A 52268-nucleotide genomic window follows, 5' to 3' on the forward strand; every position below is an offset into this window, starting at 1 on the left:
GGATCCCATCCCTGTGGAAGATGGCGATAACGGTGGTGGGTGGTACCTTGGCTGCCGGTGGCGCCAACGCAGTCAATATGTGGTTCGATCGTGATATCGATGCAGTAATGAAGAGGACTCAGCACCGACCGCTAGTGACTGGCGACGTGACCCCTACCGGAGCACTGGTCTTCGCCGTTGCCCTTGAGGTAGTCGCCTTTGCACTCTTAGACCTCGGTGACAACTTTCTGTCTGCTGTTCTGGCGCTTTCTGCTGCCCTTTTTTACATATTTATCTACACGTTGTGGCTCAAGAGGTCGACATCTCAAAACATCGTGATAGGTGGAGCAGCAGGTGCAGTCCCAGTCCTTGTGGGATGGGCTGCGATTCAGAACAATATTACTGTGGCATCTTTGTTGATGTTCTTGATCATCTTTCTTTGGACTCCTCCTCACTTTTGGGCCTTGGCCTTTCGTTACAAGGAGGATTACTCAAAGGCCAACGTCCCCATGCTCCCATCCGTCAAGAGCATGCGATCTACCTCTGTGCAGATAATGGCGTACACTTTGGTGCTCACAGCGGTAACCTTGGTGCTTGGTCCCATCGCACACCTTGGAGCGCTCTACGACTTGGCGGCACTAGCCCTCGGACTTGGCTTCTTTGCATACTCCTACCGGCTCTATAAGACGGAGAGTCCAAAGGTGGCTATGCGAGTGTTTTCTTACTCGATCACTTATCTCATGCTTTTGTTTATTGCAATGGGGGTTGACGTAGTTGTCCACCACGGCTAAGGAGCGTCGAGACACGATGAACTCAAGTGACCCCGTTTTCAAAGGTTCCGTATTGAGCTCAAAGAAACGAGCAGTTGCAGTGGTATTGCTCGTAACTTCGCTGTTTGTTGTGATCTACGCTGTATATCTATCGACGGTGGTCGTAAAGAGTAAGGGTTCGACTACCAACCTGATAGCCAGTGCATCTGGAACAACCCTCACGGGTCCGCTACAGGGGCGTATGCTTCCAAAGTTTTCACTACCTTCCCTCGGAGGAGGATCTACTTTTCTTGGTTCCAGCTACATTGGCGGTAAACCTGCAGTGGTGAACTTCTTTGCGTCATGGTGTACATCTTGTCAGGCAGAGATGGCAACCCTTACCCAAGCCTCTAAGACGTACGGTCAGAAGGTGACTTTTCTAGGTGTAGATGAGAACGATACCGCATCTGCTGCTACAAAGTTTCTTGCTAAGTACGGTGTTCGGTACCCAATTGCCTACGACCCAAAGGTATCGTTGGCTGGCCCATTTCAACTTGTGGGTCTTCCGACCACTTTATTTGTTGAGCCAGACGGAAGGATCTATAGAGAGGTTCTGGGAACAATGAGTTCATCTTTACTATCCAAGAATCTGAGAGCTTTAGAAGAGAAGGCGAAGTGATTCTGCTCAAAACTACTCACAACTGCGCTCAGGTTGATCTAAGGTGTTTCACAGGGCACGTGGAATGTTCCAAGGGGTGCTTTTAGTGAGAGGAAGCAATTTAGCCACAAGACGGGTAGATGAGACGAATAAATCTACACGCAAGGTTTCGGTAAGGCCGCTCTTAGGGGATCGTGAAATCCTCTTTGCTGTGGACTTCCGATTGGAGGGACCGTGGTCTCGTCAGGAGCTTGGCTCCGAGGACGAGCTGGTCCATGAGCAATGGATGCTCAATGCGTTCAGGATAAGCATAAGTAACTATTGGTTGACGCTAACTACTAACTAAAAGGGGGTTAGGTTGTCGAAAGGAGCACGAGCGGGACTCGTCATGGTAGCCTTCGCAGCCGCTATAGGAATTATCCTATTCGGTGTATTTGGCTACCTTAGGAGTAGCCCGCCGGTCGTGTCAGCGGTTCCTTCTGCTACGCAGCCAAACACGGTTAACGTGACGATGCAGGTAGATGGTGCCGTTGGTGTTGGACCTCACCCGACTTGGGTGGGTTATTGGATTCAGGGTGCAAATGGGCAGTACAAGCAGACAACGCTGCTCAAGGTGCCTGTAAACACATATGTTCATGTAAAGCTATATGAGTACGACAGCGGTGGTCCACTCCGTAACCCGTATTGGGGTAAGGAGATAGGTACTGCTGGGAACGTGATCGTTGTGAACGGTCAACCGGTCTCTCTGGTTAACTCTTACGCTGGAAACGGTGTAGCTCACAACTTCGATGTTCCTGGCCTTGGCGTAAATGTAGCCCTTCCGGGGGTCAACGGAAATGCCAAGAACTTCTGTAACGTAGGTCCTTGTAATCCAAGCGAGGCGCATAACCTGATTCAGTTCACCTTTTACTCGGGTAAGACGGTGCACAACTATCGTTGGCAGTGCTTTATACCTTGTGGTCTTGGTTATCTGACCGGTAACGGTGGACCTATGCAATCACTTGGTTACATGGCTGGATTTGTTCAGGTGGTGAAGTAATGGCTCTAAAGACATCAGAGGAGAGTGGATCACCGGCTGCGATTGCTAGAAAGCACGGTTCCAGGATCGTTGCGATCTGGTTTATCTTGTCGTTGATCATTGATTTGGTCGTGTGGTTCGTATGGGGGCCACATATGCCGCCTGGAGATATGACAACAACGGCAGCAGGACAGCAGTTTGACTTCAAGGTTCTAACTGTGATGTCTGTCCCAGTGTTGTTAATGGTCTGGGTTTACGGCGCTTACGTCATTATCAATTTCCGTGATCGTGGCGACCATGCGGACGGCTACTACGTGAAAGGAAACCGTAAGTCTCAGGGACTTTGGTATGCCGCCACTGCGGTGCTTGTTCTGTTCCTAGCCGGATTTGGTACCTACGAGCTTGTTGTTCCTGCTGGTGCTGGTGTGGGAGAAGGCCCTTCGCCTATTTGGAAGCCAGCGAGCACGGCGCATATGCTTCAGGTTCAAGTCATAGCCCAACAGTGGCGTTTCACCTACAGGTGGCCACAGTTCGGAGGAATGGAGACGACGTCTTTGGTGCTTCCGGTGAACACAGAGATCCAGTTCAACGTGACTTCATTGGACGTCATTCACGACTTCTGGGCATATCAGCTAGGTGTTAAAGCTGACGCAAACCCAGAGGACAATAACGTGGCCTATACGAAGACTCAGCAGACTGGACGCTTCGTAGTCCGCTGCGATGAGCTATGTGGTATCTGGCACGGTGCGATGTATAACTACGGAAACGTTGTTTCGCAAAACGCGTTCTATCAGTGGGCTACCAACATGGAGGCTCAAAACGCATCTTTGACGAAGCTGCTTCCTAAGTATTCGACCGTATACGTACCAAATGATAACGTGGCCGGAGGTCAGTACTTCAATGGCTAGTTGTTTGCTAGCCAAGGGGACTTTTGATTCGGTCCAATGCTATATCTGTTTCTCACGAATGGGAGGGAATAATTAATGGCGATTGATATGTCGCAGTCGACTGGCGTTGGCCAGTCAGGCGGAGCCGGCGGATCAAGCGCAGCCAGATGGTTTGCCCGTGGGAACATCTTTACAGCTACCTTATTTGGTGCTGGAGGGTGGTTCTTTGGACACTGGTGGGGTAATGTCATAGCAGGTCATTACACGTCAGTGCAAAACAGCGGTACAAATGACGTATCGTGGCTGCTTGGTGCGATCTTCGCTGTTGTTGCGTGGTTTATTGGTCTCGGTGCTCTCAATCACCCCATTGCTAAGCTCTGGGGTGGGGAGGCTCCGATGGCGGAGAAGAAGCAGAAGTACTCGATTATGGAGTATTTCTCTTATTCGACGGATCACAAGGTTGTGGGTATTCAGTACCTGTTTGCTATGCTAATGTACTTCTTCGTAGCAGGGTTGTTGGCTCTTGGGATAAGGACAGAGCTCCTATCTCCGACCTATCACATCTGGGGTCCTGACACCTACATCGAGATTGTTGGCGAGCATGGAACCATGATGATGATGATGATGACCTCAATTATCATGGGTCCTTTCGGGAACTTCTTGGTGCCACTTATGATCGGTTCAAAGAGGATGGCGTTCCCAAGGCTTGAGGCTGCGTCATTTTGGTTCACGGTTCCCGCCTTCTTCTTCTTGCTCTCCGCTCTGTGGCAGGGAGGATTCCAGTCGGGCTGGACTGGGTATGCGCCTCTCTCCATCCAAGGTGGAGTGGGTCAGGATGCTTATCTATTTAGCTTCACCCTTATGGCGTTGTCGATGCTTGCGGCCTCCACGAACATGGTGGCAACGATCATTAACTACCGTGCACCAGGTATGAGGTGGAGTCGGTTGTCGGTGCTCACTTGGGGTATGATTACGACAGCCTTCACTATGATCCTCTCAGTTCCGGTTCTCATCGATGGTCTTTATGTCATGGGTATGGACCGAGCGGTTCAGACTTCGATGTTGTATGGTCAGCATGGTGGATCACCGTTCCTTTGGGAAAACCTGTTCTGGTTCTTTGGACACCCCGAGGTCTATTTGCTGGCACTGCCTGGGTTTGCAATCACCACCGAGATTCTCCCGGTGTTTGCCAGAAAGCCCGTCTTTGCCCTCAAGACCTCAATTGCTGGAATGATCGGTGTGGCGACATTAAGCTTCTTTGTGTGGCAACACCACCTGTTCAACTCAGGTATGAACCCGGACATGAGACCATTGTTCATGCTCTCAACCGAGTTGATCTCCATTCCGACTGGTTTCCTCTATCTAGTAGGTATGGGAACGGTTTGGAGAGGGCGTCTGCGTTTCAACGTCCCAATGCTGTTCATGTTGGCAGTTTTCTTCAACTTCCTTTGGGGTGGCATAACCGGTGTCTATAACTCAGACGTTCCTGTGGACGCTTTGATTCACGGAAGCTTCTTTGTTATGGCCCACTTCCACTTTACGATTATGGGTCAGTTGATGTTCGCTGTGTTTGGAGCGATCTACTACTACACTCCTCTGTTCTTCGGTATCAAGTTGTCAGAGAAGCTAGGAAAGATTCACTTCTGGACGATGTTCGTGGCTTTCAACTCGACCTTCCTACCCCTGTTTATTGTTGGATGGTTGGGGCAACCAAGGAGGGTTTTCGAGTATGCTGCTAGGTTGCAGACGCTGAACCAGTGGGTATCCATCTCGGCCTATGTCCTTGGTCTGTCCCTAGCGTTCTTCGTGGTCACCTTCATATGGCAGCTCGTAGTTACACGTCCCAAGAGCGAACCCAACCCTTGGGACTCTCGTGGACTTGAGTGGCAGGTTGGTATTCCGGTACCCAAGGACAACTTTGATAGGATCCCCGTGATCTTGTCGTCGCCCTATGAGTATGGGAATCCGAACGCTGGACCTATGGCGGATCTGTCGCCAACGGTTGCCTCTGTTGGGAGTGATGCGTAGTGGCTTCGAATGTTGATGAGAGGCCAGTCATAGATGAGGAAGCGTACTACCATGATGCTTCTTTAGGTGCGACGTGGACCGCATCTCGCACTGCAGTAGCCATGGTTGCGACGTTGTATGGAGGCATCGCCTTCGCCTTCTTCTACCTTAGGTCATTGAACTCTAACGGTCAGTGGAATCCGAATCATATAACCGCATCGACAATCATTGGTACCACGATCTTGGTGCTGATGGTCGTGGCGGCTCTTGTGAATTACTTCGGTGCGCGTAGGCTGAGGCGTGGAATGGTGGTTGACTGGCAGGTCGCTGCTGCCTTCACTGCACTGTTCGTGTTGGTTGCAGGCGGTATGCAGATCTGGGAGTTGACCAGGCTGCCGTTTCAGCCCTCTTCGTTCGGATACGCAAGCGTATTCGTTGCGTTCGGTCCAGTAAACGCCTTTGCTATTTTGCTGAGTGCTTATTGGGCCGAGACGGCAGTAATGCAGTCTGTTCGAATCAAGAAACTGGCCATTACCGATGGAGGTCTTGGTCTGTCAAGTCTTCCAGTCGCTGAGAAGTTCAGGGCCAATGTAGATGGTCTTTCGTTCTTCCTGAACGGTATGGCTCTAATTACCATTGTGTTCTACGTCATCTTTTACGTGATAGCGTAGGAGTTGTTCGTCAGTGCAGTTGGTGCCAGCTCAGCAACTGTGGGGCTGGCACTCTGCACTGGACACTTTATTTCTAGCTAGGAGGAGGTGCAACAGGAGTGTTAGGTATCCTTGGAGAAAACAGCCAAGCAGGGGCTGATATAACCTACATAATTCCGATCGGAGTGTTTATTGCGGCCTTGATCTACGGATTCTTCGTTAGGAAACGTCCTACAAACAAGGTCTAATGTAGATAGTAGAGTTGTCTTTGACGGGTGGACCGACTCAATGAGTTGGTCCACCGTTTGTTTTTGAACTATTTCGATGGGAATTGGGAGCTATTAATGGAGCCGTATGTCTTCTGGCATGATAGGTTCCATTGAGGTTGACTGCTTGGGCGGAGAAGGTGGATTGGTTGGTGTCGGGTCGGCAGGGAAGGGTATCACCAACTATGGCGAGTTGGTTCTATCCCAAGGGAGAGCGTCAGAGCTTCTTGCTTGATCATTAGGATCCTGCTCTGTTTATTTTATCTTTGAGGTGCGTTCTCTGGGTGTTGGCTTAGATAGTGTAAACGGTGAGATGCACCGCTTCTAGCTGCTTACTCCGTGGGCTATCGTTGGAGGCCGTTGGGTCGTTTATTGATGTCTTAGTTGCTCGGGACGATGGCGAAGGAGTCTTTCCATTAGCGTCGCACCTTCTTTGCGTTGTGGTTCTTGTGAGAGCCGAATCTTATTGCTCCTGTCTTTGTTCTCTTTGTTGCAGGGGATAGGTAGTGTCTTTAGGCAAGGTAGTACCGTGGTGTTTCGTCGAGGAATGAGCATCGGATTCGATTTATACGTGCTTCCAAGGCGTCATAGGGTTACGTAGGTAAGGCATCCTCTTGCTTTCGTAGAGTTATTTTGGTGCGGCTTGAATAAAACTTGATTAGCTATTTAGGAGCATTTGGAAGAAGTGAGTTGAGTGACTTACTGTCATCCGAGAGCAAGTTGTTCGACGATTCATGCAGTGGACGATGAGGTGCATCTCGTCGCACTCGTATTGAGCGTGCGAGATAAAGCGTTCCCCTTTTTGTGTTAGTAACGTAGCAAAAAGGCGTGTCTCACCCCTTTACTTTCCTGTAATTGACGGTTAGCAGCTTGGTGTTGTCGAATAAGCGATCTTTTAGACGTTTGACCACTACTTGCCTAAGACCTACCGGTGATATTCAAGAGCAAGCGAAGTGCTCCTATCGTAAGTAACCTTGATCCGAAAGACCATTTCTTCTCGATTTTGTATGTTCTATCCGAACTAAGCTGGGCTTATTACCCTTGGCGGGAACCGGCTTTGCGTCAAATGTCCGACGAACGAGGTTGTCGTAGCGAAGCAAGAATGAGGCGAATGTCTGGCTTTGGATCCGGTCAGCTCCGGTGTCCCTCGCCTGTTGTGCTGCGTCTTTCATCCGAAGGAGTAGCTCAGTTATCCCTGTTGCTCAGGCACTTTGGCATTGCACCTCTCCAACAGAGGCGAGGCTCCTGATCAGGTGTGCTCCACAGACTGCGTGTGTAGCACCTTTGTAGTCGAAGTGGACTCTGAAACGATCATGTACTGCTCTACCTGTGAAGTCTGGAAGCAGACCGAGCTGCTCTACAGCCCTCTACCCCATAGTTCTATTAGCGTGTAACAGCGTGAGATTCTCATTCGATGCGACGTGGAACCAGACCTGCTTCTTTGATAATCGATCTGATGTCTCGTCCATGTGTACTACGTCTGAGGACTTCAGCTGGGCTAGCACCTCACTTAAGAACGGTTCTAATAGCCAGACCCTCTAAGTACAAGGAGTCGAGAAAACCCGTAGAGACTTGTACACCCACCAAGAGATCAGCTATCGCTTCCGATACCCTTTTCATTGGGATATGCTGACCACAAGGCAGATACAGGGCATTTGCCCTGATCCTCGGTCCATAGCGTGCCCACCCTCTTGCTTCGGGGGAACACCCCCGCTGTGGTAGTCCCACGCCAACAACGATGTCGTTCGGAGCGGTGTTTGATACAGGTGAGGGTGGGCTTTGGGGTATCGAAGACCTGACGGGTCTCGATGGACTGAACTGAAGCACCAAAGATATCCGAGCCGCAGCTCGAGCAGTCGAGTGGGCTTTGGAGTACCACCTCGTCTGGGTCCACCTTCTGGGAGAGGTGCTTGCCGTGAGTACCGGGCTCTTTGCCGGGTTTCTTACCCAATGCACGTCGTACTTTGCGGTTGGGACTCTCTGTGTTCGAGTTTCGTCCGAAGAGATCCGAAGACTGCGGCAACTGTGAGTTCTGGGAGTTCTTTGACAGACGCTTCTCTATCTCAGCGAGCCTCTGGGTCGGGATTTCGACTTCGGACTTGAGTAGAGCATTCTCGCTGCGTAGAGTCTCATTCTCCACTTGGAGTTCTATCGCTAAACGCGTTGGTTCTGCTTCCATGGACACCAGTTCAGCACAACCAGAGTCACTTCGCGAGCCCGCAGGTCAGGGCTACATCTCACCCCCCATCAGGTCGTTGGATCTGGCTTGGCTGCCTTGGAGGAATTGGGTTCGATGGGAGGGGGCTAGTTAGAAACTATGTCAGAGATACAGTCACATGTCACGTGCGAACTTAATGTGTTACAGTTGTTTGGAGCTCTCAGGTGAAGTAATCGGGATGAAGTCTGAGTGCTTAGGCCTTATATGAAACCAGTAGGTCGGGAGGTATCGAGCGATCTACTGGATAATGGCATTGTGAGGTTGGGGGATCTGTGCAAAGTATATTTAAAGCTGTGAAGCGGCATCGGTGGAAATTGCTGTTACGCCCTTCAGTGTCCCTGCTTGGAATCATGGGCTTCATAGGAGCACTTCCGTTCACTAATGCGAGTGCGTCACCGTCCCAAGGGGGAGTCCAAACAGCATACTTATTACCACCGGATGGAAACTAAGCAGATGGGTATGGCTCTGACACGAACGCTCCAATACCGACAACGATGTCTAACGGCGTCTGGCTAGAACTAGGAGGCTCGTCCAGTCCTTATGATTTTTACGGTGGTGAAGTGGGATTTTTTGGTCAGTATACAGCCTATGCAGGCCTTGGAGGGTGTGGGGGTACCGATTACTACAATATGACCGCAGCTGATGACGCCAATTACGACACTTCGCAGGTCTTTGCCATGGGATCTACCCCGTATTACATGCTGGCAGGTCCGGGTATCGACGGTAACTATGGAAGTTCGACGGCGGCTTATAACTGGGGTTACAACCAAGCCGAATGGTTATTGAACCACCAGATTCCAGCAATTGGGCTGCCAGATAATAATCGAATTATTTGGATGGACATCGAAGGTAATGAGAATACCGGGGGCTCCAGCTATGGATGGAATAGTGAGGGTAATTCGTGCGGTGTGCGAACTGGTGGAAGTCCTATCCCAAGCTCCATTGACCGACAGACCTTCAATGGATTTTACAATGCCATGTCGCAGGCAGGATATCGTGTTGGAGCATATAGCTCAGCAACGTTCTGGAATTTCACGTTTGGTGGGTATGGAAATATACCTAATACTCTTGAATGGACTTATGAGAGCCAAGCGCAGGTAAATCCGGCGCCTCCACTAGCCAGTTGGTGTACTCAGGGTGTGTGCGCTCAATTTTTTGGCGGACAAAGTGCCGGGGGCCCAAATGCGCTCGTTTGGCAATGGAGCAACTCCAATACTAATGGTTACTACGATTACGATGTAAGTGCTTGGTAGGGTTTGAGAGGATTAAAGAGAGGATTAAAGATATGAAGAAGATTAATCTATCCACGACTCGGTCGAAGCGATATGTGGCGTTGGCGGCAGGCATTCCAAGTGCAGTAGCAGCAGTAATCGTGCTCTTAGTGGTGGCGAATCAGCCATCTATCGTTTCCTTGAGCGACTCAACCGGTACACAATCATCTCAGCCTGCGGTTTCGACGACCACAGTTCCGACTACCGAAGCGCCGACCACCTCGACGACGGCACCATTTTCGGCAAGTGCCCAACCTTGTACGTCGGCGCAGTTAAACATTACTAATAGACCAGTCCTCGCCGGTGAAGCAATGTTCCGGACGACATTGATTTACCCGCTGGAAAACATCTCAAACTCCTCCTGCACAGTAGGTGAGGGAATGCCGACAGTACTTCGGTTGGCACGCGCGAGTTCGATCGCCGCCCTAGACGTGAACACCGCTACATTGCCGACCCCTTACGATACTTCCTCAAGACTCAGTGCTTCTGGAGCACCAAATCCCTTCAACCTTCCCGAAAGCCCAATTACAATTGCACCAGGACATAGTGCTGGTCTCTGGCTAGTTGAAGGGGCTGTTTTCCCAGCGAATGTACCGACCGTACAAAAGGGCTCTCCCGGTTTTAACGCTTGGTTCGCCCAGCAGAGTGCGACCCCAGATTCCTGTGAGATTGTGTTTTCAATTCCCACTCCTTCGGGGCAGGTTTCAGTGCCACTCGTGTACGCATGTCACGGTGTTCCCACGCCTGAACAACAAGAGATCGTAGCGATGTATCCGATTACGCCCACGACAGCATGGACGAGTGCCATGGAGACTGCGTTGAGCGCACATACGTCGTAATGGTTGCAGCGGAGAGGATGGTGCGGTCAACTGGTCATTGCAACAGAGCTGGTTATGGTGGCCAGCAGTTGCAAGAGACGGAGACCGAATGCCATGAGTACGTTTAGCTGTTGAAGAGCTTGAGACCATAGCACTCGGGCTTGCCAGTGGAGAATACCGCTCCGATATTGCACGGAGGGCGCAGGGACCGACCCCCACCATCTCTTGCAAGGTGAACCGCTGTGGCGGAAGATCCCACCTACACATCATCGCCGGTGCAACGGATCTCCAAGCGCTGTGGGCGTCGACCCAAGGTGTCAAAGCTCGCCTCGAACCTCGTCTTGGAAGTTTTTGTGGAGGAGGGACTCACGAGGAGGTGGTCTCCCGCTGAGATCCACGCAAGACTGGTCTTGGAGTATCCAGATGACGAGGCGATGCGAGTGTCACATGAGACGATCTACTTCTCCCTGTACGTTCAGGCTGAGAGAGGGCTCAAGAAGGAACTGCTCTCTGCCCTTCGTTCGGGACGACTCCGTCGTCGTCCTCGAAAGCGTGGTGAATCAGCACGTAGGAGTGTATTTGGTGACGTGGTCCCCATCTCGGAACGTCCTCCTGAAGCGAGCGATGGCGCGCTCCCGGGACGCTGGAAGGGGAACCTCATTATGGGTGCTCTAAATCGCTCCGCAATCGTGATGTGACCCTACCCAGTCTGCGTGGACACCTAAGAAACCAACATACGGTGTTGGATGAAGGGATGTCACAGTAGGAGCTCCTCATATTCGGCATGACCTGCGGCTTGTTGCGAGTTGAACTGACAGTCTCGCGCCAACTTTTCAGGCGTTGGAACCATCCGTTCACTCACTCCTGTTCGTGATGATGAAGTGGGCTCGTTTTCTCTATGGCCTTGAGCTGTTCTCGCTGTGCCTTGATCTTCTTCAGGGTATTTCTATCAGGTCCTTCTATCGTTGCTCACCCATCGTTTGGGGCGGTCTCGGTGATTCGTCGGTTTTGAACTTTCTGTGTTGGAAGTTCTAGCCTTGGGCTATTTGTCGGCGCCGGTAGGCGGTCTTATTTTGGTATGGGTTGGTACCTGTGTGCGCTTCTTATTCAAACTCTCCCCTAGTCTGCGGAGGTTTGGTAGATCCAGATTTTAGGAGGTTCGTTCTTTTGCGGTTGATCACTAAGCACCAGGTAGAGGTTCAGACCTTCCACCTGGTGTGCGCATCTCAGACAGTTCTCTCTGGTGCTGCGGCTAGGAGGGGCATGCCCTAGGGTCCCATGGCTGTAAAGGTTGGTTGTACTGCGTTGCCGGCAACGTTATTGGAGCCGTTATCGAGGTGGAGCTTTGGGCTGAATTAGTCGCTGAGGTCATTGCTGTCGTGCTTGGAGCTGCTGCTGTGGCAGTGGTGGATTGGGTGCTAGAGGGGGGGGAGGCCACCACTAGTCCGGTTCCAGTTACAAGCTCTATCGGCGTTCCTGTTGGGTTTGACTGGACACGTCCCATTACAACTGCTCCTGAGAGCGAGTTTAGAAGCACCTCTGCCTGAGCAATGTGTCCTGGCGTGTATCGGATTATGGTCTCGGCTGGACTTGACCTGACAGTGGCGTTGCCAACGGTTCCTATTTTGTATCCGAGCGCAGCAAGAGACTGTGATACCTGGGTAGCTTGGTCGTAGGTGCCGCTTCCGTTCATCACAGAGACTGTTATCTGCGAAGTTGGGATGTTGGGTACCTTTAGACCTAGATACTTATCGATGATCTGTTGATCTTGGGGCTGAGCTGGAAACACTACATCTCCGTAGTTTGCGTTGTTGTATACAAAGTTATTCTCCAGCGCTATCGGTAAGGTGACGGTAGGCGTGTTGGAGAGGCTTACGTTTCGAAACTGTTCAGCGATAGAGATCATATCGTTTAGGGTGAATCCCGAGTCTACAGTTAGATACTTTGTAATGCCTCCTAAGACTGAGTTGAGTTCCACGGGATTCAATAGGCCCTGAGAGCGGACTTGTTCTGCAAGTACCTTCAGGAACTCGTGATCTCGGCGGATCCTTGAAAGGTCGCCGAGGGGATCTTCGGTCCATACTCCGTTGTCATAGTAGTACAGATGCCTGGCTCGTACTAGCTCAAGAGCCTGAAAGCCGTTTAGAACCTTGCAACCAGGAGTCTGCACGTTCAGGCCAGAGTAAGCGTCCTTTACAGGCATGGGAAAGTACATCTTGACACCGCCAAGAGCGTTCACGACGTTTTGAAAGGAGTCGAAGTTGAGCTCGACGTAACGTTGTATCGGGATGCCAAGATCGTACTCTATCGTCTTTACCAGTTGTTCGGGGGAGAGGTTCAAAGCGTCGTCGACGCGATTGGCGATATGGGTGTTAGGTATGGGAACAAACAGGTCTCGAGGAATCGATACAAGAGAAACGGTTGAGTTTGCGGGGTTGAAGTGCGCAATCATTGTGACGTCGCTGCGACCCCCCCCAACCTGGGTAGCAGATCCAAAGTATTTGGCTTGGGCGGGATTTAGTCCCTGGCGAGTGTTGTCTCCGACCAATAAAATATTAAAGGGCTGCGAGGGCACTGTCTGCGAGAGGCTAGAGACGCCAACTTTATGAATCTGATTAAACCTAAAAAGAGCGTATAGGTACGTAGATCCACCTAACAAGATGAGAACCAGCACTAGTAGCAGACCCGTTCGGCGCAACCTCTTGGCACGACTTTTTCTTGCCTTCTTGGAGTGACTTGGCCCTGAAGTTGGCTTTTGACCTGGTTCTTGATAACTCATTTGTTCTTGTTTTGTTCCTTTCAGTCGCCTGCGCTGAATCGGGCTACTATGATGCTACAGGCAGTCCCGTGAAGTGAGTCCAGAGAGGCTCATACGGTAGTAGGAGGCTAGCGTGATGACGCGCGTTGTTAGGCCGCAGATCGACGGCAGTCGCTTAGGTTCTACTAATAGTTGTATCCTCGAAAGGCAAGACATTCAGCGAGCTGTAAAGCGAATGGCTCACGAGGTTGTGGAGCGAAATCGCGGAGTAGACAATCTTGTTGTGGTCGGGATCGAACGGGGAGGAACTTGGATAGCCAGGGATATCTCTTGTGAGCTGAGCAGGATAGAAGAGGCTGACACAAAGTACTTTCCCTTAGATGTTAGTAGCTTTAGAGACGATGTTCCTCGAAGGCGGATTGAGAGAGAGTTCCGGCCGTGGGAGATGGTTGAAGGCAAGACAATCGTGCTCTGTGACGACGTCCTGTACACAGGAAGAACCGTAAGAGCAGCCTTTGACGCGCTAGCTCAGTACGGGCGGCCTGCTCAGGTTCAGCTCGCCGTGCTGATCGATCGTGGTCATCGTGAATTTCCGATTCGGGCTGATTACGTAGGCAAAAACGTTCCTACATCAAGGGAAGAGTTCGTGGTCGTAACCGACAGAGGTGTTGGGATTGAAAGAAGAAGCAAGTGACGGTGCTAGATGACCGTCGCTGTCGCGGGGTGAGTGGTAAAGACTTTTTAGCTATTGCTGAGCTTACAAAAGATAAAGTTCAGACACTTGTGGAACAGGCCCATTTCTATCAGAGAAGGTTTAGCAAAGAGGGTGTTAGGGACTTTGGAGAGCTCAAGGGTCAGGTAGTAGTCTCTCTATTTTATGAAAACTCCACAAGGACTCGCATGTCTTTTGAGAGAGCGACCAAGCTCTTAGGTGGGGACTTTGCCTACTTCGATATAGCTTCATCTTCGGTTGCAAAAGGCGAGTCTCTAAGAGATACGGCAACTGTGCTTGAGGCGCTTGGGTTCTCGGCAGTGGTTGTGCGACATTACAGCGAGGGTGTGTCACATCAAGTTGCTAAGTGGTTGGACATCCCTGTGATAAACGCTGGAGATGGCTGCCACGAGCACCCATCTCAAGCCATAGGTGATCTCGTTACCCTGTCTGAACGCTTTGGATCTCTCAAGGCTCTTGATGGTCTGAAGGTCGCCTTCGTGGGTGATGTGGCGCACTCGAGAGTTGCGCGCTCTGTCTCGAGGGCTGTTGCTTTGTTTGGTGCTAGCTCCGTATTTGTTGGTCCTCCAGAGATGTTGCCTCCGTTTCGGAATATGCCCGTTGTTTACGATCTCGACGAGGTGATAGGCGAGGTTGACGTGCTTTACATGTTGAGAGTGCAACAGGAGCGTCTCCTTGAGAGAGAAACGATAGATCTCGCTAGTTACGTGAGACGCTTTCAGCTGAACCAAATAAGGTCAGCGAAGATGAGACAAGGCGGGGTAATTATGCATCCAGGACCGATGAACGTTGGCGTGGAGGTCGACGCATATGTGTCGAAGTCCTTAGAGCTCCTTGCTCCGGCACAGGTTAGAAATGGGGTGTTTGGGCGAATGGCTATTTTGTCTTCACTGCTTGGGGGAGAAGAGGTTGCCTGAGGTGTGGATACGAGGAGGGAAGCTCTTCGACGGGGAAGGATTCAAAGAAAGCGACCTCGCTGTATCTCAAGACAGGATCCGTAAAGTCGGTGACCAAGAGACCCCGCCCCTTGGTACGAGAGTCATAGACGCAGGTGGAAGATACGTAGGTCCAGCCTTTGTCGATCTCCATACCCATAGCCGAACTCCCGGTAAAGATGGATCCGAGACAGCAGATACCCTGGTTCGAGCGGCAGCTCTTGGAGGATACTGCTTTATGGTGGCGATGGCCAACACCGATCCGGTGGTCGATAGTGTTGACCTATACAAAGACCTCACCAGATCCTTTGCTCGCTACTCAGTAGAGGTCTTACAGGCAGCCTCGGTCACCAAGAGGCGAGAAGGCAATGAGCTAGTCGATATGGTTTCCTTGCACGAAGCCGGAGCGGTTTTCTTCAGCGACGATGGGGACGTCATCTCAGACGCGAGGCTGATGAAGAAGGCCCTTGAGTACTCAAGACGGCTCGGGGTGATAGTAGCAGAACACGCACAGGATGAGCGACTTTCTTATGGTGGTGTGATGAACGAGGGAGAGATCTCCTCTGAGCTTGGTGTCTCTGGAATTCCTGAAGACGCTGAGTCCGTAGTCGTAGCTAGAGACCTTGAACTTAATCGGGTGGTGAAGGGCAATCTGCATCTTATGCATCTAAGCTCTCTCGGCTCGATTGAGCTCTTACGCCATGCCCGAAGCGCCGGAATCCCCTTTAGTTCTGAGGTCACTCCACATCACCTGCTTCTAAACGACAGCGAACTTAGAGAGTTTAACACCAACTACAAGGTAAATCCTCCTCTTCGTTCAGAACAAACTAGGCGAGCTTTGCTACGGGCCTTCAGAGCCGATCTATTCGACGTTGTCGGCACGGATCATGCACCACACGCACGGCATCTTAAGGAACGATCTATTAGGGAGGCACCCTTTGGTCTCATCGGCCTTCAGAGCGCATTTTCGGCCACGATCAGTGCTCTCGTCGACTCAGAAGAAGGTGACATGGGTAACACAGAGGTAGACACTTCGTTTATTGAGGAGTCGTTGGCGCTTATCTTTCGCAAGATGGCGGTTGCTCCGCAAAGGATACTTGAATCAGTCACTGGAGTCAAAGCGAAAGTGCCTGCCTATGTGGTCGTAGACCCAAGCTCAAAGTCATCGCTGCAAGAAAGTGATTTGGTTTCTATGTCAAAGAACAGTCCTTATATTGGACGGGAGCTTCGAGGCTCGGTCGCATCTTTGGTGATCGGAGAAAATGTCTTGGTGGACGAGGGACGCTTGGTGGAAGAAGGGATCATCAATGCAAGATAGAACGAGGGGTTTTATTGTCCTATCAGACGGAAGCTATTTCGACGGAACCGTTGTAACGGCTTGTTCTGATGAACCAGAGGTACTCGCCTCTGGTGAGGTCGTGTTCAACACGGCGATGAGTGGATATCAGGAGGTAATTACCGACCCGTCATACTCGGGGCAAATAGTGACCTTTACCTATCCCCATATAGGTAACTATGGCGTCTGTGACGACGACTTTGAATCCGATGCCGTGCATGCCGAGGCCATCATATCCCGAGACGTCTCGATGTCCTACTCTAATTGGCGAGCTGAGATGTCTATCATCGATCTCTTGAATAAGGAGCGAGTTCCACTCGTCACCGACGTCGATACTAGGGCCCTTACCCGCCATATAAGGGAGAACGGATCTCTAGGTGCAGTAGTCGTCTCTCACGATCTGGACTTTGGCTTAGGTGAAATCTCCAAGGCGACTACCACAGAGGACCGGGATCTCGTGACTGGTGTGACGACCAACGAGATCACCACATATGGATCGCAAGGACCTCTCATCGTGGCTTATGACTTCGGAGTCAAACGGTCCATGATACGTCTCCTGGCGGAGAGGTTCAAAGTGGTCGTCGTTCCCTCCTACACGCCAGCCTACGAGGTTCTTCGACTGAACCCTGAGGGTGTGTTTCTCTCAAACGGTCCGGGGGACCCTGCAGCCTTAGGTGGGATAACCAAAGAGATCGAAGAACTTCTAGGTCAGGTGCCGGTCTTTGGCATCTGTCTTGGACACCAACTAATGGCTACCGCAATGGGTGCAAAGACCTTGCGAATGCGCTTTGGTCACCACGGCTCTAACCATCCAGTTTCAGATCAACACACAAAAAAAGTTGAGATAACCTCTCAGAACCACAACTACGCCGTAGACAAGGGATCTCTGATACAGTCGGTTCCTGACGCAGTCGTCACTCATATTAGCCTCAACGATGAGGTGGTTGAAGGGGTCGCTTACCCGAAGGTGAAGGCGTTCTCTGTGCAATACCACCCCGAGGCTGCTCCTGGTCCTCACGACTCTTTGTATTTATTCGATAGATTTGAAAAGCTCGTACGAACGGGGGTGCTCTAGTGCCCAAGAGAGACGACATATCTTCAGTGTTAGTGATCGGATCCGGGCCCATAGTGATCGGGCAGGCGTGTGAGTTTGACTACTCCGGTGTTCAGGCTTGCAGAGTGCTTAGATCCGAAGGCATAAGGGTTATTCTTGCAAATTCAAATCCTGCCACCATTATGACGGATCCGGAGTTTGCGGACGCAACCTACATTGAGCCTTTGGAGCCAGAGATCTTAGAAAAGATTATCGCAAAGGAGAGGCCAGACGTCCTTCTTCCAACGCTAGGAGGACAGACCGCTTTGAACCTCGCTATAACTCTCTCCGAGAGCGGAGTTCTAAAGCGCTACGGTGTGGAGATGATAGGCGCCAACGAGCAGTCGATCAAGACCGCTGAGGATCGCGACCTCTTCAAGATTGCGATGAAGGAGATAGGGGTGTCGACGCCACGGTCAGCTCTGGCGCACAGCTACGAAGAGGCGCTTGTCATCGCCGATGAGATAGGTTTTCCAGTCATGCTGCGGCCGTCCTTTATCCTTGGAGGCGCTGGTACAGGTATATGTCGCGACAAAGCATCTTTCTCGGAGATGGTCAGGGCAGGGCTACAGGCATCGCCGATCCACCAGGTTTTGATCGAGGAGTCGATCGAAGGTTGGAAGGAGTTCGAGCTTGAACTTATGAGAGACGCTGCGGACAACTGCGTGGTTGTCTGTTCGATCGAGAACTTTGATCCCATGGGTGTCCATACGGGTGACTCCATCACGGTAGCACCGGCGCAGACTTTGAGTGATTTCGAGTATCAAGAGATGAGAGACACAGCTTTTCGGGTGATACGACGAATTGGGGTGGAGACGGGTGGGTCAAACATCCAGTTTGCCATCGATCCCAAAGATGGTCGCATGGTCGTCATAGAGATGAACCCACGAGTATCTAGGTCTTCGGCTCTTGCCTCTAAGGCAACTGGTTTTCCCATAGCGAAGATAGCCACAAAGCTTGCGCTCGGCTACCTCTTGGACGAGGTACAAAACGACATCACTCGTGTTACGCCCGCAAGCTTTGAGCCTACGATCGACTACGTGGTAACGAAGGTGCCAAGGTGGGTCTTTGAGAAGTTTCCCGGAGCGGTTGATCGTCTTGGAACTTCGATGCAGTCCGTAGGCGAGGCTATGGGTGTCGGAAGGAGCTTTTGCGAGTCGCTTCAAAAGGCCCTCAGGTCGATTGAACGAGGGCGGGAGGGTCTAAATGCGGACCCTGGAGAGATAGCTTATGACAGACTGAACACCGTACAACTCCTAGAAGAGATCGAGACGCCGACCTCCGACCGAATATTTAAGCTTGAGTCGCTGCTAAGGAGAGGGTGCAGGACCAAGGAACTTTCGGATCGAACCGGGATAGATCCGTGGTTCTTGGACCAGATGGCCAGGATCTCAAAGTTTAGGAACAGGCTCGCCTTGAAGGCGAACAAATTTGGAGCGCAGTCGCTCTCAGACGAAGATTTAAGAGAAGCCAAGCGGTTAGGGTTTTCAGACGCCCAGATCTCTTACATAACCCAGATCGACGAACGGCACATCGAGAGGCGGCGGCGTGATATGGGGCTTGTATCTACCTATAAGGCAGTCGATACTTGCGCAGCCGAGTTCGAAGCCTTTACTCCATACTTCTACTCCACTTATGAGTCCCACTCCGAGGTTCCAGCGTCTAGCGCACCTAAGGTTATTATCTTGGGTTCTGGTCCTAATCGAATAGGGCAGGGGCTTGAGTTCGACTACTGCTGTGTCCATGCGAGCTTTTCTCTCAGAGACGCTGGATACGAGACGATTATGATCAACTGTAACCCTGAGACCGTCTCAACGGACTACGACACATCAACGAGACTCTATGTTGAGCCTCTAACCAAAGAGTCCGTGAACGACGTGATTCATGCCGAGTCTAAAACGGGACAACTCTTAGGGGTAATAGTCTCCTTTGGGGGTCAAACCCCTCTTAGGCTAGCGGGAGACATAGACCCGTCTTTGGTTCTTGGCACCTCTCCATCGTCTATAGACCTGGCCGAAGACCGTGAACGGTGGAACGACCTCTGCGCTAGGCTAAACATCCCCCAACCTCACGGTGCCACGGTGCATTCGGTGTCAGAGGCGAAAGAAGTTGTCGGAAGGATTGGGTTTCCTGTGCTGCTAAGGCCTAGCTATGTGCTTGGAGGCCGAGCAATGGAGATCGTCTACGACCAACAGCAGCTTGAGGCCGCCTTTAGCCGTCTCAAATCACTCAAAGGAGAGGGGTCTCGCAGTGAAAGTGGTCCGGTGCTCGTGGACAAGTTTCTTGAGGACGCCATAGAGGTAGACGTTGATGCCGTTCGAGACAGGGTTGGAGACTTCTACATAGGCGGAGTTATGGAGCACGTCGAAGAAGCAGGAGTGCACTCCGGTGACTCAGCATGTGCTCTTCCACCCCAAACGCTGTCTGCTGAGACCCTAGGCGTAATATCAGAGTACTCCAAAGCCCTCGCTGATGAGTTGGAGGTGGTTGGTCTTATCAACATCCAGTTCGCTGTAAAGGCAGGACAGGTATTTGTAATTGAAGCGAACCCCAGGGCTTCGAGAACGGTGCCGTTTGTAGCCAAGGCAACGGCGGTTCCCCTGGCAAAGATAGCCTCGCTCGTTATGGTGGGAGAGACCTTGGACTCCCTTAGGTCAAAGGGCATGCTGAGGCCGGAGACTCCTCTAACTCATGTGGCGGTGAAAGAGGCCGTCCTGCCCTTTAATCGCTTCCCTGAAGCCGATACCTTGCTAGGTCCGGAGATGCGCTCCACCGGAGAGGTGATGGGTATAGACACATCGTTTCCCATGGCCTTTCTAAAGAGTCAGTTGGGTGCCGGAACAAAGCTGCCCAAAGACGGAACCGTCTTCCTCTCACTGGCCGATCGAGACAAGGCCAAAGGGGCCGAGTTGGGCAGAGGGTTCCAGGGCCTAGGATATAGGATCTGTGCGACCCAAGGTACCGCAGAGTATCTAAGAGCTAACGGTGTCAATGTAGATCTTGAGGTCGCAAAGGTTTCAGATGAGAGAGATGTGGACTTAGCGGCGGATCGGATCGCTGAAGATGGGAGAGTCGATGCTGTGAGGCTGATCTCCTCTGGCGTGGTCTCCTTAGTGATCAATACTCCTAGAGGCTCGGGCCCAAGGGCTGATGGATACAGGATTAGAAGCGCTGCTCAGAGGAGTTTGGTTCCTGCACTTACGACGGTGTCGGCGGCGCAAGCCGCCCTTATGGCTCTGAGGGAGATAAGAGGCAGAGACCTAGAGGTTCACTCCATACAGGAGTTTCACAGTACTCTGCAGGAAAGATGAAGCTGTTGCGCCGTGGATCTCGATCACCCATTGACCTAAGCACCAAGGTGTTCGGTGTGGAGGTTGTATCGCCGATTCTAAGTGCTTCAGGGACGTCGGGGTATGGGGCGGAACTGGCTGCCTTTTTTGATCTTTCATCGATCGGAGCGATCGTAGTAAAGTCGCTCGCCCATTTTGCTCATGGGGGTAACAAGGCTCCAAGAGTGGGTGCTCTGTCCACAGGGATGATAAATTCAGTCGGTCTACCCGGCCCAGGAGTTCGTGCCTGGATACAGCGGTATCTTCCCTTTCTGATCGAGCACAGGGCAAAGGTAGTGGTAAGTATCTGGGGACGCACACAGTCTGACTACGCTCAGGCAGCTCAGGAGCTGGAAGAGGTCTCTGAGGCTTTGACTGCGCTTGAGATCAACGTTTCTTGCCCCAACACCGAGCGTGCGGGTGAGATGTTTGGTCACGATCCAAGAGAGACGAAACAGATTGTAGAGGCCGTGTCAGCGGTGACCTCTCTGCCTATCGCTCTCAAACTTTCGCCCAATACAGATAGATATTTAGAGGTCGCTTGCGCAGCTATCGAAGGGGGAGCGAACACTATCGTTGCGGCTAACACCTACCTTGGTTATGCCCATGAAAAAGGAGGGACCAGATCTATTCTCGGGAGCGATGGGGGCGGAGTGTCTGGAGCTGGTATTCGCCCTGTGTCCCTACGTATCGTAAGAGAGTTGCGTCATGCGCTTCCTGACTGTGATATCGTCGGTGTCGGCGGTATCTACAGTGCGAAAGATGCAGTCTCCTACCTCCTCGAAGGAGCGTCCGCAGTGGAGGTCGGTACCGCCTCGTTCTTCGATCCTAGATCCATCTCAAAGATACAGGAGGATTTAAAGACGATGATCACAAGGAGCGGGGTGGGAACCCTGGCTGAGTACTTGGAAAGACTCAGAGCAAGTTAGTCGCATGCGAAGACTCTTAGGTGGCAGTATAAACGATAGATAGGGGAGTGAAGTGAGTCAGGCTGAACAAAGAGCTAGGGACCATCTGGCATTAGCGTTGGACTTCGACGATCTTGTGGTCGCATCACGACTGGCCAGGTCGATGACGTCTTACTTTTCGACGGTAAAGGTTGGACTTGAACTGTTCTCCGCCACCGGGCCGGAGTCGGTCGCCGTCTTTTTAAACCTCGGATACAAGGTATTTTTAGATCTAAAGCTCCACGACATCCCAACCACCGTTGGCAAGGCAGCCAAGGTTCTAGGTGGTCTTGGAGCCTCTTATCTGACGCTCCACGCCTTTGGTGGGGTAGACATGCTAAGAGCAGGCGTTGAGGGCCTAGCCGAGGGTGCTGGAGAGACAGGGGCTGCGATTCCGAAGGCGCTTGCGGTAACGGTGCTGACCTCTGATGCAGAGGCTCCAGAGCACGTGATGCCCAAGAGGCTCGAACTAGCGGTGCAAAGTGGCTGCCAAGGCTATGTGTGTGCAGCGGTCGATCTGCCATTAGCACGTTCTCTTGCTCCAGACCTCTTTGCCGCTGTGCCTGGTATTCGGCCAAAAGGTGCAGACCGACATGATCAAAAAAGGGCCTCTACCCCGCAAGAGGCAATTCTAAACGGGGCTGATCTCTTGGTAGTCGGCAGGCCAGTGACCCTGTCAAGTGATCCCATGGCGGCGGCGGAGGAGATTTTTAGCTCGATCCTGTGAAAATTCGGTTTTTTTTTGGGATTTTGAGGCAAAGTTCTCAAAAACCGTATGCAAAGACGTCAAACATCGGTTATGTTGCGTACATGCCATTGCCACCATCACTAACACCAGAGCAGCGAGCAGCTGCGCTTGAGAAAGCAGCCCAAGCGCGTAAAGCAAGGGCGGAGTTGAAAGAAAAGCTCAAGATGGGTCAGATAACCTTGGCCTCTCTGCTGGAGAGGGCATCCACCGACGAACTGGTGGGCAAGATGAAGGTTATCTCGGTCCTTGAGTCCTTGCCGGGAATAGGGAAGGTAAAGGCGAGAAAGCTCATGGATGAGATCGGTGTCGCCGAGACTCGTCGTCTTCAAGGACTTGGATCCAATCAAAAAGAACGTCTCATTCAAGAGACGTCAAAGTCCTGATAGTTGTTCTTTGTGGGCCGGGAGGCGTAGGTAAAGGAACCGTCGCCGATCGGCTCGTAAAGGAAGTTGAAGGACTTGAGCTATCGAGGTCCTGGACTACTCGGGCTCGACGTCCTAATGAGAGCAATTTAGCTTATAGCTTTGTCTCAAAGGAAGAGTTCTTAAGGGCGATCGATGAGGGTAAGTTCTTGGAGTGGGCCGAGTTCAATGGAAATCTCTATGGAACTCCCCTCCCGGATCATCAAGGTTCGACCGATCTCCTATTAGAGATCGACTCCCAAGGGGCCCACTCGATCAAAAAGCTCTTTCCAGACTCCTTGGTGGTGTTGTTGCTTTCGCCCTCAGAGGACTCTCTGAGGGAAAGGATGCGCCAAAGAGGTGACGATGAGGCGCATATAGATGCTAGAGTACGCCTCGCCAAGAAGGAGATAGCCTCGGCAAGAGAGGTTGCTGACTATGAGGTCATCAACTTAGACCTCGATAGGGCGGTTGCTGAAATTGCGTCTATGATCTATAAGGCTAGAGAGTCAAAGAGTCGAGGAGGAGATATTGGTCGAGGCTAACCGTTCCATGATGGTTCCGCCGATAGAGACGCTGCTGGAGAAGGCCGGATCTAAGTTCGTTCTTGTCTCCTTGGCGGCTCAAAGGGCTCGCCAGATAAACGACTACTACTCCAAGTTGGGAGAGGGTCTGGGGTCGATCGTCCCTCCGCAGGTGGAGTCGACCTCCACTAAGTCTTTGTCGATCGCCTTCGACGAGATAGCCGCCGGCAAGATCGTGCCTGAGAGGGTAGAAGAAGAGCCGGAAGAAGCTGAGTAAGGTGTCAAAGTAGGCTAAGGCGTATAGGAAGAGTTCTAGATCCCTTGGCGAAAATCTTGTTAGGTGTTGGCGGCGGGATCGCTGCTTACAAGGCTGTCTATCTACTGCGATCTCTCGTTGCCTCTGGCCATGAGGTAACACCTGTTCTGACTGAGGCTGGTTCACACTTTATCGGGGCCCAAACGCTTTCGGCTCTTGCCTCGAACCCGTGTCTGAGTGGACTATTTGGTGAGTCAGACCCTATTCCCCACACCCACCTTGGAAGATCTGTGGATCTCATCTGTGTGGCGCCAGCAACTGCCGATCTGATTGCGAAGTTTGCAAATGGGATTGCTAACGACCTGCTAAGTGCGACCGTAATGGCGTCAAGAGCTAAGGTGGTAGTGGCGCCGGCGATGCACGAGGAGATGTGGGATAGTCCAGCTGTACAGCGCAATCTCCAACTTCTTAGGGACTATGGTTACCTGATAGTTCCTCCGTCTTATGGGCCCTTGGCGGCGGGTGATGTCGGTCGGGGCCGTATGGCAGAACCGTCTGTCATATCTCTATACGTCGAAGTGGCCCTTGAAGATCGGGGGATTAGTCTTTGGGGCAAGAAAGTAGTTGTTAGTGCCGGAGGGACCAGAGAGCCCATCGATCCCGTTAGGTTCATTGGAAACCGTTCGAGTGGTAAACAGGGTCTCGCCTTGGCTAAGGTAGCGGCGGTTTTGGGCGCAGAGGTCTCCTTGGTTACTACGGTAGCGCAAGGTAGTTTCCCTAGCGTTACTGAGGTCTTGGTCTCAAGTGCCAAGGAGATGGATGAAGCACTTACCAACGAGACGGCTGGCGCTGACCTTGTCGTTATGGCGGCGGCGGTCTCGGACTATCGAGTCAAAGAGCCTTCTAGGTCAAAGATCAAACGTGAGAGCGCTGCCGAGCTTAACATATCGCTGGAGGCAAATCCAGATATCTTGAAGGGGCTTGTGAAGGCGAAGAAGGATGGTTCGATCTACATAGGATTTGCTGCGGAGACCGATGATCTGGAGGTTAATCTTCGAAGGAAGCTTGAAAGTAAGGGTGTCGACATCATGGTCGGCAACGACGTTACAAGACCTGGCGCTGGCTTTGAACACGATACAAACTCCGTGGTGATCCTTTCAAAAGACGGACAAAGAGCCGTCTTTGATGACCTCAGTAAAGAGAAGATCGCTCTTGAAGTGCTAACCTTTGCATCAAGACTGTTCGATAGGCCCTAAGGTTTATACAAAGGTTTTGTAGATTAAGATATATTAGAACTAGACAGGAGACGATGATGTCACAACGGCGATTTACCTTTACCTCCGAGTCGGTCACTGAGGGTCATCCAGACAAGATGGCTGATCAGATATCAGATTCGATCCTGGACGAGATCCTTCGCCAAGACCCTCAAGGTAGGGTCGCCTGTGAAACCCTCCTTACTACCGGTCTCGTTGTGGTCGCCGGAGAGGTCTCAACGACCAGCTACGTTGAGATTCCCAAGATCGTACGGCAGACGATATGTGACATCGGCTATGACAGAGAAGACTTTGGATTCGATGGACACACCTGTGGAGTGGTTGTCTCTTTAGATGAGCAGTCTCCCGATATAGCTCAAGGCGTCGACGGCTCCTACGAGACTCGTGAAGAACAGGAAGAGGACGAGCTTTCGAAGTTGGGAGCAGGAGATCAAGGAATGATGTTCGGGTTTGCCTGCGACGAAACTCCCGATCTCATGCCCCTTCCAATTTGGCTTGCGCATCGTATGGCGCAGCGGCTATCTGAAGTTAGAAAAGCCAACGTGCTCCCATACCTAAGACCTGACGGAAAGACCCAGGTCACTGTGGAGTACGAGGGATATGTCCCAAAGGCGATAAAGACCGTCCTCATTTCCACGCAACATCAGCCAGGAATAGACCTAAAGACCCTACTTCTACCAGATCTTAGGGACTCGGTCATACTCCCCATGCTCCCTGAGGCCCTGGACAGATCTGAGATGAAGATACTAGCCAATCCCACGGGACGTTTTGAACTCGGTGGTCCCCATGCAGATGCCGGCCTTACTGGGCGAAAGATCATTGTCGACACCTATGGCGGATCTGCACGCCACGGCGGTGGTGCGTTCTCGGGTAAGGATCCTTCGAAGGTGGACCGCTCCGCCGCGTACGCAGCGAGGTGGGTTGCCAAGCACGTCGTAGCTGCAGGGGCGGCACGCCGCTGTGAGGTACAGGTTGCTTATGCTATTGGCGTCGCACATCCAGTGTCCATTATGGTTGAGACCTTCCAAACTGAGACCGTCGATCCTAAGCGTATCGAGACGGCTGTTCGGGAGGTATTTGACCTTCGGCCGGGGGCAATTATCAAAGAACTAAAGCTAAGGCGACCGATCTACAAAAAGACGGCTGCATACGGCCACTTTGGAAGACTGGAGAAGGGCTTTACGTGGGAAGAGACTTCCAAGCTTGAAGAGTTCCGCTCGGCCGTATCTCTCTGAGAAACATACCCGCCTGTCTACACTTTGATATTGCTGGTTGGATAGTTGAACGTTGACGTAGTCGCTAAAACCGGCCCAAAGACGAAGATACTTACCTATCGTTGGCCCGAACACCTTGGCGAGCCCCTAATTGGTCAGAGAGTGAGGGTTCCCCTGCGCTCAAAGTTACAAGAGGCATGGATCGTTGGAGTTAGCTCGACCGAGGTGAGCTTTGTTTTGCGGGAGGTTAAAAAGGTTATCGGTTCAGGTCCTCCGCCTAACGTGGTGGACCTTTGCCTCGCGCTCTCATGGATCTACAAGGTCTCAGCAGGTTATTTCTTGCAGATGGCAAGTCCTGATAGGGTTGGGAAGCACTCTAGAAGATCTCTTGGCGATGAACCAAGGACGCTTCGATATCTTCCTGGAAGCGGATCAGACCCTTTGGAACTGATTGGTGATTTTTCGGCTCCGAAGACTTACTGGGTCCCGCCGAATCACACGTTGTTAGAGGTCATAAGAGAGCGGGTGCGTTCGCACCTTGTCCGAGGACCATGTCTAGTGTTGCTTCCCAATCGTGAAAGAGTCGAAGAGGCGTCGAAGAGCCTAATCGACATCGATGCACCCGTTCACCTCCTTGAGAGCGACTGGCATCTAATCGCTGGACACAGAGGTTCTCAGGTGGTCCTAGGAACAAGGAGTGCGGTGTTGGCACCGCTCGTTTCTTTATCCGCTGTTGTAGTCGTCGACCCTTTGGACAGATCGATGCGTGAACAAAGATCACCGTTTTATGAAACCTACGATCTAGCACTAATACGATCTGCACTTGAAGGTGCGGAGATGGAGACTGTAACCACTCTTCCCCCGCTGGTTTCGCTTGCGCACTCCAAGGTACTTAGACCTCCGATGCGTGAGATGATAAAGGCGAGCGCAAGGGTGATGCTGTGGGACATGACCGAGTCAAAGAGTTACCTAGACGTAGTCTCAAGGGCGCTTCAAATTACACAAAAGACCAAGGCGCAAGGCAGTTTAGAGGTGGATGCGTCTTTGGTTGTGGTCTATAACAAAAAGGGTTTCATACTCAAGATCAGGTGTAAGAGCTGTAAGACGGTCCAGACCTGTGAGGTCTGCAAGTCTCCCCTTCTTGGCGTTACAGGAGGTATATCGTCCTCGATGCACAAAGAAGACTGGCTGCGCCTTGAGAAGGAGAGGGCTACTCTGAAGGGTCAACGCTGTCCGTCCTGCAAGGTTACCTATCCTCCTATATGTGGAGTATGCCACAGCCTGGACCTTGCCACGTACTCAAAAGGTACCGAGAAGATCGCCAGAGAGCTATCTTTGGCTCTCGGGCGGGGGACGAAGATAGAGGAGCTAACTTCCGTTTCAATACCAGGAAGTGAAGACGACCAAATAGACGATGGACGCAAGTCCATCGACGTGCTTGTAGGCACGGAGGCGACTCTACTTCGATCCATAAAGGCAGAAGCCGTCGTTTTCTTGGACTTCGACCAGTTCATCAACCCCTTAGAAGACGGAGAGACTTACGTACTTTACCTTCTCACCAGAGCTCTTGATATGGTGAGTATGGCAGGAGGGTCGGTTCACCTCCAAGGCCGATATCTTGAGACACCTCTGGTACAGCTTGCTCGCAAGGGCCATGTGGAAGAGTTCGTGAGGGAGATCTTCAATGAGAGAAAGACCTTTGGTCTTCCGCCTTTCTCTGTGGTTGCAAAGGTTGATCACCGATCCGGTATGGAGCTTGAGAGTTGGGTGGAGAAAAGTTCCTCAGAGCTGCCGTATAAAGAGATCGTCTTTGGTGAAGATGACAAAGGAGATATCCTTGTGAGCGCTAGGACCAAGGTAGATCTACTTCGAGTCTTGGGCCTATATGAGGAGGAGTCCTCAACCAGACTGCGACGCCTGGAGCTATCCCCTAGAGGTACTGGGTTTTTGTAACGACAGAGCCATCTGCTAGGAACTTGTTGGGTGTCTTAGTTCTTTACGAAAAGTTCGTTTTTACGACTGATGGAATCCCATACTTCTCGTTGATTCGCCGGTAGGGCTGTTGTTGTGGTCGATGAACGGCTAGTGTAGCCTATCTCTTATTTATAGTCTAGAGTATTTGGGGCTTTAGATGACGGCTTGATAGAGTTCTACGGACTCTGGATGCTATAGGAGCATTATCGGTGGTTGGCGGCGATGACCTGTAGTCAAAGATGCTGTTTCCATAGATCTCGGTCGTTGTTTAGATAGGTGTGGCTCACAGGAATCTTCACGTGTTTTTCGACTTGGCGGCTTTGGATCTATAGCACTTGAGGTCTAAGTACAGCGCCTTTGTAGAGGTGTACTTTGTGGACTTAGTGTGTGTTGGGATCAATGAAGATGTCTTTCAGAGATTGGTCTCTCTTCTCAAAGTAGTGCTTCTGTGTAAGAAGGCAGAGATAGATCCATCTGTGGATGTTTTTGTCTATGCGGCTCGGTCTCGCACATAGAGAGAAATATGATCTATGGTACCGTATCCCAAGGTGGGGCTCGTAACAGTGCTGTTAGAAAGATCGGTCTTACTTACGAAGAGATAGGTAATCTTTTGAGTGCGAGTCAGATTTTTTACTTATCGTTAGCTATCTTTGCGGTTGTCGTTGGGGTTACGATCCATGCCGTTGGACTTAGAGGACTCTTCCGAAGAGCAAAAAGATCAGCTTCGGTCTCTAAGGGGTCTTTCTCCAAGTGCATAAATGGCCCCCATGGAATCCTGGCTCCACTAGTTTTCATCGAGATGCTGCTACCGATTTTCCCGCTTTCGTCGTCGATGAAGTCCATACTTGTGTATAAAGGTGGAATACTGGTAGTCGCTGGATTTGCCTGGCTCTTGCTAGTGATGACCTACGTCTTAGAGGATGTGGTGCTAAGCCACTACCGCATCGACGTCGATTATAGTCTACGTGCACGCAAGGTCCACTCCCAGATAGTCGTTCTGCGTAGAGTTGCGATTGTAGTGATCTCTGTTGTTGCACTTGGAACGGCCCTTCTTACCCTTGGACAGGTCCGGGGGCTAGTAACCGGGCTCTTAGCCTTGGCACGCGTCATCGGAATCCTAGGCGGAGTAGTCGCTAAGCCTACGGCCACCAACGTCATGGCTGGGTTACAGATAGCAATCTCTCAGCCTGTCGCATTAGACGATGTCGTTGTGGTCAATGGGCATTGGGGTGGGGCCTAAGAGATCGCACTGACCTACGTGGTCGTGCGTGTTTGGGATATGCGTAGACTGACCTTGCCTTTCCTACCTTATAACTAACCCACTTGAGAACTTGACACGTCGTCCAGCCGACATATTGGGCTGGATCCTTATCGATGTAAACTTTAGGGCGCCTGTAGATGAGATAGATGAAGCGTTCATGGAAGATAGTAGCTGCTTTAGAAAAGTGGGATAAGGAGGTCTCTCGTATCCAGGTGGTCTCGTCCTCGTCGATGCAGCTCAGGGGTCTGATGAGCGCGCCTGACTCCTCTTTGTCCTAAGATCTTTAGTGCGAGGTTCGGGAGAGACTCATAGCGCACATAGCGTCTAAGTACCCTGATGCCCTTTGCGAGTAAAAAATCAACTTAACTTAGAGTCACGTGTCGATGGAGTTGAGAGCATCTCCTGAAGCGTTACCTTAGAGCAAGCCCTATGACTAAAGGAGTAGCCGATCCCATCTTCTCTCTGGCCCAATCATCGAGGCAATGTAAAGCGGTTGCCTGTCGTTGAAAAAGATCGGTGACTTGCGGACCCTAGCTTTGGTTTAGTGAACCATAGCTTCGCAGTGGAATCGACGTTCAATGAGCTGTTCTCTTATGTAAGTGCTCTAGGTCGTGACCCTTGCGTAGTGCGGCGTTGAAGAGCCATATGGGGCACTGTGAAGGCCAATGCAACTCCAATAAGCAGGTGGGGATAGATGAACAGAGATACGACCGTGATCACTCCAAGAGGTGCGAACGCTAATAAAGAGAGCTCAAAGTCCTTTGGCTTTGCTCTCGCAAACACTCTGCGATCCAAATACAGCGAGCGCATGGAGTGAATAAAGAAGAAGTAAAGTGCAAAGACGATAAGGGGAGATGTTCGTTCGAATGCGGCAAAAAGGCTCAGAGACATTACTACTGTGATCCAACTGGATCGCCCATGTCGGTGAAGTAAGGACACAAGCGAGGTTAGCAAGGTAAAGATGTCTAAGACTATGAGCATTTGAGCAACTGTGTTGATTGTCTCGAACTGATTGGAAGAGACAACCCCTAGCAGGAAGTGTTGTACAGAACCGTCCCTCTGGGTAAAAATTCCTAGTATCGGCAGTAATCCGGAGCTTACTCGGAAAAGAGATGCAGAACCTCTCCGTTTTTGGAGCCCCCCAAACCTTGACTCTAAAAACTTCAGATCTTCGTTTCCAAAGTGCGCAACGCTCACGGCCAGTAACACAGCCAACTCTTCCTTCGGAGCCAGGGGATAGATAACCAAGATAAGTACTGTAAGTGCAAGGTAGAAAGCGAAGTTGCGTCGCGGAGTCTTTGAGTATTTGATCTTGACTGCGTCCACAGCTCCGTGAAGACCTCCAGCGCCGATGATCAAGACCGCTAACAAGGATTGAAAGTGACCTGCTAGATTAGGTTCAACCACAAATGCCAAGGCGATCCCTGTTACGAGCACCTCGTATAAGTGGGTGTATAAAGTGTGACTCAAAGTCCTCACAAACTACCCCTCCTTGCTAAGGATTGCGCAGTGAAGGTTTCGCCTCCAGTGCTTCTTAGATGCACTGGAGGCGACTAGCAGGGGAAAGGAGACTGACTTTAGCTAGGCTGCTAGAGACGAGCGGAGGTCAGCTTCTTCCTTCTCTTCGACCTCTGCCTTCAGCTTCGAGACCTTGTAGACAAAGTAAGTGAAGAGAGGCTTGGCGACCACGTCAGCAATCGAGTAACCTACCTGCGATACCACGATTCCAGTTGCGCCGCCAACGAAGCTCGGCAGTATGTAGGCGATCGGATAGAATCCCCACGATAGCAGTAGTAGAGCCCTCAGAGTAAACATCAAAGGACGAACTCCCTCTGGCTGCTTATCTAGAGACTTCTGGATCTCTACGAACAGCACGTAGAGGATGTACACGAAGAAGACCGACGAGGCAGCTGCCCACAGAGTTCTCGCAGTAGAGTGCACCGGTGAGATCTGTCCAGGATATCCAAGAGCGATCATCAGTGACGATGCTACAACCAACTTGCTTATGAGAACCTTTGACTCCTTAGGCGTCAGCTCAAGAACCGTGACGAGCTCCGCTAAGAGCAACGGTACTGTGAGCAACCAGTCCACGTAGCGGTAGGCTTCGTTGAATGGTATGCCCGTTGGCACGTATTTGCCTCCCACGATGTGGTAGGCGGCGGTAAATGAGTTGAAGATTCGGAAGTAGTGATAGTCGGCTATCGCCATAACTAGAGTTCCAAGTGTTAGTGCGTTCCTGTGTTTGGCGGGGAGTGAGCTCCTAATAAGTAGAAAGCCTATAAATCCCGCCAACATCGTCGCAATAACAAAGGACAATACGTTATAAACGATGTTGTACTGATTTAGACTCAGTATTGTCGCTAATGACATTGAGAAAGTTCCTTTCTCTCTGGCCGGGAGGTCGTGCAGGACCCCCGGCTTTCTCAGTTTTTGTAACCAACTACTATAAGCATTGCAGTCCCTCGGATATTCCTCAGTTTTAGTAGAATTTAGTTGTAATTAGTATTTGCATGACAAAGGACTACTAAGTGGTACGAAAAGCCAGAGTTCCCGTGTCTCAGTCATCCTGGTTAGACGCACAATCTCAGTGATTTGCCGTGTACTCCCTTGGGTCTCTCCATAAAAGACTGAGTTATGGCCCTTCTGTCCAAATTTAACTAGGCTGCCCCATAATTCAGATTCTTACATGTCGTTAGTGTCCTTGGACGTCGCGTTGGCTTGCGGTAGGAGGAGATCCTCTACGGGATCGGAAGGTTTTTTAGTTTACATGAAAGTGGATATGTTCTTTTAGACGGCGTCGGGGCTGCGCTTCCTGTTGCATTCCATCGCCCGTAAGAGATCAATTATCTGCGCCTCTGGCTTGTATAATAGATGCATCGTCTTTAGAGGGTGTTTTTGCGGCTTAGTTGGTTCAACCCAGCTGAGTGACTGTGGCGACGATTGAGAACTGCGAATAACGTCGCCCCGGAAGCTAGAAAGATCGTCACTTCGGGGTATCTAAGCAAAAAGGTTGGCTGGAAGGCATGCTCTCGTTGTGAGAGACCCAGTCTTTCGCTGTTCCTAAAGAATTATCTTTGTAGGACCTAAACATATCGCCTTGAGATTTTGTTAGGGGAGCGCCTCTTTTGATTTCAAAGATCCGCTCCCCAAGACTCGACGTAGCCGCAAAGTTTGTGGACTACACGATAAGTGGAGGTGGCGGGAGTCGAACCCGCGTCCCTCGGTCTCTCGACAAGCATTCTCCGAGCGCAGTCGGGCTTATTTTCCCCGTTTCACTCGCCCAACGAAGATCACGGGTTTTTCTACCTGAGTTTCCCATATAGGCCGGTAGATATCCATATGGTAGCGCTAATTTATGACATCTGTGAACCATCCCTTAGCGCTTGAGATGGGCAGACGTCGCTACGTACTAAGCAGCGAGTGCGAGCTGAGGCTCGGCGTTTGTTTTTTTGTCGATTTATTAAAGTGCGTTCGATAAGCACTGCTCGCTTCTCTTGTCTTGACTCTCCGAGGTCGAAGCCTGTCACCCCCATATTGCTTTATATCCAGCACGCCTTGTGCTGGATAAGTTATCGTAGTCGGTTCTAGCTACAAAAACGGCTTTGCCTGTAAGTCTCCTTTGGTATGTATGACAGGTTGGGGAGAGTCTCTAGGAGATCTGCACACCGTAACGCTTGGAAAGCTTCCTCATCTCCATCTCGGCGTCTCGCTTTGCAAGCTCGTGACGTTTATCGTAGGTCTTGCGTCCCTTGGCAAGTGCGATCTCCATCTTGGCTTTGCCGGATTTGAAGTAGATCGATAGTGGAACTAGCGTAAGACCGTCTTGGTCCACCTTGCCTCTCAGTCGTTCGATCTCCCCTTTGTGTAGGAGTAACTTCTTGGGACGTTCTGGGTTGTGGGCACCAAAGCCTACCCCATACTCATAGGGGGATATGTTTACGTTGTATGCGAAAAGCTCACCCTGTTCCACTTTGCCGTAGGAGTCTCTTAACTGAGCCTTCCCCAGCCTCAGAGACTTTACCTCACTTCCTTGAAGCACTATTCCAGCTTCGAAGGTCTCTAGTATCTCGTAGTCGTGACGGGCCTTTCTGTTGGTGGCTACCGTCTTGTTGTTTGAAGCGTCATGCAGAACCTTTTTTTTCTTATGCTTTGAACTCATGGTGATTTCCTTGCTGGAAAGACTCTTATTAGGGCGTCCTTATTCGATTTGCTGCACTATAGGTTATCTGTGATGGGTGCTTTGAGTAGTCGTGGTGATCCGAGATCACGCCCAGCAGCTCACTTGACGCATCTCTGTCGATACTGTGTGGCGGTTATAGTGTCATCGGTGAACTGTCGCAGCGTTGGTATCTTTGACTCTGGCTTTGGAGGCCTCTCTATTCTAGCGGCCCTGCATGATCTGGTTCCAACGGAGAGTCTTGTCTACTTCGGAGATACAAAAAGATATCCCTACGGTCCAAAACCACAGGAGATGGTAAGACGGTTCTCCGTTGAGATTAGCCGATACCTGGTTCGGGAGTTCGACGTAAAGATGATCGTAGTCGCCTGTAACACGGCTTCAGCAGCCGCTCTTTCACACCTTAGGGAGGTTATGGACGTTCCCGTCGTCGGTGTAATCGAAGCAGGGGTACGCGCAGCAAAGGCAGTCTCCAACCGCCAGAGTATCGGTGTCATGGGAACGGTTGGCACAATCGCCTCAGGTGAGTATCAGCGAAGATTCCAAGGAGAAAATCTCTCAGTTGTCTATCAGTCTTGTCCAGGCCTGGTGGAGTTCGTTGAAAAGGGTGAGACTTACTCGGACCAGGTTCTGGTACTCCTGAGGGTACTTCTTGAACAGTTCTACAGCGCTAAGGTCGACACAGTTCTCTTGGCCTGCACGCACTATCCGTTTTTGTCCCGAGCCATCTCCGACGTTCTTGGTAGAGAGGTCGTTCTTGTCTCCTCCGCAGAAGAGACAGCGTTTGAAGTTTCCGCTATGCTCAGCGAAGAGAGCCTTGAGTGCGAAAGTGGGTACGAAGGTTCAATAACCTACGTTTCGACCGGTGACCCTGGGGTTTTTGCAGACGTTGGATCGCAGATCTCTGCCATGAGGATCGACGGTGTACGACACGTTGACCTAGAAGATCTATGTTAAGTGAAGTTAGAGTAAAGGAAAGGTCTGGCGTTTATGAGACGAGATGGTCGAGAGCCAGATGAGCTCAGAGCGGTAGCTATTGAGAGAGGTTTTACGGAGATGGCTGCGGGATCCGCCCTGGTTACCTTCGGTAAGACCAAGGTGATATGTACGGCATCGATCGAGGAGAAGTTACCTCCATGGCTTCGCAACGGAGGAAAAGGCTGGGTCACGGCGGAGTACTCTTTGCTTCCGGGATCCACACCCGAAAGAAGTGCTCGGGAAGCCGTAAAGGGTAAGCAGTCTGGTCGTACCCAGGAGATTCAGAGACTCATTGCCAGGTCATTACGGTCGATCTGTGATCTAAAGGCTCTTGGCGAGGTCCAGATCACACTTGACTGTGATGTAATTCAGGCCGACGGAGGTACGCGAACGGCTTCAATCACTGGTGCCTATGTCGCTCTTGTTGATGCGGTCGCTGAGCTGGGCAGAAGGCGTTCGCTGTCGAATGACCCAATAACCGGACAGTGTGCGGCGATCTCCGTGGGTGTCGTTGGTGGAGAGGTCGTGTTGGACCTTGACTACTCTGAAGACTCCGTTGCGGACGTCGATATGAACGTTGTCATGAACGACTCCGGTGAGTTCATCGAGCTACAAGGTACAGGGGAAGGCTCGACCTTCTCTAAGAGCCAGCTGGTTGAGATGGTACGACTAGCTGAGAGGGGAGTATCGGACCTACTTGAACTTCAACGGAAGGTCTTGGGGCGCTAGAGTGCAGACCGTCGTTCTGGCAACGGCCAACGCTCATAAGGTTTTAGAGATTGAACGTGTTCTTGTGGGCCTAAGAGTTCTGCCCCGCCCTGACTCGGTTGGGGAGATCGAAGAGGGCGGATCCAGTTTTGAAGAAAACGCCACCATAAAGGCGTTAGCGGTAGCTCGAGTCAGTGCCCTGATAGCCTTAGCGGACGACAGCGGACTGGTAATTCCCTCTCTTGGCGGAGCGCCTGGGGTCACATCGGCGCGCTTTGCAGGACCAAACGCTACCGATCTAGAAAATATCACAAAGGTTCTCACGCTTATGCAAGGTCTTGACGACCGAGCCGCTTACTTCGTCTCAGTGATAGCCCTTGCCAGGCCGGACGGACGCGTGGTGACCTTTGAAGGTTGCATAGAGGGATACATCTCAGAAGAGATAAGAGGGGATGGCGGGTTTGGCTACGACCCCATCTTTGTGCCGAATTCGGGAGATGGGCGTAGTTTCGCCGAACTTACCATGGAAGAAAAAAACCGCGTCTCGCACCGTGCTGTTGCGATCTCCAAGGTTGTGGAGTTCGTGAACTCTCCCGAAGGGCTGGAGTTCTTCCACCTATAACCGTATCCTAACGCTATCTCCAATGGTCTATAACATTAGGTCACTTTGATAAATAGTATGAAAACGAAACTCAACGTCAAACGTTCAACTATGTACTTAGGTTCCCTTGGAGGTATCTTAATCCTTGGAGCTGCGTCTTTGGTGGGCTACGAATTCAGTCGTCCTGCATCTAGTAGTCATGGATCAAAGGTATCTGCGAGCGAATTAAGTATTACTTCGGGCAACAACTCCAAGTCAGTGAGGAGCAGGCATAGGTACCCCTACCAGGTGACCCAAACTTACTATCTAAAGAAGAAGGGAGTCAGCATCGTAGTGACCGAGACGTTTGGACGTGTCGTAGCTGCGAACTCAAACTCTCTCACTCTTGGACTTCCAACGGGCAAGGACGTGAGTTTTACGATAACTTCATCGACAAAGTTCAAGGGGTTGACACTCGGGATCTTGGAGGACGATCTATCTCACGGCGACAAAGTTAGAGGCGCGGTCGTGACCGTCGGTTCGCAGGTGAAGATAGTGCGCTCGCATGCAGTCGCTAGTGGCCTTACTGCCTAAAGTACTCAGGCGTAATTGGCAGGAGAATTGGGTTAGAAGACCTTGAACGGTCGTTACACTCTTGGTGCGGGCGGGGAGACTCGAACTCCCACACCTACAAGGTACTAGGACCTAAACCTAGCGCGTCTGCCAATTTCGCCACGCCCGCAAGGAACAAAAGTTTAGCAGTGAAAGCTATCTTGTGCGCACGGGCATGTACTTATGATTTACATATTAGCGTTACATCCATGGCTGATAATTCTTTGCTAGAAGCATCTATGAGAGATATAGTTACAATGGCGGTTCCCGATATGAAGGGCGCAGACACATTCCAGCAGCTCTTGCGAGAAAGAATCGTCTTTTTGGGCACGGTGGTAGATCAGGCATCTGCGAACATGATTGCGGCTCAGTTGATTTTGCTCGAGGCGGAGGATCCCAACCGGGATATATTTCTTTACATAAACTCGCCCGGTGGTTCTGTCACGGACGGTTTGGCGATCTATGACACCATGCAGTACGTTAGCTGTGATATCTCCACTATCTGCATCGGTCTTGCAGCGTCTATGGGTCAGTTCCTCCTATGCGCTGGAACGAAGGGTAAGAGATTTGCGCTCCCCAACTCGAGAATTCTAATGCATCAGCCAGCTATGGGGGGAATGCAGGGACAGGCTGCAGACATAGCGATCCAGGCTGAGCAGATCAGCCACCTAAAAAAGCTGTTAGCTGAGAAGATTGCTTTCCATACCGGACAGACTCCTGAGAGGATCAGGGAGGATTCAGAGCGAGACCGTTGGTTTACAGCTCAGGAAGCCAAGGAGTATGGTTTCATAGACGAGGTGATAACCCGATCGAAGAGCCGTAAGTCTGCGACATCGGATAGCACCCCGAACGACTAGGGACCAGCTCGTTTACGCTAAGATATTCCTCGTTAGTTTGACCCTGGGTCGATCTGAGACCCAGATGGAGGCGATGTGTTAGGCCAAAGAGATCCAGATGCAAAGACTGTGTTCGCCCGAGATGACGGTGGCGACCTGCCCATTCATCTCGTAAGTCCACGAATCGGGGTTTTTCAGCGTCTCTCTAGCATCTGGAAGCACAGGGGACTTTTGTTCTCTTTGGTAGGTAAAGAGATCAGGGTGAAGTACAAGAACTCCTTCTTGGGATTTGCTTGGTCCATGCTGAATCCAGCTATGTACATTTTGATCTATTACATCGTCTTCCAAAAGATACTTCGCAACGGAATACCCTTGTTCGCAATCTATCTGTCCACAGGACTTCTGATATGGAACATGTTTCAGGCTGGAGTCCAGGGAGGCACTGGGTCGATAGTAGGGGGAGCAGGGCTTGTCAAGAAGGTGGCCTTTCCTAGAGAGATCTTGGCGCTAGCCTCCGTTGGTGCGGCGTTTGTGTTCTTCCTGTTCCAAGTCGTGGTTCTAGTCATCTTTCTGGTCATATTTCGCGTTGCGCCAGCCCTCAACTATCTGTGGATTCTACCGATTGGCCTGTTAGCGATACTGATCATCGCATCTGCTCTTGCTGTTTTTTTGTCGGCTGTCAACGTGTATCTAAGGGACATGCAGCACTTGGTGGAGTTGCTTATGCTGGCGTGGTTCTGGGCAACACCTGTTGTGTATACGTATCTAACCTTGCAGGTTGCGTTGGCCCACCACGGACTCACGCAGCTTTACCTTCTTAACCCTGTTACACCAGTGGTACTTTTGTCTCAGAGAGCCCTTTACGCAAAGCTGTCGCCGATGGGGACAAACCACCAGATTGTGCACGTCCTGCCTAACTTCTCACCCATGTGGTTCTTGCAGGCCATAGGTATCGAGCTGGTGGTAGGTGCAGTTTTGTTTCTAGCCGCCTTGTATGTGTTCTCCCGCCTCGAGGGAAACTTTGCGGAGGAACTTTAGATTGTCTATATCGGTTGATGTTAGGGATGTCTCTAAGCGCTTCCGTTTGGTGCACGACAAATACAACTCATTGAAAGAGCGAGTTATTCATGCAGGTAGGGTCCCTCATGAAGACTTCTGGGCTCTTCAAAACATCTCGTTGCAGGTCAACGAGGGAGAGACGGTGGGGCTGTTGGGTCACAACGGCTCCGGCAAGTCTACACTGTTGAAGTGTATAGCGGGAATTCTCCAGCCTACCACTGGCGAGATTGCGGTGAGGGGTCGGGTTGCTTCCATGTTAGAGCTGGGTGCGGGTTTCTCTGATGAACTTTCGGGTAGAGCTAATATCTTCTTAAACGCGTCGCTCATGGGGATGTCTAAAAAAGAGATCGAGTCCAAGATAGACGACATCATTGACTTTGCGGAGATCGGTCCATTCATAGACAACCAGGTTCGTTTCTACTCTTCGGGAATGTACACCCGTCTGGGCTTTGCGGTTGCAGTGAATATGGATCCTCACATACTCCTAGTTGACGAGGTGTTAGCGGTCGGAGACGAAAACTTCCAGAGGAAGTGTATCGACAAGATTAGGTCTTTCCAAAAAGAGGGGCGAACGATCGTCTTTGTTTCGCACTCTCCCGACCTCGTGCGGAGCATATGTGACAGGGCTTACGTCCTAGACCACGGCAAGATCGTAGGTCAGGGGAATGTTCAGGACGCCATCTCGATCTTAAGAGACTTCCAGATGGCCGGCTCGAGTTTGGTGAACGATCCGAGCGATCCTGCGAACGCAAAGAAACCAAAGCCGAGCGATCACCACAACTCTGGGGAGAAGAGGGTCCTTATCTCAAGTCTTGAGATCCAGGGTGAGAGTACAGGAGGATCGGCCCCTTTGCAAAGCGGTGACTCGGCGATCTTGCGTGTGGGCTACGAGGTGTTGAACTACGTGCCTACAGATGTAATCTTTGGTCTTGAGATCTTAGATGCGAAGGGTGAGACGGTGTACCGTGGAGATACGGCGACCTTGGAGATGCCCCCTCTTACGCTGGTTGGGAAAGGGAATATCTTGGTGCGTCTTGGATCGCTACCTCTCGGAGAAGGTGTCTACAGTGTCTCAGTCTCCCTTGTGGATCTGCACGGTGGAACGTTGTTGGACTGGCGCTCCTTGGACAACTCAGTCAAGGTTCTTTGCCAGCAAAAGTCTTCTGGAGTCCTTGCTCTAAACTTTACGACCTTTGTTGAACAGACCATATAGGGGGATTGGTCGAAAGTAGCTGTTACCCTGGTGCAAGAAAGACTAGTACTTTGTAGCGCTGTTACAGGTGGGCCTTTAGCTCTAGCAGGAACTGAAGGTATCTCTGTAGTACCTTGTCCCACGTAAAGTTCTTCTGGTGGTAGTCGTTGCCTAGTTTACCCAATCTGTTGCGAAGTGCTTCATCTAGAAGGACTTTGTCTAGTGACACCTCAAAGGTTGCGTAGTCGTTAAACCAAAGGCCTCCGCCACTTCTTAGAACGTGTTCATAGGTTGGTCCACAGGTTTGATTTACGATGACAGGGCGTTTTAGTGCCCAGGCTTCGAATAGGACGATCGAAAAGGCCTCGAAGTAAGAGGGAGATATGACCACTTGGGATGAGTTGATTAGCCCCCATTTCTCCTCTTCGCTTACTACTCCAAGCACCTCAATGTCTTTGTGTTTTGGTGGATCAACCACCACGGGACCTGCATAAAGTAGCTTTAGTGAAGACGGATTTCGTTCTTTGTACTGAATAAAAAAATCAGCAAGCATGGTGGTGCCCTTATGGTCGTCAACGCGGCCAAGACAAAGTACGTAAGGAGGTCCAAGCTCTGAGGTAGTGCGCTTTAGGGATGTCCGCACCTTATCCGTTGGTCCATCTACTCCCAGTCCCAACTGTATCTGTCGGGTGGCACCGACTCTAAAGGTCTTATTCACCAGTTCCAGCTCGGCGTCGCTTTGAAGAACTATTGCCCTCGCGGATTCAAAGAGTTCCCTGTAGATCTTTAGATAAAGTGGTGGTTCTGGGTGTGCAGCTGGATGGAGAACAGATCGTTCCCTTACAAGTGGAAGACCGTATATCATCGGATGGTAGAGGTAGGGGTAGAAGACGACCAAGTCACTCGTGTCAGAGGCTATGGCTTCCAAAAGATCGTTAGAGACAGGTCCTTGGGCTTTGACCCACTTGGTACATAGGTCCATCGGAGTAGATGACGGCATGAATAAAACCTTTTCCGAGAGTTCAGGGAAGGATCTGCTGCGTCCAAGCTCCGGCTTGAACCTATGCACAACGACTCCATCTATCTCTGTGGTGCCCACTTCGAAGTGGTGTTCCCACGTATCGATACTCAAAGCAGTTGTTGTGAGGACCTTTATTCTTACTCCTAAGGCTGCGAGCTTCTCTGCAAAGCTGCGTGCAGCCCCTTCTGCTCCACCGACGACCTCTTTGCCGTACCTTGGCAAAACGAAGGTGATTGAGAGATCCTGACCTGAGTTCACACTCGCCCCTTTTTTGTGGAGATCTTCTCTACGTAGCGTGAAAGTTGGTCACTCTTTACGACTTTATTTATAGTTGATAGGTTTTCAACCTTGGCTCTATCTATGCTGTAGCGCTCTAGCTGTTCTGCTGCGCCTCTTTGGAACTCTAGCTGTCGATCTGAGTCTGAAAGAGCAATGTGCACCGCTGATGCGAAAGATATCGGATCAGGATCCCTTACCAATACCCCAGCTCTGCCTAGCGTGTCTGGTATCGCCGATGAGGCATAGGCGACTATGGGCATAGAGTTCCTCATGGCTTCGATCAAAGGAAAACAGAACCCCTCGTGTCTCGAGGTACATGTAAATACATCTGAGCTCCGATAGCGCAGGCTCAGTTCCTCGTCCGTCACCGATCCCAAGAACTCTATCGACTCTGCAACACCGATCTCTGCGGCAAAGGCTTGTAGGAAGTCGAAGTACTTTTTCTGCGCTGGATTGCCTACAAGCTGCAAGATGGCGTCTTTGTCGTAAATGCGTTGATAGGTGGCAAAGGCCTTGATCAACTCGTGTTGTGCTTTGTTTGGAACGATGCGTCCAACAAATAGCCACTTAGCGCCGTGCTTTATGGGCTTACACTCCCTGGGATGCGTCTCGGACAGAGCAATAAAGGGAGCGGCGATCTCTATGTTTTTATATCCCAAGCGGACTAGGTCGTTTGCGTTGAACTTCGATACCGTAAAGGCCATGGTTATATGAGGGGCGAGTCTTGAGATCTCAGCCACCGCCATGCCTAGAGCAACTGCGGTACCTACGTCCCAGTCAATCACCGTCTCTGCTGGCGTTATGTTGTGGTAGTTCATCAGCACCGGCTCGTGGCGTTGTGACAGAAAAGAAGCCATTGGGGAGTTGGTCGATCCTTGGTATATGAGGTATGTGTCTTCTTGGAACTTTCTAGGAAACTCCCGGTAGCTCTTGGCAAATGATCTGGCCTCACCCTTCATCTCATCCGCATATATCTCAGATTCAACCCCCGCCTCTATCAAGGTCTGTTGTAGTGCTAAGGTGTGCTGACCGACTGCGTCTCTTAGAGATAGAGAAGGTATGAACTGATGTATCTTAGGGGACATCTCCTAAGCCTCCTTGGTGGCGACTACGTAGCGTCCAGGGACTCCCTCTTTGGTGAGAGGAGCTATCTCGCCAGTATCAAGCACGGAGAAGCCGATGTATTCAAGAGCGTAGATCCATGTAGTGTCGGAGAAGAGGCGTCCTGGGGCAAGTTCGGTCGCCACGGTGATTTCGCGGCTCTTACCGGTGACCTCCGGGCTGTGAAAAAGCAGAACAAAGAGTCCGCCTGTTGGCGTAAGGGAGTTGTACAGGGTGCCGATTATGTCGGTCTTGTCGTGCGAAGATCTAAGTTCATAGCTACCTTGAACAACGACAGCTCCAAGGCTTTCTGGCGCCAAAGACCTGATATGGTGTCCAAGTGTCTCCCATCGAATATCTGCCTTCTGGTCAGCGTCTTTGAGGAGATGCTCTCTATGGTCGATTCCGTAGACGTCGCAGCCGAGTTCAGAGGCAACCTTTAGTGCGTCGCCCGATGCACATTCCGTTACAAGAACTCGTCCCTTTACCTCCGACAAGGCTTTGGTTATACTTTGGGACTCGGCGATGGAAAGTCCCAAAGAGGGAGGCAGGTCAGCTGCCAATACCTCGGGGTAAAGCTCGTAGACCCGCCTCTCTAACTTGTCGAGTCTGACGTGTATGACTCGAAGTAGGTGCACTAAGTTGACGACGAAGTTGGAGATCTGCTGGGCGACGTAGTTAAAGTACCAGGCTGTAAGCTTTTTGATCGTCCATTTTATGTAAGAGACTCCAGGTGCCGATGACTTTGTCGGCACCATTACGTCTATAAAGCCCGTCGCCTCGACCATGTCTAACAGATGTTCCGAGGAGTACACCGAGGCCTCGCCCGGATTAGGTGCATGGCGCTTGAAAGCTTTGTCCATAGCCAACTCAAAGGCGGGAGGGTAAGCACCCTCTTTTCTCCGCCGTTGCACCTCAGCTACCACCTCTTTGTAAAGTGCCTCCTGGAACGCCGTAACCTCTGGATCCAAGGAAGAGTAGGCGTCTTTGGGCTGAGTTTCAGGGTCGGACTGCAAAGAAAACTCCTAATGGTCGGGTTTAGATTTGGCAAAGCTCTATCCTAGCGCGACTCAGACTAGGCCGTGGCTTGGTTGCTGTGGCCGAGAGGCCAAGGTCTATAACTTAGACCAGCGTTTAGTGATTGGCGGGCGGGGCTGGTTTGGGTCGATCTGCCTTGGTCTTGTTGGTTGCAGAGCGAACGATCTCCCTAGCGTAACCAAGACCCACTTGAGTGGTAAAGTATCGGGACTATTTCTCCGAATATAACTGCAGAAATACTATTTGATTTGTATCTGATACATGGATGTGGACTCGCAAGCTATGCGGTTTTAGCTTCAACGGCTTGCGTGAGGTGGTGAAGGATGCGTAGAGGGCTGCACTCAAGAAGAAGCCGAAGGTCTCGAAAGATCGTAAGGATTATGAAAAAGACCCTTCTTATCTCACCGTTATCGGTTCCGGCGCTGCTAGCGTTTGAAGCGCTGCCAGCTTATGCGGATAGTGGTGTGGTGATAACGGTAACGGGGCACGGATGGGGACACGGTTACGGAGCGGGACAGTACGGTCAGGCAGGCTACGCGATCTTGGGTCAGCAAAGCTATCAATGGATCCTCGGGCATTACTACGGTGGAACCAACATCGCCACGGTGCCAGATCAGCTCGTAAGTGTGGAACTACAAGGCAACGCCTTCAACAACATAACGGTCTTCTCTCCTGTGAACTACGCTATCGCAGGGGTATCTGTACCAGGCGGATACCTAACTCAGCTGGTGCTCGGCTCAAACGGTCAATACAACGCGGAGGTCTCGGCTACGTCGGTAAGTGGGTGTGGGGCTTCTCCTGGCTGGAATGTGGTTGCATCTAACCTAAGTCCAGCGTCTTCGGTCATTACCCCAGGAGTTGGAACCTCCATCTCGGCTATGTCACAGGAAAACTGGAACGACTCTCTTCAACTATGTTATCCCAACGGCAACGTGGAACACGTATACGGTTATATCGAGGGCATAACCTACTACACGGGGCAGTATCCACTGCAACGAACGGTAAACGTGCTCCCCGTAGAGTCGTATCTGCAGGGTGTAGTGGCCTCTGAGACTCCAGCGTCTTGGGGTACTTACGGTACTCCAGGTCCCCAAGGAGAGCCTTGGGGCTTCCAAGCTCTTGAGGCGCAGGCGGTGGAGTCTAGGTCTTTCGCCCTCTCAAATCCCATGGGATGGTTTGGATTTGCAGATACCTGCGACTCAACGGAGTGTCAAGTTTATAGTGGTATGTGGAATCCGAACTCACCGTCAGCGCCGCTGTATCAGCTTGCCGATCAGGCGATCCAGGACACAGCTGGTCAGGTGATGGAGTGGCCAAACGGACAGATCGCAGAGACGCAGTTCTCAGCTTCAACCGGTGGTTATACCAACAACGGGCAGTTCCCAGCTGTAGTGGACCAGTACGACAACATCTGTACTCCTCAGTTGTGCAATAACTTCAATACCTGGACTCAAACCCTTACCTCGTCGCAGATCGAGACGCAGTTTCCCTCTATAGGGACTCTCACTCAACTCGTGGTCGAATCGAGAAACGGATACGGAGATATGGGTGGTCGTGTAACGGCGATCAGTATCGTGGGTACCAACGGATCCGTTGAGGTAAGTGGGGCTACGTTCGCGAGTGACTTCGGGTTGAACTCTGACTGGTTTGAACTTTCTGGTCCGGTCTCTATCTCCAACGACCTAAGTGCACCGGTTTCAGGTAGTGGTTACTGGGTTACTGCAGCTAACGGCGCTGTTCTTCCCTTCGGTTCAGCGACCTCGTACGGCTCTATGGCGGGCCATCCTCTAAATCAACCGATCGTCGGCATGGCATCCACACCTGATGGTAAAGGGTACTGGCTCGTTGCCTCAGACGGTGGTGTTTTTAGCTTTGGTGACGCCGCCTTCTATGGTTCTATGGGTGGTCACCCTCTAAATAAACCGATCGTAGGCATGGCATCGACACCTGACGGTAAAGGGTACTGGCTCGTTGCCTCAGACGGTGGTGTTTTTAGCTTTGGTGACGCCGCCTTCTACGGCTCTATGGGTGGTCACCCTCTAAATAAACCCATAGTAGGCATGGCATCCACACCTGATGGTAAAGGGTACTGGCTTGTAGCATCAGACGGCGGCATCTTTAGCTTCGGAGACGCCACCTTCTACGGCTCTATGGGTGGTCATCCTCTAAACAAACCCGTCGTCGGCATGGTGGCGACAGGTGACGGTAAAGGGTACTGGCTCGTTGCAGCCGACGGAGGTATCTTCACCTTCGGAGATGCGAGCTTTGTTGGGTCGCTTCCGGCCTTGGGTATTACCACTCCAGCCGTTGGAGTTGCACCGACCCCGGACGGCAAGGGTTACTACATCCTGCTGAACAACGGTCAGATCGTGTGCTTTGGGGATGCGGTGTTTGAAGGAGATCCTTACTCGTCGGCTTCAACACCGGTGCAATCACCGATAGTAGGGTTGACAGCCGACTAACCTTACATTGGGATCTTCGACGCTATCGCTCTTGGAAGGTGTCGGTAGAGACTCATGACGTATCTGATCGCTGGTGGGCTCCATATAAGGGTACGCTGTTGCTCCATTGCTTTTACGATCTGAGAGGCGACCTGTTTGGGTGTCTGGGACAAAGGGGCTGCTTTTAGGCCTTCGGTCATCTTTGTCTTTACAAACCCCGGCCTTACCACCAAGGTATAGATTCCTTTATCGGCCAAGGACTCACCTAATGCGAGAGCAAATCCGTCCAAGGCTGCCTTGGAGGCTCCGTAGATGTAGTTTGATCTTCGTACTCGCTCTCCCGCCACAGAGGAAAGTACGACGATCTGCCCGTACCCCTGGCGCAGTAGTTGGTTGCGTACTGCTGTCAATAGAGCAGCCGGTCCGACGTAGTTGACGTTAGTCACCTTGATCACCTCTTCGGGAGACTCTTCATCTCGAAGCTGGTCTCCTAGAACTCCTGCAGCCAAGATGACGCAGTCGATCGGGCCGTACTCACTAAAGATATGGTCAGCGGCCTTTGCTACTTCGTTTGCTTGAGCAACGTCGAAGTGAACAAGGTCTACCTTAGCAGACGATACCGTCTGGATCTTGGAGCGAACCCTTTCCATGGATTCAAATCCTGGGCCGCAAAGTACTACCGTCTCAAGTCGCCTCTCGGCAAGGATCTGGAGTACTTCGCTAGCGATCTCGGAGCCTCCGCCGAAGACTAGAACTGACTGTGGCATGGAGTTTGCATCTATCACATCTATCTCGCTTCTACTTACTCGTCAACTACTCGTCAATTGGTGTTGGGTTTTTAGGGTTGCTTGCCCTGAACTACCCTCTAAGACCTAGACGTCTAGACATATCGCTTTGGAAGATGAAGTTCGGATCTAAGGCCTCAGCGGTCTCTTGGAACCTCTTTAGCTCAGGATACATGATCGCTATGAGCTCTTTAGACACTCGCGAGTCCTTGGCCAAATACACCCGTCCGCCCTCTGCCACCACCATAGCGTCCAAAGCGTCCAACATCTCCCCAAGTCCAAAGCGGTGTGCAGGTATATCCAGGGCGAGTGTCCATCCGGGCTTTGGAAATGACATGTAGTTTCCTGACTCAGGTCCAAAGCGCTTGAGCACTGCCAAAAATGACGGCACGGCTGCATCTGACAGAACCTTTACGATTCTCTCCAAGGTGGCTTCGGCTTCAAAGGGTATTACGAACTGATACTGGAGGAATCCTTTCTGTCCATAGAGACGGTTCCAGTCTCCAACCATGTCCAAGGGATGAAAGAAGGTCTCAATGCTCTCGATCGAAGTCTCCTTGGCGAGTTTTCCCTTTCGATACCATAGTTCGTTAAAGACTCTGACGCTGAACTTGTTAAGTAGCCAAGAAGGTGCAATATCTGGTATCGATGCCACGAACTTTGGGTCGAAGTGAAGTGGATCCTCAGCGCTTCTATGATCAAGGTCTTCTAGGTGCTCTCCCCAGGTGATAACGGATCGACCTAGCGTTCCTCCCTTCGCCATGCAGTCGATCCACGCCACGGAGTAGCGATATCTGCTGTCGTTGGTCTTCAGCTCCTCGACTGTCTCCGCTAGATCCTTCGTTACCTTGGTAGTTACGAACACCTTGGAGGTCTTAATCGGAATCAGATCGATGACGGCTTTGGATACGAAGCCTGTGAGGCCCATGCCACCAGCTGTTGCTTTGAACTCGTTGTCGTCTTGACAGAGGTTTTTGATGCCGGTGGGCGAAACTAGGGTCATGGACCTTATGTGTTTGGCGAAAGACCCTTCTACGTGGTGGTTTTTACCATGGATGTCCGACGCTATCGCTCCTCCGACGGTTACGTACCGGGTTCCTGGTGTAACCGGTACGAAGAAGCCTCTTGGTACTATCTTGCGCATGATCTCATCGAGTGAAAAGCCTGAAGAGACCTCTAACGTGGAGCTGTGAGGATCTAACTCAAAGGTGTCCTTCCAGTCCTCAGGGTCGCTAAGTAGTCCAGCGGCCAACGTTGCGGAGTCTCCGTAGCTCCGCCCCAGCCCCCTTGGAACAACGCCGAGCAGTGCTTTGTCTGAGAGGGCCTCCGAGAGTCGCGCTTCTTTTTCTTCAGTGCTTTGCCCATCAACCCGTAGCGTGCGTCCAAGTGATCGGGGAGTTCGACCCCATCCGCTTACAACTCGTGGCTCTTCGATCCGTAAAGCTGAACCTTCAAGCTTCTCTAACTGTGACATCTCGATTAGTCTAGATGATCTCTCTGAGAGTAGGAGATAAGCGATTTCGACCCTTGAGGCGAGTTAGCGGTAGTTTAGCTATCAACTCTAGGGGATGATCAAGGATTTTCTTAGAATATCAAGATCCCAAAGATAAGTAGCACAGCCCAGAGCAGTCCCAAGAGCAAGAGGGGTCGGTCTGAAAGCACCACGTCTTCTGGTGCACCGGCGAGCCCTTCTTCAATCACGAGGGAGTACCGAAGAACGGCTAGCACGAACGGGACGATTGAAAGTTCAATCAAAAGGGCGTTGTTGTGCACGACGGTTGGCTTGTCAAAAGCCCATAGGCAGTAGGCCGTAATTGTTACGCCTGCGGAGATGGATCTTATGAAGTTGAGGTAGCCTTTGGAGTAGACGTCTAGGGTTCTTCTGTGTCTGCCGGCTTCGTCACCCAGCACAACCAACTCTGAGTAACGTTTCCCACTTACCATAAAGAGCGAACCAAATGAGGCCACAATTAGAAACCAGTTGGAGAGGGTTAGGTTTGCGGCCTCGCCACCTGCCATAGCTCTTAGTAAAAAGCCAAGTGCTACGGTCGCAATATCTAGCACAGCCTCCTGCTTTAGGTAGAAGATGTAGGAGGCGGTAATGGCACTGTAGGTAACTACTACCACTCCGAGCTGGTACCTAAGCAGAAAAAAAGGGGCGACGTTTCCCGCCAACAAAAGCAGTAAGGCGAAGATCTGTGCTTGTTTTACACTGATCTCTCCCGAGGGTATCGGTCTGTACCGTTTCTTTGGATGGCGTCGGTCAGACTCGATGTCGACGCAGTCGTTCAGAAGGTACAGACCTGCAGAGACCATGATGAAGAATATGGCAGCTAGTAGCGCTTCTAAGTCAACCTTAGGATCTAGAATCTTACCGGCTGCGGCGGGAGCAGCAAAAACCAGGACATTCTTGATCCACTGCTTTGGTCGCATTGCTAGAAGCATCGATACGATCCACGGACGCCTCTTTCGGTCTCCGGGTGAGTTGCTTGTGACCTTCCTTATAGAACCCGGCGACTTTGCCTGTGGGTTTGCGTGAGAGTCACCGCCTATAGGCATCTGTTCGGCCAAGTGCTAACCCTTTGTTCTTGAGATCAAAAAACTATACGTGTAGATGTTACTAGATGTTACCAAGGTCGCTTATCTTCGAAGTGAAGATGGTGCACTTTAGGGCAGGGTTCTTCGTGGTTGGTTCGGATAGTTCTGATAGTAGGACTTAGGTAGGCGTGCCCGATCGTAGATGAAGTAGATCAATAACGCGACTGAAGCGTACTGAAAGATTGCAAACCTAAGTAATAGAACGCTAAAGAGAAAAGATGTGCTAAGACCCAGGTAGAACATCTTTTTATCTAGGTGGTAGGTGTAGAGAAATCCGAAACTGCCAAAGATCACTACTAGAGCAACTGCAAGCGCTTTCGACTTCGGTTTGGGTGGACGAGTAGGTTCCGGGGAGAGGTTGAACTCCGAACCGTCATGGGGATCTTGCTGATAGCTCATAGTACTATAAAGCTTAGCTGATCTGGAGATGCGCTGTATCTTGGCGACGCAGGCGTACCTCAAGATTTTCTTTGGGACCCGGTCTAAAACGCCAACTGATTGGTAGGCAGTGCCTCTGTTGAATCGTGTCTCTTTTGGTTTCGACGCCCATTTGAGTGTGAGGTTCGTCAGATGTAAAGGCGTCGGTAAAGCGGCCCTCTAACCTACTTGCTCTGAGGGACCGTGATGTTTGTGATTTGCGACGTTCAACGGTTTTGCAGCTCTACCTTGAAACTCCAAGGCCCTAGGTGTAGGACATCTCTGAGAGTACTCCTATATCTTGATCGTCTTAGCGTGAAGTTATGTTGGTAAGAGGGGTATCTTTGTTTAGTGGTTATGGGAAAAGGTGAGCGCAAGAGTTCGGACGTGCTATGGCTCGTGGGACTCTTGCTGGGTTTGGTCTGGTCTGTTATTGTTCCCTTCGTCTCTCCCTACTTCCTTGCCACTCACACAGTAGCAGTAGAAGCCCTAGGTGGCACGACGCTTTCCATGGTTACAGCTGGTGCCTTTGCGCGTCTGCATAGAGTTCCCTTGTTGCTGGCGCTTGGCGCGCCCCTCGTCGCTGTGGTAAGAGCATCCCCGTTTTACTGGTGGGCTGGCAAAAGGTACGGGCACTACATAGTCGATATCTTTGCAGCCCGAAGTCCCCATGCTCAGAAGATGGCCAGGCGAACAGAGGTGTTGTTGAAGAGACTCGGCCCGTGGGCGGTCGTCTTCGCTTACTTTCTCCCTGTTCCAAACGGTCTTATCTTTGCAATGTCGGGTTGGGCTGGGATGAGTCTAGGGGTGTTCTTGCTGTTAGATCTTCTTGACGCTTTTTTGTACTCCCTAGTTATGGTTGCTCTTGGCTACTTCCTGGGCCAAGGAGCGATTACCGTCGCACGCCTAGTGGATGAATATGCCTTTGTACTTGTAACTTTGAGTATCGTTGGTCTCGTTCTCGTTACCTACCTCCGCCGATATAGGCGTTCTCTGTATCCACTTGCGAAAGAGAGGTTCTTGGGAGCTGAGGATAAAGACGACATGAACCTTCACTCTATTGAGAGCAAATACCAAGATGAAGGCAACCTCTCCCACGGTCTGAGGGAGCATCACCTACGTCCGGAGGCGCTTTTGGAAGACCTTGAACGGGCGGTCGACAGACCTGCAGGCTCGTCAGTTGCGGTGGGAATCGTGAGCGGCTCCCTAAAGGAGATATTCATATCGCTGGATACTCAACTAGGTAACTCTTCAGAAAGCTCGTTTTTGAGGAAGTATCACCTAGGGAGCTTTTCGTCTGTGCTTACAGCCACTTATTTGGGATCGTGTGTCTCAGCGGGTGCGATATCGCTAAATGAGTCCTGGTCGAATGAGAGCTGTGAGGATAGAGAGGATATCCCCTTTGGACGACTGGCCACCCATACCTCAGGGCTACCCTTTCTACCATGGAACTTTCTGTATAAAACTTTGTCAGATGTTAATAGCCCCCTTTGTTGTTACAACGAAGAGGATCTTTTTAGATTCTCAAGGCGGCGTCGCCGAGTATCGGTTGGTTATCGGTATTCGAATGTCGGGATGTCCCTCGTGGGCCTAAGTCTCGGTGGAGGAACTCTCGAAGGGTACAAAAAAGGCATTGAAGAGGCGGTACTTGCGCCCCTCGGGATGGACAGAACAGACTTTCTAAGCGCTGGGCACGACGAGAGGGTAAACGGCTTCAGAAATGGGAAGAGGGTTGTTCTTGACCCTTCTGGACCCTTCACCCCCGCCATGGGTATTGTGTCCACACCTAGAGACTTGATGCTGTTTTTGAAGTCATCGATTGACCCAGAGTCGTCTTTACTGGCGGAAGGTCTTAGGTTGTCGCAACGCACGCACTCGATCTCTAAAGACTCATCCTTCGCGATGGGTCTAGGCTGGCACATATTCCTTGGAAGACAAGGAACCTGGCTCTACCATGAGATTCGCTCGCAGGGAAGTTCAGGAGTGATGGCGATTCATCCACAAAGAGGCTGGGGAATCTTTGCCCTATCTGACTGCGGAGACACCGCTATGCAGGTCTCTTTGGACGCCTGGGTTAGAGCGTTCCTCGCACGATCTGTCGCTTATGACTAAGGTGCCGGTGGTGATTTCGTACGAGTCCGAGATCCTTAGTTGAACAAAGCCATAAAGAATGCTATATCTGCCCTTTGAATTCACAGGAAACGTATTGATGCTCAGGTCTATTCTTGTATTATTAGGGCTGTAGATTTATCTAGCAGGAAAGCGAGGTAGTTATGAGCCAGGCATATTTTTATGCAGTCAAACTGGATGACGACAGGAAGGTAGAGTCCCTCGCAAGAAGTGCGGTTGGATCGACGGCGGTTGAGGTTCTCATCGACGGTGCATGGGTTCTAAAGCCAAATCTATTTAGAGTAACGCCTCGTCTTCATGAGAAGGAAGGCAACATGACCTGCAGTGACAAGGGATATTTGCCCATAACTGTGGATCGCGCTCTTGAGATCCAACGCAAGCTCGCTCCCAACTTAGTTGAAGAGCAGCACGACTCTATGGTGGCTTAACTACGGCTGGTTGGTCTCGAAGGGTTTGGAAGACAACAAACGGGGAGCAAGGTTTTAGACCTAGCTCCCCGTTTGTATCTAGGGTGAGCTGGCACTCATTGAAGTAGAAGATAAATTTCAAAAAAGTTGTTGGTAAACGGCCGCTTAACCCACACCCCCCAACTAGTTTTATAACTCCCATTTAGTTGGGTGGTACCTCTTAGCAATGTACCAAGTAGCTCCTTGAAAACGGAATAGGGATAGACATGTAAGTGCGGGACCCGTACTTAGACAGCTCGGTGTTTTGTCAATACATCTAGGTAACTTAGATCTAGGTAACTTAGATCTAGGTAACTTAGATCTGCATCTAATTTTGCATCTAAGTCCACTATCTAGATGTGTTCCATCTACACCAAAGACGTCTAAGTGCACTTTGGGTTCTATATAAGTCAACTAAAGCACAGAACACGGACAACAAACAATTTCATGTTCGAAGACTGTGCCAGCATCACCTCTTGGTCAGCTAATAGCCATAGACCAATGAGGCACAGACGATGCATCTAAGTCTTTTCAGGTAGAGAGATCTATCTGAGTAAGATCTTCGA

Annotated in this window: 49 protein-coding genes, 1 tRNA gene, 1 other RNA gene and 1 pseudogene (1 of these 52 only partly in view); 37 read left to right on the forward strand and 15 right to left on the reverse strand. The window is 51.1% G+C overall.

Features of this window, described 5'->3' with window-relative positions; genetic code table 11:
* The 8 genes from BUA24_RS02505 to BUA24_RS12395 all read left to right on the forward strand — a co-directional run.
* Window positions 1-770, forward strand: the 3' portion of a protein-coding gene (locus tag BUA24_RS02505) for a heme o synthase (protein ID WP_072788430.1). The gene continues 136 nt to the left of window position 1, outside the view; only the last 770 of its 906 coding nucleotides appear in the window; the start codon falls outside the window, past its left edge; its stop codon occupies window positions 768-770.
* Window positions 771-786: 16 nt separating this feature from the next.
* The gene (locus BUA24_RS02510; RefSeq protein WP_072788432.1) at window positions 787-1407 is read left to right on the forward strand and encodes a TlpA family protein disulfide reductase; all 621 of its coding nucleotides are present in this window, start codon (window positions 787-789) and stop codon (window positions 1405-1407) included.
* Window positions 1408-1744: 337 nt separating this feature from the next.
* A complete protein-coding gene (locus BUA24_RS02520; protein WP_072788436.1) occupies window positions 1745-2425 on the forward strand; it encodes a hypothetical protein in 681 nt (226 codons plus the stop codon).
* Entirely contained in the window at window positions 2425-3312 is an 888-nt protein-coding gene (locus tag BUA24_RS02525) for a cytochrome c oxidase subunit II (protein ID WP_072788438.1), read from the forward strand. Before BUA24_RS02520 ends, BUA24_RS02525 begins: the two co-directional genes overlap by 1 nt.
* Before the next feature lie 75 nt (window positions 3313-3387).
* Window positions 3388-5319 carry a cytochrome c oxidase subunit I gene (locus tag BUA24_RS02530; RefSeq protein ID WP_072788440.1) on the forward strand — a complete coding sequence of 644 codons (1932 nt, stop codon included), beginning with the start codon at window positions 3388-3390 and terminating at the stop codon, window positions 5317-5319.
* Window positions 5319-5969 carry a hypothetical protein gene (locus BUA24_RS02535; RefSeq protein WP_072788442.1) on the forward strand — a complete coding sequence of 217 codons (651 nt, stop codon included), beginning with the start codon at window positions 5319-5321 and terminating at the stop codon, window positions 5967-5969. Before BUA24_RS02530 ends, BUA24_RS02535 begins: the two co-directional genes overlap by 1 nt.
* 98 nt (window positions 5970-6067) lie before the next feature.
* The gene (locus BUA24_RS13090) at window positions 6068-6196 is read left to right on the forward strand and encodes a hypothetical protein (protein WP_272867271.1); all 129 of its coding nucleotides are present in this window, start codon (window positions 6068-6070) and stop codon (window positions 6194-6196) included.
* Between the two features lie 106 nt (window positions 6197-6302).
* Window positions 6303-6449 (forward strand): hypothetical protein, encoded by a 147-nt coding sequence (locus BUA24_RS12395; protein WP_178138675.1) that lies wholly within the window; start codon window positions 6303-6305, stop codon window positions 6447-6449.
* Window positions 6450-7581: 1132 nt separating this feature from the next.
* On the opposite strand, the pseudogene BUA24_RS13300 reads toward BUA24_RS12395, so the two are convergent.
* Window positions 7582-7734, reverse strand: a pseudogene (locus BUA24_RS13300) (IS66 family transposase); the annotation flags it as partial.
* 71 nt (window positions 7735-7805) lie between these two features.
* Window positions 7806-8393 (reverse strand): DUF6444 domain-containing protein, encoded by a 588-nt coding sequence (locus tag BUA24_RS02550; RefSeq protein WP_072788444.1) that lies wholly within the window; start codon window positions 8391-8393, stop codon window positions 7806-7808.
* 533 nt (window positions 8394-8926) lie between these two features.
* Between BUA24_RS02550 and BUA24_RS02555 the strand changes: the two genes are divergently transcribed.
* The 3 genes from BUA24_RS02555 to BUA24_RS02565 all read left to right on the forward strand — a co-directional run bounded on the left by BUA24_RS02555 (window position 8927) and on the right by BUA24_RS02565 (window position 11219).
* Window positions 8927-9685 carry a hypothetical protein gene (locus BUA24_RS02555; RefSeq protein ID WP_143146350.1) on the forward strand — a complete coding sequence of 253 codons (759 nt, stop codon included), beginning with the start codon at window positions 8927-8929 and terminating at the stop codon, window positions 9683-9685.
* A 32-nt stretch (window positions 9686-9717) separates the two neighbouring features.
* Window positions 9718-10542 (forward strand): hypothetical protein, encoded by an 825-nt coding sequence (locus BUA24_RS02560; RefSeq protein ID WP_143146351.1) that lies wholly within the window; start codon window positions 9718-9720, stop codon window positions 10540-10542.
* A gap of 221 nt (window positions 10543-10763) precedes the next feature.
* Complete coding sequence (locus BUA24_RS02565) at window positions 10764-11219, forward strand: hypothetical protein (RefSeq protein WP_072788459.1); 456 nt, start codon at window positions 10764-10766, stop codon at window positions 11217-11219.
* Between the two features lie 554 nt (window positions 11220-11773).
* Here the strand turns inward: BUA24_RS02565 and BUA24_RS02570 are convergent.
* Window positions 11774-13300 (reverse strand): LCP family protein, encoded by a 1527-nt coding sequence (locus BUA24_RS02570; protein ID WP_072788461.1) that lies wholly within the window; start codon window positions 13298-13300, stop codon window positions 11774-11776.
* Window positions 13301-13415: 115 nt separating this feature from the next.
* On the opposite strand from BUA24_RS02570, the gene pyrR reads away from it, so the two are divergent.
* The 16 genes from pyrR (at window position 13416) to BUA24_RS13095 (ending at window position 29582) form a co-directional block, all read left to right on the forward strand.
* Entirely contained in the window at window positions 13416-13973 is a 558-nt protein-coding gene (pyrR, locus tag BUA24_RS02575; RefSeq protein ID WP_072788463.1) for a bifunctional pyr operon transcriptional regulator/uracil phosphoribosyltransferase PyrR, read from the forward strand.
* A gap of 29 nt (window positions 13974-14002) precedes the next feature.
* On the forward strand, window positions 14003-14929 hold the full coding sequence (locus tag BUA24_RS02580; RefSeq protein WP_072788525.1) for an aspartate carbamoyltransferase catalytic subunit: 927 nt from the start codon (window positions 14003-14005) through the stop codon (window positions 14927-14929).
* A gap of 1 nt (window position 14930) precedes the next feature.
* Window positions 14931-16265 carry a dihydroorotase gene (locus BUA24_RS02585; protein ID WP_245790266.1) on the forward strand — a complete coding sequence of 445 codons (1335 nt, stop codon included), beginning with the start codon at window positions 14931-14933 and terminating at the stop codon, window positions 16263-16265.
* Window positions 16255-17358, forward strand: coding sequence for a glutamine-hydrolyzing carbamoyl-phosphate synthase small subunit (gene carA / locus BUA24_RS02590; RefSeq protein ID WP_072788467.1), 1104 nt, complete (start codon window positions 16255-16257; stop codon window positions 17356-17358). The genes BUA24_RS02585 and carA overlap by 11 nt, the downstream gene beginning before the upstream one ends.
* A complete protein-coding gene (gene carB / locus BUA24_RS02595) occupies window positions 17358-20687 on the forward strand; it encodes a carbamoyl-phosphate synthase large subunit (protein WP_072788469.1) in 3330 nt (1109 codons plus the stop codon). The genes carA and carB overlap by 1 nt, the downstream gene beginning before the upstream one ends.
* Complete coding sequence (locus BUA24_RS02600) at window positions 20684-21634, forward strand: dihydroorotate dehydrogenase (protein WP_072788471.1); 951 nt, start codon at window positions 20684-20686, stop codon at window positions 21632-21634. The genes carB and BUA24_RS02600 overlap by 4 nt, the downstream gene beginning before the upstream one ends.
* A gap of 52 nt (window positions 21635-21686) precedes the next feature.
* Window positions 21687-22379 (forward strand): orotidine-5'-phosphate decarboxylase, encoded by a 693-nt coding sequence (gene pyrF / locus BUA24_RS02605; protein WP_072788473.1) that lies wholly within the window; start codon window positions 21687-21689, stop codon window positions 22377-22379.
* Window positions 22380-22462: 83 nt separating this feature from the next.
* The gene (gene mihF / locus BUA24_RS02610; protein ID WP_072788527.1) at window positions 22463-22783 is read left to right on the forward strand and encodes an integration host factor, actinobacterial type; all 321 of its coding nucleotides are present in this window, start codon (window positions 22463-22465) and stop codon (window positions 22781-22783) included.
* Window positions 22783-23346 (forward strand): nucleoside/nucleotide kinase family protein, encoded by a 564-nt coding sequence (locus tag BUA24_RS02615; RefSeq protein WP_072788475.1) that lies wholly within the window; start codon window positions 22783-22785, stop codon window positions 23344-23346. Before mihF ends, BUA24_RS02615 begins: the two co-directional genes overlap by 1 nt.
* Complete coding sequence (gene rpoZ / locus BUA24_RS02620) at window positions 23333-23602, forward strand: DNA-directed RNA polymerase subunit omega (RefSeq protein WP_245790262.1); 270 nt, start codon at window positions 23333-23335, stop codon at window positions 23600-23602. The genes BUA24_RS02615 and rpoZ overlap by 14 nt, the downstream gene beginning before the upstream one ends.
* A gap of 44 nt (window positions 23603-23646) precedes the next feature.
* Window positions 23647-24837, forward strand: a complete 1191-nt coding sequence (gene coaBC, locus BUA24_RS02625) for a bifunctional phosphopantothenoylcysteine decarboxylase/phosphopantothenate--cysteine ligase CoaBC (protein WP_178138676.1) — start codon at window positions 23647-23649, stop codon at window positions 24835-24837.
* A 56-nt stretch (window positions 24838-24893) separates the two neighbouring features.
* The gene (metK, locus tag BUA24_RS02630) at window positions 24894-26090 is read left to right on the forward strand and encodes a methionine adenosyltransferase (RefSeq protein ID WP_072788477.1); all 1197 of its coding nucleotides are present in this window, start codon (window positions 24894-24896) and stop codon (window positions 26088-26090) included.
* Between the two features lie 45 nt (window positions 26091-26135).
* Window positions 26136-28022, forward strand: coding sequence for a primosomal protein N' family DNA-binding protein (locus BUA24_RS02635; RefSeq protein ID WP_072788479.1), 1887 nt, complete (start codon window positions 26136-26138; stop codon window positions 28020-28022).
* Between the two features lie 395 nt (window positions 28023-28417).
* On the forward strand, window positions 28418-28558 hold the full coding sequence (locus tag BUA24_RS12400) for a hypothetical protein (protein ID WP_178138677.1): 141 nt from the start codon (window positions 28418-28420) through the stop codon (window positions 28556-28558).
* An 8-nt stretch (window positions 28559-28566) separates the two neighbouring features.
* Window positions 28567-29283 carry a mechanosensitive ion channel family protein gene (locus BUA24_RS02645; protein WP_072788483.1) on the forward strand — a complete coding sequence of 239 codons (717 nt, stop codon included), beginning with the start codon at window positions 28567-28569 and terminating at the stop codon, window positions 29281-29283.
* Window positions 29284-29450: 167 nt separating this feature from the next.
* The gene (locus BUA24_RS13095) at window positions 29451-29582 is read left to right on the forward strand and encodes a hypothetical protein (RefSeq protein WP_272867273.1); all 132 of its coding nucleotides are present in this window, start codon (window positions 29451-29453) and stop codon (window positions 29580-29582) included.
* Between the two features lie 313 nt (window positions 29583-29895).
* On the opposite strand, the gene BUA24_RS02650 is transcribed toward BUA24_RS13095, so the two are convergent.
* The 4 genes from BUA24_RS02650 to smpB all read right to left on the reverse strand — a co-directional run bounded on the left by BUA24_RS02650 (window position 29896) and on the right by smpB (window position 33463).
* Entirely contained in the window at window positions 29896-30774 is an 879-nt protein-coding gene (locus BUA24_RS02650; RefSeq protein ID WP_178138678.1) for a Brp/Blh family beta-carotene 15,15'-dioxygenase, read from the reverse strand.
* A gap of 111 nt (window positions 30775-30885) precedes the next feature.
* A complete protein-coding gene (locus BUA24_RS02655) occupies window positions 30886-31674 on the reverse strand; it encodes a bacteriorhodopsin (protein ID WP_072788487.1) in 789 nt (262 codons plus the stop codon).
* Window positions 31675-32491: 817 nt separating this feature from the next.
* Window positions 32492-32835: a transfer-messenger RNA gene (ssrA, locus tag BUA24_RS02660) on the reverse strand.
* 118 nt (window positions 32836-32953) lie between these two features.
* Window positions 32954-33463, reverse strand: coding sequence for an SsrA-binding protein SmpB (smpB, locus tag BUA24_RS02665; protein ID WP_072788489.1), 510 nt, complete (start codon window positions 33461-33463; stop codon window positions 32954-32956).
* 168 nt (window positions 33464-33631) lie between these two features.
* Here smpB and murI point away from each other — a divergent pair, with 168 nt between their 5' ends.
* Genes murI through BUA24_RS02685 form a run of 4 tightly spaced genes read left to right on the forward strand, consistent with a single transcriptional unit; the run spans window position 33632 to window position 36341 of the window.
* Complete coding sequence (murI, locus tag BUA24_RS02670) at window positions 33632-34438, forward strand: glutamate racemase (protein ID WP_072788533.1); 807 nt, start codon at window positions 33632-33634, stop codon at window positions 34436-34438.
* A gap of 33 nt (window positions 34439-34471) precedes the next feature.
* Window positions 34472-35188: a ribonuclease PH gene (gene rph, locus BUA24_RS02675; protein ID WP_072788491.1), complete on the forward strand. Its 717-nt coding sequence runs from the start codon at window positions 34472-34474 to the stop codon at window positions 35186-35188.
* Window position 35189: 1 nt separating this feature from the next.
* Window positions 35190-35789 (forward strand): RdgB/HAM1 family non-canonical purine NTP pyrophosphatase, encoded by a 600-nt coding sequence (gene rdgB / locus BUA24_RS02680; protein ID WP_072788493.1) that lies wholly within the window; start codon window positions 35190-35192, stop codon window positions 35787-35789.
* Window positions 35790-35846: 57 nt separating this feature from the next.
* Window positions 35847-36341 (forward strand): hypothetical protein, encoded by a 495-nt coding sequence (locus tag BUA24_RS02685; RefSeq protein ID WP_072788495.1) that lies wholly within the window; start codon window positions 35847-35849, stop codon window positions 36339-36341.
* Between the two features lie 62 nt (window positions 36342-36403).
* Here BUA24_RS02685 and BUA24_RS02690 read toward each other — a convergent pair.
* Window positions 36404-36489: transfer RNA gene (locus BUA24_RS02690), tRNA-Leu, on the reverse strand.
* 109 nt (window positions 36490-36598) lie between these two features.
* On the opposite strand from BUA24_RS02690, the gene BUA24_RS02695 reads away from it, so the two are divergent.
* The 3 genes from BUA24_RS02695 (at window position 36599) to BUA24_RS02705 (ending at window position 39467) form a co-directional block, all read left to right on the forward strand.
* Window positions 36599-37216 (forward strand): ATP-dependent Clp protease proteolytic subunit, encoded by a 618-nt coding sequence (locus BUA24_RS02695; protein ID WP_072788534.1) that lies wholly within the window; start codon window positions 36599-36601, stop codon window positions 37214-37216.
* A 75-nt stretch (window positions 37217-37291) separates the two neighbouring features.
* A complete protein-coding gene (locus BUA24_RS02700) occupies window positions 37292-38233 on the forward strand; it encodes an ABC transporter permease (RefSeq protein ID WP_084660119.1) in 942 nt (313 codons plus the stop codon).
* A 1-nt stretch (window position 38234) separates the two neighbouring features.
* Entirely contained in the window at window positions 38235-39467 is a 1233-nt protein-coding gene (locus BUA24_RS02705) for an ABC transporter ATP-binding protein (protein ID WP_072788497.1), read from the forward strand.
* A gap of 61 nt (window positions 39468-39528) precedes the next feature.
* Here BUA24_RS02705 and BUA24_RS02710 read toward each other — a convergent pair whose 3' ends face one another.
* From BUA24_RS02710 to BUA24_RS02720, 3 genes are read right to left on the reverse strand one after another with little or no spacing between them, the layout of a single operon-like run.
* A complete protein-coding gene (locus BUA24_RS02710) occupies window positions 39529-40725 on the reverse strand; it encodes a glycosyltransferase family 4 protein (RefSeq protein WP_072788499.1) in 1197 nt (398 codons plus the stop codon).
* Window positions 40722-41831 (reverse strand): glycosyltransferase family 4 protein, encoded by a 1110-nt coding sequence (locus BUA24_RS02715; RefSeq protein ID WP_072788501.1) that lies wholly within the window; start codon window positions 41829-41831, stop codon window positions 40722-40724. The genes BUA24_RS02710 and BUA24_RS02715 overlap by 4 nt, the downstream gene beginning before the upstream one ends.
* Before the next feature lie 3 nt (window positions 41832-41834).
* Entirely contained in the window at window positions 41835-42863 is a 1029-nt protein-coding gene (locus BUA24_RS02720) for a class I SAM-dependent methyltransferase (RefSeq protein WP_072788503.1), read from the reverse strand.
* Between the two features lie 345 nt (window positions 42864-43208).
* Between BUA24_RS02720 and BUA24_RS02725 the strand changes: the two genes are divergently transcribed.
* The gene (locus tag BUA24_RS02725; protein ID WP_072788504.1) at window positions 43209-45347 is read left to right on the forward strand and encodes a SpoIID/LytB domain-containing protein; all 2139 of its coding nucleotides are present in this window, start codon (window positions 43209-43211) and stop codon (window positions 45345-45347) included.
* 2 nt (window positions 45348-45349) lie between these two features.
* Here BUA24_RS02725 and BUA24_RS02730 read toward each other — a convergent pair whose 3' ends face one another.
* The 4 genes from BUA24_RS02730 to BUA24_RS02745 all read right to left on the reverse strand — a co-directional run bounded on the left by BUA24_RS02730 (window position 45350) and on the right by BUA24_RS02745 (window position 49108).
* Entirely contained in the window at window positions 45350-46111 is a 762-nt protein-coding gene (locus tag BUA24_RS02730; protein WP_072788506.1) for a decaprenylphospho-beta-D-erythro-pentofuranosid-2-ulose 2-reductase, read from the reverse strand.
* Window positions 46112-46184: 73 nt separating this feature from the next.
* Window positions 46185-47585: an FAD-binding oxidoreductase gene (locus tag BUA24_RS02735; protein WP_072788508.1), complete on the reverse strand. Its 1401-nt coding sequence runs from the start codon at window positions 47583-47585 to the stop codon at window positions 46185-46187.
* Window positions 47586-47695: 110 nt separating this feature from the next.
* Window positions 47696-48682, reverse strand: coding sequence for a decaprenyl-phosphate phosphoribosyltransferase (locus tag BUA24_RS02740; RefSeq protein WP_084660121.1), 987 nt, complete (start codon window positions 48680-48682; stop codon window positions 47696-47698).
* Between the two features lie 96 nt (window positions 48683-48778).
* The gene (locus BUA24_RS02745; protein WP_143146353.1) at window positions 48779-49108 is read right to left on the reverse strand and encodes a hypothetical protein; all 330 of its coding nucleotides are present in this window, start codon (window positions 49106-49108) and stop codon (window positions 48779-48781) included.
* Between the two features lie 375 nt (window positions 49109-49483).
* Between BUA24_RS02745 and BUA24_RS02750 the strand changes: the two genes are divergently transcribed.
* Both BUA24_RS02750 and BUA24_RS02755 read left to right on the forward strand, forming a co-directional pair.
* Complete coding sequence (locus tag BUA24_RS02750) at window positions 49484-51238, forward strand: serine hydrolase (RefSeq protein ID WP_072788512.1); 1755 nt, start codon at window positions 49484-49486, stop codon at window positions 51236-51238.
* Window positions 51239-51399: 161 nt separating this feature from the next.
* Window positions 51400-51684 (forward strand): hypothetical protein, encoded by a 285-nt coding sequence (locus BUA24_RS02755; protein WP_072788514.1) that lies wholly within the window; start codon window positions 51400-51402, stop codon window positions 51682-51684.
* Window positions 51685-52268 lie beyond the last annotated feature (584 nt).

It is taken from the genome of Ferrithrix thermotolerans DSM 19514 (assembly GCF_900128965.1).
Taxonomy (GTDB): domain Bacteria; phylum Actinomycetota; class Acidimicrobiia; order Acidimicrobiales; family Acidimicrobiaceae; genus Ferrithrix; species Ferrithrix thermotolerans.

Bases quoted from the DNA above. Each gene is read 5' to 3' on its own strand.
- pyrR (WP_072788463.1), top strand. From the start codon at position 13,416: ATGACGCGCGTTGTTAGGCCGCAGATCGACGGCAGTCGCTTAGGTTCT.
- BUA24_RS02530 (WP_072788440.1), top strand. From the start codon at position 3,388: ATGGCGATTGATATGTCGCAGTCGACTGGCGTTGGCCAGTCAGGCGGA.
- BUA24_RS02685 (WP_072788495.1), top strand. From the start codon at position 35,847: ATGAAAACGAAACTCAACGTCAAACGTTCAACTATGTACTTAGGTTCC.
- BUA24_RS02555 (WP_143146350.1), top strand. From the start codon at position 8,927: ATGTCTAACGGCGTCTGGCTAGAACTAGGAGGCTCGTCCAGTCCTTAT.
- BUA24_RS02715 (WP_072788501.1), bottom strand. From the start codon at position 41,831: ATGTCCCCTAAGATACATCAGTTCATACCTTCTCTATCTCTAAGAGAC.
- mihF (WP_072788527.1), top strand. From the start codon at position 22,463: ATGCCATTGCCACCATCACTAACACCAGAGCAGCGAGCAGCTGCGCTT.
- BUA24_RS02550 (WP_072788444.1), bottom strand. From the start codon at position 8,393: ATGGAAGCAGAACCAACGCGTTTAGCGATAGAACTCCAAGTGGAGAAT.
- BUA24_RS02525 (WP_072788438.1), top strand. From the start codon at position 2,425: ATGGCTCTAAAGACATCAGAGGAGAGTGGATCACCGGCTGCGATTGCT.
- BUA24_RS13095 (WP_272867273.1), top strand. From the start codon at position 29,451: ATGAAGCGTTCATGGAAGATAGTAGCTGCTTTAGAAAAGTGGGATAAG.
- BUA24_RS02695 (WP_072788534.1), top strand. From the start codon at position 36,599: ATGAGAGATATAGTTACAATGGCGGTTCCCGATATGAAGGGCGCAGAC.
- BUA24_RS02745 (WP_143146353.1), bottom strand. From the start codon at position 49,108: ATGAGCTATCAGCAAGATCCCCATGACGGTTCGGAGTTCAACCTCTCC.
- BUA24_RS02725 (WP_072788504.1), top strand. From the start codon at position 43,209: ATGCGTAGAGGGCTGCACTCAAGAAGAAGCCGAAGGTCTCGAAAGATC.
- rph (WP_072788491.1), top strand. From the start codon at position 34,472: ATGAGACGAGATGGTCGAGAGCCAGATGAGCTCAGAGCGGTAGCTATT.
- BUA24_RS02755 (WP_072788514.1), top strand. From the start codon at position 51,400: ATGAGCCAGGCATATTTTTATGCAGTCAAACTGGATGACGACAGGAAG.
- BUA24_RS02560 (WP_143146351.1), top strand. From the start codon at position 9,718: ATGAAGAAGATTAATCTATCCACGACTCGGTCGAAGCGATATGTGGCG.
- BUA24_RS02600 (WP_072788471.1), top strand. From the start codon at position 20,684: ATGAAGCTGTTGCGCCGTGGATCTCGATCACCCATTGACCTAAGCACC.
- BUA24_RS02510 (WP_072788432.1), top strand. From the start codon at position 787: ATGAACTCAAGTGACCCCGTTTTCAAAGGTTCCGTATTGAGCTCAAAG.
- smpB (WP_072788489.1), bottom strand. From the start codon at position 33,463: ATGAGTTCAAAGCATAAGAAAAAAAAGGTTCTGCATGACGCTTCAAAC.
- metK (WP_072788477.1), top strand. From the start codon at position 24,894: ATGTCACAACGGCGATTTACCTTTACCTCCGAGTCGGTCACTGAGGGT.
- BUA24_RS02655 (WP_072788487.1), bottom strand. From the start codon at position 31,674: ATGTCATTAGCGACAATACTGAGTCTAAATCAGTACAACATCGTTTAT.
- BUA24_RS02735 (WP_072788508.1), bottom strand. From the start codon at position 47,585: ATGTCACAGTTAGAGAAGCTTGAAGGTTCAGCTTTACGGATCGAAGAG.
- BUA24_RS12395 (WP_178138675.1), top strand. From the start codon at position 6,303: ATGTCTTCTGGCATGATAGGTTCCATTGAGGTTGACTGCTTGGGCGGA.
- BUA24_RS02750 (WP_072788512.1), top strand. From the start codon at position 49,484: ATGGGAAAAGGTGAGCGCAAGAGTTCGGACGTGCTATGGCTCGTGGGA.
- BUA24_RS02645 (WP_072788483.1), top strand. From the start codon at position 28,567: ATGATCTATGGTACCGTATCCCAAGGTGGGGCTCGTAACAGTGCTGTT.
- BUA24_RS02570 (WP_072788461.1), bottom strand. From the start codon at position 13,300: ATGAGTTATCAAGAACCAGGTCAAAAGCCAACTTCAGGGCCAAGTCAC.
- carA (WP_072788467.1), top strand. From the start codon at position 16,255: ATGCAAGATAGAACGAGGGGTTTTATTGTCCTATCAGACGGAAGCTAT.